At 62.9% G+C, this 55,812-nt stretch carries 57 protein-coding genes (2 of these 57 only partly in view); 17 read left to right on the top strand and 40 right to left on the bottom strand.

All coding sequences use genetic code 11. From position 1 onward, the window contains the following. The 20 genes in view from traF to GVL61_RS09435 are tightly spaced (at most 58 nt apart) and all read right to left on the bottom strand, a layout consistent with a single transcriptional unit that may run on beyond the window. Positions 1-822 carry the 5' portion of a conjugal transfer protein TraF gene (gene traF, locus GVL61_RS09340; RefSeq protein WP_159979270.1) on the bottom strand. Its footprint begins 33 nt before the window's first position, so the window shows 822 of its 855 coding nt (coding positions 1-822); its start codon is at positions 820-822; its stop codon lies beyond the left edge, outside the window. Continuing rightward, the gene (locus GVL61_RS09345) at positions 815-1,189 is read right to left on the bottom strand and encodes a hypothetical protein (protein ID WP_159979272.1); all 375 of its coding nucleotides are present in this window, start codon (positions 1,187-1,189) and stop codon (positions 815-817) included. The genes traF and GVL61_RS09345 overlap by 8 nt, the downstream gene beginning before the upstream one ends. Then, a complete protein-coding gene (locus GVL61_RS09350; RefSeq protein ID WP_235037597.1) occupies positions 1,189-2,985 on the bottom strand; it encodes a conjugal transfer protein TraN in 1,797 nt (598 codons plus the stop codon). Before GVL61_RS09350 ends, GVL61_RS09345 begins: the two co-directional genes overlap by 1 nt. Positions 2,986-3,017: 32 nt before the next feature. Next, complete coding sequence (gene trbC / locus GVL61_RS09355) at positions 3,018-3,764, bottom strand: type-F conjugative transfer system pilin assembly protein TrbC (protein WP_159979276.1); 747 nt, start codon at positions 3,762-3,764, stop codon at positions 3,018-3,020. Further along, positions 3,761-3,925 carry a hypothetical protein gene (locus GVL61_RS09360; protein WP_159979278.1) on the bottom strand — a complete coding sequence of 55 codons (165 nt, stop codon included), beginning with the start codon at positions 3,923-3,925 and terminating at the stop codon, positions 3,761-3,763. Before GVL61_RS09360 ends, trbC begins: the two co-directional genes overlap by 4 nt. Beyond that, positions 3,922-4,164 carry a hypothetical protein gene (locus GVL61_RS09365; protein WP_159979280.1) on the bottom strand — a complete coding sequence of 81 codons (243 nt, stop codon included), beginning with the start codon at positions 4,162-4,164 and terminating at the stop codon, positions 3,922-3,924. Before GVL61_RS09365 ends, GVL61_RS09360 begins: the two co-directional genes overlap by 4 nt. Before the next feature lie 20 nt (positions 4,165-4,184). Beyond that, positions 4,185-5,195 (bottom strand): conjugal transfer pilus assembly protein TraU, encoded by a 1,011-nt coding sequence (traU, locus tag GVL61_RS09370; protein ID WP_159979282.1) that lies wholly within the window; start codon positions 5,193-5,195, stop codon positions 4,185-4,187. After that, positions 5,192-5,473 (bottom strand): hypothetical protein, encoded by a 282-nt coding sequence (locus GVL61_RS09375; RefSeq protein WP_159979284.1) that lies wholly within the window; start codon positions 5,471-5,473, stop codon positions 5,192-5,194. Before GVL61_RS09375 ends, traU begins: the two co-directional genes overlap by 4 nt. Further along, positions 5,470-6,126 (bottom strand): type-F conjugative transfer system protein TraW, encoded by a 657-nt coding sequence (traW, locus tag GVL61_RS09380; RefSeq protein WP_159979286.1) that lies wholly within the window; start codon positions 6,124-6,126, stop codon positions 5,470-5,472. The genes GVL61_RS09375 and traW overlap by 4 nt, the downstream gene beginning before the upstream one ends. Beyond that, the gene (locus GVL61_RS09385; RefSeq protein ID WP_159979288.1) at positions 6,123-6,659 is read right to left on the bottom strand and encodes a S26 family signal peptidase; all 537 of its coding nucleotides are present in this window, start codon (positions 6,657-6,659) and stop codon (positions 6,123-6,125) included. The genes traW and GVL61_RS09385 overlap by 4 nt, the downstream gene beginning before the upstream one ends. Continuing rightward, positions 6,643-7,239 carry a TrbI F-type domain-containing protein gene (locus GVL61_RS09390; RefSeq protein ID WP_159979290.1) on the bottom strand — a complete coding sequence of 199 codons (597 nt, stop codon included), beginning with the start codon at positions 7,237-7,239 and terminating at the stop codon, positions 6,643-6,645. The genes GVL61_RS09385 and GVL61_RS09390 overlap by 17 nt, the downstream gene beginning before the upstream one ends. Continuing rightward, a complete protein-coding gene (locus GVL61_RS09395) occupies positions 7,232-7,570 on the bottom strand; it encodes a hypothetical protein (protein ID WP_159979292.1) in 339 nt (112 codons plus the stop codon). The genes GVL61_RS09390 and GVL61_RS09395 overlap by 8 nt, the downstream gene beginning before the upstream one ends. Then, entirely contained in the window at positions 7,567-10,131 is a 2,565-nt protein-coding gene (gene traC / locus GVL61_RS09400; protein ID WP_200844694.1) for a type IV secretion system protein TraC, read from the bottom strand. Before traC ends, GVL61_RS09395 begins: the two co-directional genes overlap by 4 nt. Positions 10,132-10,138: 7 nt before the next feature. Then, entirely contained in the window at positions 10,139-10,792 is a 654-nt protein-coding gene (locus GVL61_RS09405) for a hypothetical protein (RefSeq protein ID WP_159979294.1), read from the bottom strand. Further along, a complete protein-coding gene (locus tag GVL61_RS09410) occupies positions 10,792-11,607 on the bottom strand; it encodes a DsbC family protein (RefSeq protein WP_159979296.1) in 816 nt (271 codons plus the stop codon). The genes GVL61_RS09405 and GVL61_RS09410 overlap by 1 nt, the downstream gene beginning before the upstream one ends. 8 nt (positions 11,608-11,615) lie before the next feature. Beyond that, positions 11,616-12,929 carry a TrbI/VirB10 family protein gene (locus GVL61_RS09415; protein ID WP_159979298.1) on the bottom strand — a complete coding sequence of 438 codons (1,314 nt, stop codon included), beginning with the start codon at positions 12,927-12,929 and terminating at the stop codon, positions 11,616-11,618. Further along, entirely contained in the window at positions 12,929-13,732 is an 804-nt protein-coding gene (locus tag GVL61_RS09420; protein ID WP_159979300.1) for a type-F conjugative transfer system secretin TraK, read from the bottom strand. The genes GVL61_RS09415 and GVL61_RS09420 overlap by 1 nt, the downstream gene beginning before the upstream one ends. After that, on the bottom strand, positions 13,725-14,303 hold the full coding sequence (locus GVL61_RS09425; protein WP_159979302.1) for a type IV conjugative transfer system protein TraE: 579 nt from the start codon (positions 14,301-14,303) through the stop codon (positions 13,725-13,727). Before GVL61_RS09425 ends, GVL61_RS09420 begins: the two co-directional genes overlap by 8 nt. Before the next feature lies 1 nt (position 14,304). Then, complete coding sequence (traL, locus tag GVL61_RS09430; protein WP_159979304.1) at positions 14,305-14,589, bottom strand: type IV conjugative transfer system protein TraL; 285 nt, start codon at positions 14,587-14,589, stop codon at positions 14,305-14,307. A 58-nt stretch (positions 14,590-14,647) separates the two neighbouring features. Beyond that, the gene (locus GVL61_RS09435; protein ID WP_159979306.1) at positions 14,648-14,974 is read right to left on the bottom strand and encodes a hypothetical protein; all 327 of its coding nucleotides are present in this window, start codon (positions 14,972-14,974) and stop codon (positions 14,648-14,650) included. Between the two features lie 373 nt (positions 14,975-15,347). On the opposite strand from GVL61_RS09435, the gene GVL61_RS09440 reads away from it, so the two are divergent. From GVL61_RS09440 to GVL61_RS09450, 3 genes are all read left to right on the top strand, one after another. Beyond that, on the top strand, positions 15,348-15,704 hold the full coding sequence (locus GVL61_RS09440) for a hypothetical protein (RefSeq protein ID WP_159979308.1): 357 nt from the start codon (positions 15,348-15,350) through the stop codon (positions 15,702-15,704). 79 nt (positions 15,705-15,783) lie between these two features. Continuing rightward, positions 15,784-16,275 (top strand): hypothetical protein, encoded by a 492-nt coding sequence (locus GVL61_RS09445; RefSeq protein ID WP_159979310.1) that lies wholly within the window; start codon positions 15,784-15,786, stop codon positions 16,273-16,275. Between the two features lie 329 nt (positions 16,276-16,604). After that, entirely contained in the window at positions 16,605-16,838 is a 234-nt protein-coding gene (locus tag GVL61_RS09450; RefSeq protein WP_159979312.1) for a hypothetical protein, read from the top strand. On the opposite strand, the gene GVL61_RS09455 is transcribed toward GVL61_RS09450, so the two are convergent. Beyond that, positions 16,828-17,667 carry a lytic transglycosylase domain-containing protein gene (locus GVL61_RS09455; protein ID WP_159979314.1) on the bottom strand — a complete coding sequence of 280 codons (840 nt, stop codon included), beginning with the start codon at positions 17,665-17,667 and terminating at the stop codon, positions 16,828-16,830. The two genes, GVL61_RS09450 and GVL61_RS09455, sit on opposite strands and share 11 nt — an antisense overlap. Positions 17,668-18,024: 357 nt before the next feature. Here GVL61_RS09455 and GVL61_RS09460 point away from each other — a divergent pair, with 357 nt between their 5' ends. Beyond that, entirely contained in the window at positions 18,025-18,342 is a 318-nt protein-coding gene (locus GVL61_RS09460; protein WP_159979316.1) for a UrcA family protein, read from the top strand. 18 nt (positions 18,343-18,360) lie between these two features. Here GVL61_RS09460 and xth read toward each other — a convergent pair whose 3' ends face one another. Continuing rightward, positions 18,361-19,173 (bottom strand): exodeoxyribonuclease III, encoded by an 813-nt coding sequence (gene xth, locus GVL61_RS09465; protein ID WP_159979318.1) that lies wholly within the window; start codon positions 19,171-19,173, stop codon positions 18,361-18,363. Continuing rightward, positions 19,170-21,050, bottom strand: a complete 1,881-nt coding sequence (gene ligD, locus GVL61_RS09470) for a DNA ligase D (RefSeq protein ID WP_159979320.1) — start codon at positions 21,048-21,050, stop codon at positions 19,170-19,172. Before ligD ends, xth begins: the two co-directional genes overlap by 4 nt. A gap of 162 nt (positions 21,051-21,212) precedes the next feature. Here ligD and GVL61_RS09475 point away from each other — a divergent pair, with 162 nt between their 5' ends. Further along, the gene (locus GVL61_RS09475) at positions 21,213-21,392 is read left to right on the top strand and encodes a DUF3606 domain-containing protein (protein WP_159979322.1); all 180 of its coding nucleotides are present in this window, start codon (positions 21,213-21,215) and stop codon (positions 21,390-21,392) included. A gap of 153 nt (positions 21,393-21,545) precedes the next feature. Here the strand turns inward: GVL61_RS09475 and aac(6') are convergent, their stop codons facing one another. Both aac(6') and GVL61_RS09485 read right to left on the bottom strand, forming a co-directional pair. Then, on the bottom strand, positions 21,546-22,016 hold the full coding sequence (gene aac(6') / locus GVL61_RS09480; protein ID WP_159979324.1) for an aminoglycoside 6'-N-acetyltransferase: 471 nt from the start codon (positions 22,014-22,016) through the stop codon (positions 21,546-21,548). A gap of 84 nt (positions 22,017-22,100) precedes the next feature. After that, complete coding sequence (locus tag GVL61_RS09485) at positions 22,101-22,376, bottom strand: HU family DNA-binding protein (RefSeq protein ID WP_159979326.1); 276 nt, start codon at positions 22,374-22,376, stop codon at positions 22,101-22,103. Positions 22,377-22,971: 595 nt separating this feature from the next. On the opposite strand from GVL61_RS09485, the gene GVL61_RS09490 reads away from it, so the two are divergent. From GVL61_RS09490 to GVL61_RS09500, 3 genes are all read left to right on the top strand, one after another. After that, positions 22,972-23,409 carry a hypothetical protein gene (locus tag GVL61_RS09490; protein WP_159979328.1) on the top strand — a complete coding sequence of 146 codons (438 nt, stop codon included), beginning with the start codon at positions 22,972-22,974 and terminating at the stop codon, positions 23,407-23,409. Between the two features lie 579 nt (positions 23,410-23,988). Beyond that, on the top strand, positions 23,989-24,450 hold the full coding sequence (locus GVL61_RS09495; protein ID WP_159979330.1) for a hypothetical protein: 462 nt from the start codon (positions 23,989-23,991) through the stop codon (positions 24,448-24,450). Positions 24,451-24,599: 149 nt separating this feature from the next. Continuing rightward, positions 24,600-24,950, top strand: a complete 351-nt coding sequence (locus GVL61_RS09500) for a hypothetical protein (protein WP_159979332.1) — start codon at positions 24,600-24,602, stop codon at positions 24,948-24,950. A 65-nt stretch (positions 24,951-25,015) separates the two neighbouring features. Here the strand turns inward: GVL61_RS09500 and GVL61_RS09505 are convergent, their stop codons facing one another. The 4 genes from GVL61_RS09505 to GVL61_RS25255 all read right to left on the bottom strand — a co-directional run bounded on the left by GVL61_RS09505 (position 25,016) and on the right by GVL61_RS25255 (position 30,985). After that, entirely contained in the window at positions 25,016-25,648 is a 633-nt protein-coding gene (locus GVL61_RS09505; RefSeq protein ID WP_159979334.1) for a hypothetical protein, read from the bottom strand. A 399-nt stretch (positions 25,649-26,047) separates the two neighbouring features. Beyond that, entirely contained in the window at positions 26,048-28,378 is a 2,331-nt protein-coding gene (locus GVL61_RS09510; RefSeq protein ID WP_235037598.1) for an arylsulfatase, read from the bottom strand. A gap of 83 nt (positions 28,379-28,461) precedes the next feature. Then, positions 28,462-29,262: a TonB-dependent receptor gene (locus tag GVL61_RS25250; RefSeq protein WP_255456485.1), complete on the bottom strand. Its 801-nt coding sequence runs from the start codon at positions 29,260-29,262 to the stop codon at positions 28,462-28,464. Next, positions 29,192-30,985: a TonB-dependent receptor gene (locus GVL61_RS25255; protein ID WP_255456486.1), complete on the bottom strand. Its 1,794-nt coding sequence runs from the start codon at positions 30,983-30,985 to the stop codon at positions 29,192-29,194. Before GVL61_RS25255 ends, GVL61_RS25250 begins: the two co-directional genes overlap by 71 nt. Before the next feature lie 193 nt (positions 30,986-31,178). Between GVL61_RS25255 and GVL61_RS09520 the strand changes: the two genes are divergently transcribed. Further along, on the top strand, positions 31,179-31,838 hold the full coding sequence (locus GVL61_RS09520) for a TetR/AcrR family transcriptional regulator (RefSeq protein WP_235037609.1): 660 nt from the start codon (positions 31,179-31,181) through the stop codon (positions 31,836-31,838). A gap of 505 nt (positions 31,839-32,343) precedes the next feature. On the opposite strand, the gene GVL61_RS09525 is transcribed toward GVL61_RS09520, so the two are convergent. The 8 genes from GVL61_RS09525 to GVL61_RS09560 all read right to left on the bottom strand — a co-directional run bounded on the left by GVL61_RS09525 (position 32,344) and on the right by GVL61_RS09560 (position 40,456). Further along, positions 32,344-33,273: an SDR family NAD(P)-dependent oxidoreductase gene (locus GVL61_RS09525; protein WP_159979338.1), complete on the bottom strand. Its 930-nt coding sequence runs from the start codon at positions 33,271-33,273 to the stop codon at positions 32,344-32,346. Then, positions 33,270-34,148 (bottom strand): SDR family NAD(P)-dependent oxidoreductase, encoded by an 879-nt coding sequence (locus GVL61_RS09530; RefSeq protein ID WP_159979340.1) that lies wholly within the window; start codon positions 34,146-34,148, stop codon positions 33,270-33,272. The genes GVL61_RS09525 and GVL61_RS09530 overlap by 4 nt, the downstream gene beginning before the upstream one ends. Further along, the gene (locus tag GVL61_RS09535) at positions 34,148-34,702 is read right to left on the bottom strand and encodes a nuclear transport factor 2 family protein (protein WP_200844695.1); all 555 of its coding nucleotides are present in this window, start codon (positions 34,700-34,702) and stop codon (positions 34,148-34,150) included. Before GVL61_RS09535 ends, GVL61_RS09530 begins: the two co-directional genes overlap by 1 nt. Beyond that, the gene (locus GVL61_RS09540) at positions 34,692-35,588 is read right to left on the bottom strand and encodes an SDR family NAD(P)-dependent oxidoreductase (protein WP_159979344.1); all 897 of its coding nucleotides are present in this window, start codon (positions 35,586-35,588) and stop codon (positions 34,692-34,694) included. Before GVL61_RS09540 ends, GVL61_RS09535 begins: the two co-directional genes overlap by 11 nt. Further along, the gene (locus GVL61_RS09545) at positions 35,585-36,130 is read right to left on the bottom strand and encodes a nuclear transport factor 2 family protein (RefSeq protein ID WP_159979346.1); all 546 of its coding nucleotides are present in this window, start codon (positions 36,128-36,130) and stop codon (positions 35,585-35,587) included. The genes GVL61_RS09540 and GVL61_RS09545 overlap by 4 nt, the downstream gene beginning before the upstream one ends. A 128-nt stretch (positions 36,131-36,258) precedes the next feature. Then, complete coding sequence (locus GVL61_RS09550) at positions 36,259-37,053, bottom strand: enoyl-CoA hydratase/isomerase family protein (protein WP_159979348.1); 795 nt, start codon at positions 37,051-37,053, stop codon at positions 36,259-36,261. A 51-nt stretch (positions 37,054-37,104) separates the two neighbouring features. Further along, positions 37,105-38,112 carry an NAD(P)-dependent alcohol dehydrogenase gene (locus GVL61_RS09555; RefSeq protein ID WP_159979350.1) on the bottom strand — a complete coding sequence of 336 codons (1,008 nt, stop codon included), beginning with the start codon at positions 38,110-38,112 and terminating at the stop codon, positions 37,105-37,107. A 19-nt stretch (positions 38,113-38,131) separates the two neighbouring features. After that, positions 38,132-40,456, bottom strand: coding sequence for a TonB-dependent receptor (locus GVL61_RS09560; protein ID WP_159979352.1), 2,325 nt, complete (start codon positions 40,454-40,456; stop codon positions 38,132-38,134). A 225-nt stretch (positions 40,457-40,681) separates the two neighbouring features. On the opposite strand from GVL61_RS09560, the gene GVL61_RS09565 reads away from it, so the two are divergent. From GVL61_RS09565 to GVL61_RS09580, 4 genes are all read left to right on the top strand, one after another. Further along, complete coding sequence (locus tag GVL61_RS09565) at positions 40,682-41,734, top strand: AraC family transcriptional regulator (RefSeq protein WP_159979354.1); 1,053 nt, start codon at positions 40,682-40,684, stop codon at positions 41,732-41,734. Between the two features lie 107 nt (positions 41,735-41,841). Then, the gene (locus tag GVL61_RS09570; RefSeq protein WP_159979356.1) at positions 41,842-43,029 is read left to right on the top strand and encodes a MaoC family dehydratase N-terminal domain-containing protein; all 1,188 of its coding nucleotides are present in this window, start codon (positions 41,842-41,844) and stop codon (positions 43,027-43,029) included. Positions 43,030-43,042: 13 nt separating this feature from the next. Then, positions 43,043-44,746, top strand: a complete 1,704-nt coding sequence (locus tag GVL61_RS09575) for a class I adenylate-forming enzyme family protein (RefSeq protein WP_159979358.1) — start codon at positions 43,043-43,045, stop codon at positions 44,744-44,746. A 76-nt stretch (positions 44,747-44,822) separates the two neighbouring features. After that, positions 44,823-47,573 (top strand): TonB-dependent receptor, encoded by a 2,751-nt coding sequence (locus GVL61_RS09580; RefSeq protein ID WP_159979360.1) that lies wholly within the window; start codon positions 44,823-44,825, stop codon positions 47,571-47,573. Between the two features lie 114 nt (positions 47,574-47,687). Here the strand turns inward: GVL61_RS09580 and GVL61_RS09585 are convergent, their stop codons facing one another. Together GVL61_RS09585 and GVL61_RS09590 are read right to left on the bottom strand one after the other, a co-directional pair. Continuing rightward, a complete protein-coding gene (locus tag GVL61_RS09585) occupies positions 47,688-49,853 on the bottom strand; it encodes a PKD domain-containing protein (protein ID WP_159979362.1) in 2,166 nt (721 codons plus the stop codon). Between the two features lie 170 nt (positions 49,854-50,023). Beyond that, positions 50,024-51,169 carry a sulfotransferase gene (locus GVL61_RS09590; RefSeq protein ID WP_159979484.1) on the bottom strand — a complete coding sequence of 382 codons (1,146 nt, stop codon included), beginning with the start codon at positions 51,167-51,169 and terminating at the stop codon, positions 50,024-50,026. Positions 51,170-51,367: 198 nt separating this feature from the next. On the opposite strand from GVL61_RS09590, the gene GVL61_RS09595 reads away from it, so the two are divergent. The 4 genes from GVL61_RS09595 (at position 51,368) to GVL61_RS09610 (ending at position 55,381) form a co-directional block, all read left to right on the top strand. Further along, positions 51,368-52,171, top strand: coding sequence for a sugar phosphate isomerase/epimerase (locus GVL61_RS09595; protein WP_159979364.1), 804 nt, complete (start codon positions 51,368-51,370; stop codon positions 52,169-52,171). Positions 52,172-52,219: 48 nt separating this feature from the next. Next, entirely contained in the window at positions 52,220-52,960 is a 741-nt protein-coding gene (locus GVL61_RS09600; RefSeq protein WP_159979366.1) for a GntR family transcriptional regulator, read from the top strand. 304 nt (positions 52,961-53,264) lie between these two features. Further along, positions 53,265-54,539 (top strand): MFS transporter, encoded by a 1,275-nt coding sequence (locus tag GVL61_RS09605; protein ID WP_159979368.1) that lies wholly within the window; start codon positions 53,265-53,267, stop codon positions 54,537-54,539. Beyond that, the gene (locus GVL61_RS09610; RefSeq protein WP_159979369.1) at positions 54,536-55,381 is read left to right on the top strand and encodes an SDR family oxidoreductase; all 846 of its coding nucleotides are present in this window, start codon (positions 54,536-54,538) and stop codon (positions 55,379-55,381) included. Before GVL61_RS09605 ends, GVL61_RS09610 begins: the two co-directional genes overlap by 4 nt. Here GVL61_RS09610 and GVL61_RS09615 read toward each other — a convergent pair. Beyond that, on the bottom strand, positions 55,378-55,812 hold the 3' portion of the coding sequence (locus tag GVL61_RS09615; protein ID WP_159979486.1) for an NAD(P)-dependent oxidoreductase. The gene runs 390 nt beyond the window's last position; 435 of the gene's 825 nt are visible here — the last part of the coding sequence; its start codon lies off the right edge, out of view; the stop codon is at positions 55,378-55,380. The genes GVL61_RS09610 and GVL61_RS09615 overlap by 4 nt on opposite strands.

The following is a 55,812-nucleotide window of genomic DNA, read 5'->3' on the forward strand; positions in this document are numbered from 1 at the left end:
GGTAAAAATGCGATCCATCACCTCGTCGGCCGCCATCAGGCCGTAGCCGATCGGGATCGGCTGCTTGGTCTGGGTGTCGAACAGCACCAGCGCCGGCACCTGGTTGCCGGTCAGACCCATGCGCTGGTACTGACCGGTGTTGACGGCAAAGCGCGGAAACGCCTCGTTGCCGCCACCGTCCATCGATACGGCGAGGACCTCCAGGCCGTACTGGTCCGAGATCGAGCGCACGATCGGGCTGAAGACGTGGCAAGCCGAGCAGTTCGAGGAGTAGAAGTAGAACACCCCGTAGCGCTGCGAGAGCCCCTGCATGGTCGATGACTTTGCCGCCTTGCGGTCGGTCATCCATGTCTGCTTGCCGAGCGAGTTGATCGGCCGCTGAAGGGTGTAGTCGAGATCCGGGTTCTGCCAGACCGTGCGCCCCCACACGTCAGCGAATGTCGATGCGCGATCGAGCTGCTCACGCTGGAAACGCATGTAGGAAGCCAGGTTCTCCGACGTCGGCTCCAGGATAGCCCGGGCCTTGAGTTCATCGAGCTGCTCGGTGATTGCCGCCAATTGCTTGGCCGCCGGCACTCCCGGCGTTGCTGGCTTGCCCTTCGCCATCTCGCGCGCCTTGTCCGGATCGCAATAGAACCAGCTGCCGAGCTTGCGCTGCTCGCAGTAGAACGCATCACGCGGGGTGAGCGCGGAAGTGGGGGAGAACGCAGCCGTGGCGCTCGTTGGAGTGGTCTGATCTTCCTGGGCAGTCGCGGCGATCGGCGCGGCGGTCTGGGCGAGGAGAGCAAGAACAGCAGGGAACACATAGCCAGTCTTATGCATGGCCGGACTCCTTGGTGAGGTTGAGCAAGCTGAGGATCATGGCGGGGTTGAGAAGGCCAAGACCGCGATCGATCATGCGGATGCAGCCGCCGTAGAGCGTCGTCACTGCATTGATGCCGTCGGGCGTCAGGCCATAGGCACACAGCGCTTCGTCGCCGCGCCGCACGATGCCCCGGGCAACCATGCTTTCCAGGGCGGCCGACACATCAGGAACCCGGACCTGGCGCAGGAACCAGTCCGAGAGGATTTCCTGCAGGTCCTCGTCACTGGTGATGACCTGGCGCGAGATGGCGCTGGCGACGGCGAGCTCGAAGACGCTGAGGTCCGGAACACGGCGGTCGGCATGGATTTGGATTACGTCGCTCATTACTTTCCCGTGCCCCCGTGAAGCTTGTAATATTCGTCGATCTTGTCCTGGATCTCGATCGAGGTCTGGACTTCATCGGGTACCTTCGCGGCGTCGATGAACTCGCTGTAGACTTCGGTGAAATCCATCTTCGACAGGTCGAGCCTCTGGAATTCCTCGATCAGAAAACCCTTGCAGTCCGGCTCCTTGGCCTTGCCCCAGGTCTTGCCGATCTGGGCTCGGCCCTGCTCCTGCAGGATGCGGCTGAGCTTGCTCTCGAAGCAGCAGTAGTTCTTGCGCTTGGAGGTGCAGACGCCGAGCACCTTGTCCGAGCAGTAGGTGCCGACGTAGTGGCACAGGCCCATACGATCCTTGACGTCGAGCATCTTCTCCTCGGGATCGCACAGGAACATGGTCAGGAACGGTGTCGCCAGAGCGGCGATCGCAGCCGGGCCGCTGGCAATCGCGGCGGCGCCGGCCGCCGTCGTGATAAGACCGGACGTCTTGCCCGCGCAGCAGTTGACCAGGCCGAACACCGGCTTGTGGCAGCCGGCCTTCTCGCCATTGAACAGCGTCATGGTCTCAGGATCGAAGTGATCGCGGACATTGCCCATGGCCTGCACCGCGACCATCGCATCCTTGAACTCGGTCGAGGCTTCTCGCTCGACCTGGGTGCACTCGCCGTTGATGCAGTAGAGATCGCCGCCGCAGATCGAGCCGCCGGGCTCTCCGGTTCCGGTATCGGGCGTCTTGCACGCATAGACCTTGTCAAAGACGTTGCACGAGCCGTCCTCGTTCTCGCTCAGGCACTCGTTATGGTCGAAGTGGCATTCCGGCTTGTTGTCCAGTTCGGTGCAGTCATTAGCCGGCCGACGCTCGGTGCATTGGAAGGTACGGGACCAAGCCCAGCATGGCTGCGTGACCGGTATGCCGTCGATCACGCGGGTGACCGGATCGCTGTCGGTGCAGATCTCCGCGCCCTGCTCCACGCACTGCGCGTTCGAGGCATAGGAACACGCCGCCACGTTGCGTGTCACGATCGGAGGACTGATCGTTTCGGATTTTGATGACCAGTATGTGCCCGTAGCTGGATCGATCCCGTTGAATATCCCAGGGATTGTACCCGACAGGCCGCTCAGCTCTTTAGTGCACTCGAATATTTCCGGAGAGTAGGCCGTATCCTTGCAATCTTTCGTCGGCGAGTAGCCGTAGCGCTTGAGCTCGGAGCAGTAGCCAAACGTGCCTTTGCTCTTGCAAGTGCCATCGGCGATGGCAGAACCGAACCCTGCCCTTGCGACGTACGGCCCGCTGGTCGAGGTATAATAAATCCAAGTGCTCACCCGATCGAAGCGGACGTTCAGCGAGGAGGTGCAAGTCTGCTGCTGCTGGAACAGCTGGTCCCCCTGGTTGCAGGTCTCGTAATACGTCGAGCCTGCCGCTCCAGAGGTGGGCAGCGGCTCACATGCTGCCGCCGAGCCCCCCACACCCATGCCTGAACCGAGGAAGCTCTCCGGCGTGTCCTCGATCGTCTTGGCGGCCGCGAGATCGATTGTGGAGGGATCGAACTCGGGTCGGGTCGGATCGATCACGACGCTGTAATTCGGATCACTGTAGCGCGCGTTCACACCCGCGTCGGTCAGCGCCTCGTCATCGTCGAGGTACTTCGACGCATCGATGTCAGTGCCGCCGTAGCCCGGCACGCTGTTTTCCGCGCCGCTCTGCAGGATGGTGGTGGCGGAGCCCTCGCGCACGGACTTGGCGAGGTCCTCGCCCTGCTTCGCCGTCTCGGACTGCGCCAGCGCAGGAGACGAGAACACGCATCCCACCATCAAGAAGGGCAGCCACAACTTCACGGACGCTTTACCAGGTTGGCCAGCGCGACGCGAGAGGCCGGCGCACCAGGCCCCTCACCTTCCGCGAATGTCTGCAGCGCGTAGCTGAGCGTCACATTGCCGGTGATCCGGTCGTGCGGCGGCGGCGGCGTGACGCAGTCGAGCTGATCGCACGGCTCGAAGCTGCCCGAGGCGGCGACGATCGTGGGCACCCGGTCGATCTTGAATGCGCGGAACAGGCGCGGGTCGATCGTGATGTTGGGCGCGTCCTTCTGGTCGACCGCCTTCGCGAGCAGCTGCACGAACGGCTTGGCGCCGCCCTGCGAGAAGCCGCGAAACACGATGACGCCGCCGGCGCGGGTCGTATCGAGGATCGTGCGGCGCAGCGATTCCTCGGGCATCGACAGGCTGACAAAGGCGATCACCAGCGGGGTCGATTTGGGGCCCGCGAGATTGCCTTTGGCGCCGGCGACCATGGCATCGAAGTCGATCGGACCATCCTTGCTGCCGCCAGCGATGCCCGACACATCGAGGTCGGCGATGCGGTCGTAGGCGTCATCGACGACAGCTTGCGCCGCCTTGGCCTGGGGCTCGCCCTGCCCTTTGACGAAGTCGAGCAACGCTTGCGCGTCCGCTTGCGCGGCTTCGCCACGCTTCTCGACGCCCTGCAGATCAAGGCCCTCTATGGTTTGCGCCAGTGCAGCGCTGACGAGGCCAACCGAAATGACGCCCACGGCGGCCAGAACTGAAGATCTGATCGTCATGGCCGCACCTTCTCCATCTCGGCTTTCGTCTGCCAGGCAGCGTCTTTTGATGCGTTTTCAACAGTGCCTCGTCCGGCCTCAACTGCAGCAAAGAGCACATAGGAGGCCGCGGTGAGGCCGAGGATGAGAACCCAAACAGCAAGGGTCTTGCGCGTGCTCATGGCTGCGCAGCCTCATACATTTCCATCCATTCGCGATCGCGCTCTAGCTGGTTGCGGTATTCGTCAGGATGTTTCATCCGGTTCTCGAAATCCTCGACGAAATCATCGTGTACACTCGCCGCCATAACCCCAAAGAGGACTGTCGCGGCTATCCATCCGAATGTAAAAAGAAGGTCCGATACAAAACGCCGATAAGCGGATGTACTGGCGGTGCTTCGGCCGCACTCGGAACAAGTCATGAATGCCTCCTCCTTTGCCATCACAGGACGCAGCAATTTCGTTTCCTCCAAAGGAGGAAGCCCATGTCCTCGCCCTTCACCGGGTACGTGCGCGCAGCGCGTGGAAGCAGGACCGAGCCGCCGATCGGCGAGCAGGACTCCCGCCCCGACACCATCGGCGTCGGATTGACCTGCTGCAGGCGGTACTGGCTCTTCTTGAGGATCGGCATGACGTACTTGCCGCACAGCGCCTTGGAGCCCATCGTGCCCCATCCCAGCGCCTGCCGGTGCATCTTGTAGACCATGCGCTCGGCCGCAAGCCGACCCGACTGCGTCATGCCGGTGCTCGCGCCTATGTTGCCGTTCAAGGGATACATCGAGCCCTGGCAGCCCGAGCACCAAAACAGCTCGTTAAGCGGCAGCGCTGCCGTCGCCGCGACACAGTCCGCCGCACAGGCGGCCTGCGCCAGCGGGTTCGCGAAGATCAGCGCCTCGGGATTGATGAGCGTGGTGAGCGCATCGTCCTGCCACAGCGGGTCGATCTCAGTCGTGTAGGCGACGTCGAAGCTCGCCTGCTCGAAGCACAGGAAATCGGTGAGGATCTCCATCCAGTAGAGCAGAGGGTAAACGTAATAGTGGACGTGGTACTTGGCGGTGTCGGTGCCGCCGTTCGAGCCGGTATTGGCGGCATAGCCACCGCCCATCGACAGGCCCGGGTTGAGCTTGATGCCGCCAAGGTTGGGGAAGCAGAACGGCTTGGTCGTGACATCGATCAAGCGGGCCGGTTCCCAGAACCCCATCGCGATCCCGATGCGCGGAATGGGTGAGCCGCACAGGCAGATGGGAGAGTCCGGATTGTTGGTGTCGGCCCGTGATGAAGGCCAGATCTTGAGGCCGCCAACCGAGAGCGGGAACATGCAGCCCCAGCACACGTCGGTGATCGGGTTGACGAAAGACCCCGAGCAGCTTCCCGCAGGCAGCTCCTGCGCCCGTGCGAGACCGGGTACGAACAGGAAGAGACCGACGAGGAGTTGGAGAAGCCATCTGTTCATGGCAGGTCGTCCGCGTCGTCGTCGGTCATCCGCGACATCAGGTGGTCATCGTCCGCTTGGTTCTTGGCGCGCATCCAGAAGATGCCCTGTATTGAGATGAACACCGCCAGGCCCACGACCACGCCCAGCGCAACGCGGCCGGCGATCGCGGGCCAGAACGCCGTCATGGCGCCGAGCGCGACAAGCGCCACGATCAGCCTGACGCGCGCGGTGCGCAGCTCAGCGGTCTCGGGGGCGGCCATGGGCGCGGGCATATACTTGTCGAGCCAGGGGTTCATGCGCCCTTCCCTTGCCTGAGCGCGTCCTCGGTCACGATGAGGATCCTGCCCTTCTGCTCGACCGACGCCGGCGTATGCTCGATCCCGAACTTGGCAGTGAGCGAGCCGGCCTGGTCGAAGTAGAAGCGGCGCTGATTGGCTTTCATGAGGTCGAAGGGCGAACCCTTCACCATGATGACCTTGGTCCTGAGATCGTCGCCCTGCGCCATCGCCCAGGACACCTGCGCGGGATCATCGCCGTCGATGAAAAGCAGCTTTTGCGTCATGGAGATCTTGTCGAGTGGATTGATCCGCTGGCCGGCGGCCGCGATGAGGTTGCCCTTGTGATCGCGGATATCGCTTTCGATCACGACGGTCGGATCAAACTCCCAGGAGCGGTCTTCGATCGCAGCGCTGATGCCGCCAACCGACGCCGGTCGCATCACGCGGGCCTTTACCTTCTGGGCAAATCGCGCGTTGAGCTCGTCGAGCTTACCGCTGGCCTTGGCGCTTTCCAGCTTGGCACGGATCACATCGAGGAGGTCGGGCTCGACCACCGGCCAGGCTTCGCCCACCTGGCCGTGGTTGACCGCGTGGGCGGGTGTCTGCCAGGGCAGGACCGTGCCGCTGACGGCGCCGATGAGACCGGCAAGAGCGAAAGGCAGGATCCTCACAGGATCGGCCTCCCCACCCCGGCGATGCGATGGCCGCAGACAAACCCGATCGCGGCGTAGCGGCTGTCGAAACCGTCCTTGTGATCGGTGCCGGCAAAGACGCAGTTGTGGGGAACAGTGCCGACAGGTCCTGCCTCGAGCGGGTCGCCGCGGCGCGTCAGGGGCTTGAGGCGCGCGACCTTGTGGCCGTTGACGAGGACATCACTACCATTGCGACTGACGACATCGCCGGGAATGCCGTAAGCGACCTTGGCAAAGGCGGAGGGATGCTCGCCAAAATACTTGATGACCAGCGGATCGCGACCCGGATTGAAGATCACGTAGTCACCGCGCGCGGGGAAGCGGCCGGCCTCGACAAGGAACGCCCAGTTAGGGAGCGATTCACTCTCGTTTATCATCAGCGCGTGAGAGCTGCCCCAGTGAGACAGGCTCTGAAGCGCCAGGGCGCCAACCGCGAGCGCGCCGATCGCCGCCAGCTTCTTGCCAAAGCTTAAGGGAGCGCGCGGCCGCGCAGGATCACTGCGCGTTGCCACCGGCTGCTCCCATGGCGTCGAGCGAAGAGCCGGCGGCTGCGTTCTGCCCGCCATTGGCAGCAAGGAAGGCCTGCATGTCCTGAACCACCGGCGTGGCGGCCGCGACCTTGGGCATCGGCACCTTGGAATAGACGGCTTGCTTCACCTGTGCGGTGATGTCGGGGATGTCGCCGCCGATGACCGCCTCGTTGACCAGAACGACGTGGCCGGATTTGCTCACCTCGGCGACAGCCTTGTCGAGCTCAGCCATGAACCGTGTCGTGGCTGCGGCAGCAGCCTGATCGTCGCTGCCAGAGCGTGCCTGCGCCTGCAGGTACTCGGTCATGACGCCCTGTAGCTGCAGCTTGACCAGCTGGCCCTCGCCGTGCGCCGGGGTGATGAGACTCTTGGTGACCCAGGCACCCCAGCAGGCGACTCCAATCAGCGCGCCGACCATGAAAACCTGGCGGGCATCGATGCCGCGCCTGGAAGGCTTGCGGGCAGCGGCCACAGCAGCCCGCTTGGGGCTGGCGGTGGCGGTGGCGGCGGCGGGCTCGGCTGTCGGTTCGCCGGCAGTTCGCGGGGCGTCGAGATCAGTCATTGGCGCTTTCCTTGAAGAAGACCTGCATGAGCGAGTGACGGCGGAAGAAGCCCGAAGCGCAGAAGGCCCCGGACACGCTCCACAGCAGGATCATGTCGAACTGGTGCTGGCGGTCGGCGCCGGCGACGATGTAGCGCGACGCCAGATTGGCCAGGTGGTGCATCATGCCCGGGATTGAAAAACTGCCGATCGTGAAGGCGACCAGGCCGACGACCCCGAACGCAACGAGCGCATTGACCGCGAGCCACCCCGACAGCCGCAGGGACACCGCAAGAACAACCTGCCCGGAAGGCTTGTAGGTCGCGCGGCGAGGAACCGGGTACGCAGTCATTCCGCTGCCTCCCGCATGTCCTCCCTCGGGCGTGCACGATCCGGGAACGCGACCATTTCGATTGCGTCCGCGACCGACCAGCCCTGGTGGACCAGCGCCTCGATGCGGGCAAAGACGTCGGGGCTCGATGAGTAGAGCGTCCCCGAATAGGCATCGAGCACGAGCCGGCACACGGTCTCGGTCTCGGGCCCACGGATCAGCAAGTCCGAATACTCGATCCCGTTGCGCTTCAGGGAGCGCAGCAGGGTCTCGGTGTAGGCGGTCATCTCGAAGCGGTCCGACTTGCGGAAGTCCGAGATCGTCTCGGCCTTTTGCTGCAGGATCAGGAACCAGTCGGAGTTTTCGAGCGCGGCGCGGCTGCCGTCAGACTTGTAGTAGTCGTTGATCGACTGCGTCGCGGTGATGAGCGAGGCGCCGTACTTGCGGCATGTGCGCGAGTAGGTCTCGACGAAGTCGGCCATGGCGCCGCCCTTGAGCATCTGCCACGCCTCGTCGATCAACAGCGCCTTCGGGATCGAGCGGCTCATGCGCCGCATCGTCTGCGAGGCGACGAACATGATGGAGGTGAGGACGGCGCTGCGCAGTTCCTCGCGCGAGGCAAGATCGGAGAGCTCGAAAACGGTCAGGTCGGCCGAGAGATCGAGGTTGCTGTCGCCCAGGAAGAAGCGGCCGTACGTGCCGGCGCTGGAGAACGGCAGCAGCGACATCGCCAGGTCAACCGCAGACTCGTGATCGTGCAGCTTCAACGAGGCGATGACGTGGTCCACGGTGCCGTCGCGCTGGTGCTCGTTCCACACCGCATTGACGGCCTGGTCGATGAGGCCGCGCTCGGTGTCGTTGAGCCGGTTCTCGTAGCGCGCCATCTGCGACAGGATCGCCTTGAGCATCGCGAGGCAATCGACGAGGTAGTCCTCGTCCTCACCTGCGAGGTCGAGATCGATCATGCGGAACGGGTTGATCGAGATGCCCGAGGACAGCTTGAACTCGGTGAAGGTGCCTCCCAGCGCCTTGGCCATGTGCTCGAACGAGCGGCCATCGTCGATGACGATCGTCTTGGCCCGCACGCCGGCGAGGCTCGCGGTGAGATCCTGCAGCAACACCGACTTGCCCGACCCGGACTTGCCGGCGATCGCGACGTTGTGGTTGCCGGCCTTGTTCTGGAACGGCGACCAGAACTGCGGTTGACCGCGCCGGCCGACGAACAGCACGTGCGGGATGTGGCCGCCCACGTACTCACCCTGGATCGGCGCGATCGCCGCGACGTTGGACGAGAGCATCGTGCGAAAGCGCTTCATGCGCTCAAGATCGGACTGCAGGCCATCGGCGATCATCAGCGGGAAGTGCGACATAAAGGCGGGAAGCTGGATGTGGGTCTCGTCGATGAGGTCCCACCCGGCCGCCTTGTAGAGGCCCTTGATCGCACGCTCGGCGGTCTCGGCAGTGCCGCGCGGCGCGATGATCGAGACTGAGTAGTAACAGCGGATCAGCTTCTCGCCGCTCTTGACCCGCTCCTGGACGGCACGCCACTCGGCGGCCTGGTCCTTGAGCTTGGGGACGAGCTTGACCCCCTGCCCTTCGGACAGCGACTGCGTGCGCACGAACTTGCGGCCGGCCTTCGATTCCGAGCTTTCGACGCCGGGCGTCACCCCCGATACGGACTGCAGCGTCGGGCATGGCAGGCACAGCTTGGGGTTGAAAATGTCGCCGATCGTCTTCTGGGTGTCCCACGGCGCCCAGCGATCGGGGAAGTTGCGGATCGACATGGTGCGCACGTCGAAGCGTTCGGGCACGTAATCCTCATACTCGGGCACGCCGTCGACCACGGAGCCGGTCGGGCGCAGCGACTGCGAGTGCAGCAGGAGGCGATCCTTCTCGACGTGGGTGACCAGATCGCGGCGCACGCACTGCTCGTTGATGGGATCGAAGCGGTTGTACCCCGGCGCGTCGTCGCCGGCGCCGGTGGATGGCGAAAGTATCTCGTCGAAGAAGCGGATCAGCTCGACCGGCTCCAGAATCCGCACGGGAATGTTGATGGAGTCGAGCGCCGAGATGAGGCCCTCGCGCATCGTGATGAGATCGTCGAGCTTGATGCCCGACCCATCGGGCGCACCGACCGAGACCAGCACGCGGAAGTTGCGCAAGTGAAACGGGCCATCGCTAGCCAGCGACTTCCACGCCCCGCTGCGAAGCTTCTCCGCGCGGTGACGAGCAAGCGTCGAGAACACACCGCCCGCTTCCATGCGCGGCAGCATCCATTCGGTCAGCTTCTCGGCAATGCGCGGGCTCGAATAGTTGACGATGCTGAACGCGGAGCCTGGCAGCAGGATGTCGGAGAAGATCGTGCCGATGATGTCGGCGGTACGCTCGTCGCCCCCGATCATCGGCGCCAGCTCGAGCACGAAGCCCTTGGAACGGACCTGGTAGAAGATCTTGCGGGTCTCGTCGAACGAGCGATAGCCCAGGTAGTGCGAGAGCATCGGCACGCCAGCGGGCCGCGCCCTCACCTCGGGCTTGCGGGCATCGCCCAAAACCATTTCGCGAAGGTTGTCTAGCAAGCCCATGTGCGTGTCACTCCGGTGAGGGGAACGAGGCGGCCTGCCGGCGGGCGCGCTTCGACAGCTTGGCATCGACATCGGCCTTGATACGGTCGACGGCCTTGGCCGCGGGCGCCGTGGCGACCTTGGGAGCGGCCGACGCGGCGGGCTCGGCTTCGGCGAGCGCAGGAGCGGCATCGTCCGGCGAACTCATCGACATCAGCGCCGGAGCGCTCTGCGCGGCAGCAAGGAGGCCGCGGGCCTCGCCGCGACCGCGAGACCGGCTCGCCAGTTCGACGCTGGTGGCGGTGCGACCCGGAAGAGCGACGTCGGCCGCGATTGCACGGCGTTCGTGTGTGATGCCGGCAACATCGGTGTACGCCGGGAAGACGACGCTGAGCTTGTAGCCCTGGTTCCGGCTCGCGATCACACCTTGGGCGTTCGCCAGTTGCGCCTGGCCGCCGTCCCCATCATCGACCTTGTAGGGGCCGGCGGGGGCCATGAGCTCGTTGGCATCGGCCTGCGTGATCTCGGACAAAGCCTGGTCGTCGATCGAGATCGAGGGAGCGCAGATGCCGTCGGGTGCCTCGCACTTGAACGATCCGTTGATGTTGGATCCGAATGTGGTGCAACCTGAGACCAGCGCGAGGGCGCCAAGCGCGAACGAAGCCGGGATCGAACGGTGCATCAGCTTGCTCCCTTCAGCCAGGATTCCAGGAACTCACGCGGGCGGTAGCCATGAACGACCGCACCATCGCTGCGCACGATCACCGGGGTCCCGGCAAAGCCGTTCTTCCGCGCAAAGGCTTCGTTGGCATCGAGCCCACTGGTGTCGCATTTGCCAGCAGGCGGCAGCGTCTCGCCGTTGTAGGCCCGCACCAACGCCTTGGGCTTGTCGGCCGAGCAGATCACTGCGTCCGAGAGGGAGCGGGTCCCGAGGACCGAGATCGGCCGCTCGATGACCTTGACGTTCATGCTCGAGAGGGTCTCGTGAAGCCGGTTGCAATAGCCGCAGCGGAAGTCGCTGAAGACGGTGACCGTCTGCGTCCCTGCGCCCCACTTGACCGCGCCTGAAGCCGGGAGGCCGTCCAGCGCCACCTTCTGCGCTACGTTGCCGGGGCCGGGTTGCGCAGGCCGTGTGGGCGAAGACACGGCCTGCGCCTCGTCGGAAACCTGAGGACTGGCGGCTCCTCCGACGAGTGTTTCGGGGCTGATCTCGAGGAGTCGCGCGGCGGTTAGATCCTGCCGCGTCTCCATGTCGTAGACCCGCCCAATGACGAGATAGCGACCCGCCGGGTCGGTGTAGAACAGGTTGGTGCCGGCCTGAACTTCGCACAGCCCCGCGATCTTGCCGCACTTGACCGCCGTCAGCGGGGTCTTGGGCAGGCGCGTCGTCAGCGCCTTGGTCAGCGATGCATCGGCATCGGCGGTGGCGGCATAGAGGCCGGAGCCTCCAGCAAGAGCGCTGAACGCAGCGGCGCTCACGAGAATTGCTTTACGCATGGATCACCTCAATTGCGGATGAAGGTTCCGTCGAGGAACACGACCTCGACGTCGGCGCCGGTCGGCATTTCGATGACCGGCTGATACTGCTCGGCACGCTCGATCAGGTAGTTCGAGACCGTGTCGCCAGCGGTTGAGACACCCTCGCCCACACCGCCCTTGAGGATGTCGCCGGTGCTGAGCTGATCGCGCTTGCCATCGACGCTGACATTGGCGCCCTGGAAGATCGAATTGGTATTGGCGGTGAAGCCGCGCCCGAAGCCGCCGGCGAGCCCTGCGAGGAAGGCCTGCCCGATGAGCCCGCCTTCTCGGCTGACCACCCTGCCCCGCAAGCCCACCTTGCCGCCGAACGAGATGAAACCTTTGACCTCAGAAACAGCATAGCGACCGCCCGGTTGCGGGCAGGTCATGCGCTGCAGCTTCACGTAGACCTTTTCGGAAGACAGATCGCCGTAGGCCGCGCCGTTGACCATGCAGCCCTGGACGCGCGTGCGCAGCAGCTTGCCGTCCGAGAACACCGATCGTGCCGGCCCGGTGATACGCAGCAACACTGGCAGAGGATCGCCCTGGCTGCGCACATTGGTGGCGGCATCGACGCCGACCACGACCTTGGCCTGCGCCATCGAGTTGGGCGGAAGATAGTTGGGGCTGTCGGTGTAGACCGCCGCCTGTTTGCCGCCGGCGTCGATCCGCTTGCCGTCGCCGGTCGGTCCCTCCGGGCCGCCGCTGAACGAGACGAGCTTGACCTCATTGGACCGGGTCATCGGCCCGATGCCGCCCATCCCCATCGCGCGAGCCGCGGCGGCCGCACCAGGCGCACTGGCGTCAGCGCTGGGGCCGCCGCCCTTCCCTACCTGCTGCTTGAGTTCGCGGTTCTCGCGCTCGTAGGCATCGAGCACCCGCGTCGCGTCCGCCTTCATCTGCTCGTTTTCCTGGCGCAGCGCCTGAAGCTCACTCTGCACCTGGTCGACCTTGGTGACGGCGGTCTGGACTCCCTTCAGCTGGTTGGTCTGCGCAGTCTGCTGGTGATCGTACATCGACATCCAGTCCTGATCGGCGCGTTGCCGATTGAGGATCGCATCAGTCGAGACCTCGACCTTGTCCTCGCCTTCCTTGATGGCGAGCTTTTCTTCTTTGGTGTCACCGCCCAGCACCCACCACATCGCGGCGAGACCGATCAGCCCGCCGCCGCCGTAAAGGATCAGCTTCTGGCGCTTCTCGGTCGACGAGTTCTCGGCGATCATGCCGCCATCGTCGAGTTCGTCGAGAGCTTCGCCCTGCTGCTCGTCGACGTTCTTGGGTTTGCGGGTGAAGATATCCATCACAGGTCTCCTGCGGGCACGACGACGTAGGCGCCGGTTGCCTGGCCTGGTTGTAGGGAGGCATTGGAAATGCTCACCGCGATCGCGCCCTGCGAAGCGATGGTGTCGTCGCTTACGACGACAGGCTCCTTGCCGGTGTTTTCGATGCGCAGGACCTTGCCGGCCATCGACAGCCCGTCGTACTCGCTGACGAGCTGGACTTTCAGGTTGCCGACATTGACGGGCGTGCGCGGCTGATCGCGGATCTCGAAGCCTTCGAGCGGCTTCTGCTCGAACATGGCGCGCACCAGCGTCACGGCCTGCTGATCGAGCGGGAGGTCAGCTTTGAGAGCGACCGCTTGGCGCTTCGCCGGCTTGGCCATGTCGGCGTTGGTGACGAAGACCTGCTTGGCCTCGGCGCCGCTGACCTTGCACACGAACTTGTAGACAAAGCCCTTCTGGGTGGTGCCGAAGAACGAAATCGTCGAGCGGGTGTAACCGTCCGGCACCGAGATATAGATATCCCCACGGGTCGGCTCGTTGACGATCCCGAAGTCCTCGGTGGCAATCCCGGTGGTGACCTTGGACACCGATGCGAACTGATCGTCCTTGAGCGAAATGCGCGTCAGGTCCTGCTTGGAGGCATCGCAATCCACTGCGCCGTTGTCGGTGGCTGTGACGCTCTGGTCCGCAAAGGCAGGAACCGCCGTCATCAGGCCGGCTCCCAGGAGGAGCGTGCCCAGGCACCGTTTCGCAAAGCAGTCGATGGTGGACAGCAGTGAGACGCCCGAGGCGATCTCGCAGGCGGCTACGACGTCAGTCATCGGCGGTGTCCTTGTCCTTGTCCTTCTTGACGACGACACCGAAGCCGCGAAGCTTGAGGCTGAGGCCCTCGTACTTCCACGCGAACTTGAAGACCTTGTTCTCGCGGCGGACGTCGCGCGACGCGACGACGGTGTGGAGGATGCCGCCGACTTCGCTGGTCAGTGCCTCTGGATCGACGCGGATCCAGTCGATGGTCACGAACTGCGTGACCTGGGAGCCCTGTTGCTCCTGCAGTATGCCCATGAGCTTGGACTTGAGAGGCCCGCGTGCTTCCGGCGCGGTGATCTCAAGAATGGAATCCATCCAATACTGAAGCGTCTCCGGAGAGCGATTGAGCGCGAGTTGCGCCGCATCCCGCGTGACTGCCTCCAGGTAGTCCTTGGAAACGCCCGACGATGAAATTGACATCTGCTTGGGAATGACGGGCTGCAGGATGACTTCACGGTCGCGGCTCGATGCCATCGTCACCAGCGCGAAGCATAGAATGGCCAGGACAAGACAGGCGATCGCCAGCAGGTTGCGTTGCTTGAGCGCGCGCTGCGATTGCTCGTGTGCGAAAGAAAGTTCCATATCAGCCCGCCATGACCCTGAGGTGAGAAGGCGGGGTGACTTTAAGACCGAAGAACCCACCGGGCAGATGCCAGTAGGCAAAGTGCAGTACCCAATACATGGAACGGCCGGCTCTTAGTTTGCGATACCCGAACCAAGCTCCTAATGAGAGGAGCAGGCCAATGACAATGTGTTGAGCCATGATCCCCCACGCGAATGGGATGACCATCACCAGGAATTCATCAAGCGTCCAAAACCCGATAAGTTCTGGATCATCCAAGTGCTTGGGTATGCTGTACTGGTCCATAGTTCACCCCGACCGGAGTGGGAGAGCCGCCGGGTGTCGACGGCTCTCCGTTGCAGACTCAAATCGTCGCGGTGACGGTCGAGGTGACGATCGGGATACCGGTGCCGGCACCGACGCCGACGCCGACCGGGATGGCGACCTGGCCGAGCGAGAAGCGGCCTGAAGCGAGGCCGACGATGCCGCCGGCCAGCGACAGAACGGTGATGATCTTACCACCCGAGCCTTCGAGGAAGCCGGTGAACTGCGTCAGCGCCGTGTCGAAGGTTGCGTCTGTGCCGGCCAGAGCGGCCTCGGCGCCGATGACGTTTGCGGCAGCGACCGCAGCGGCAGCAAGCGCCACCTTGCCAGCGAGATTGCCGGCGGAATTGATATTCAGTGCCTTCATAAAAGTTTCCCTTATCAAGATGAACAGCGCAGCAGCGCAGGAACATCACGCAGGGAACCAAAACAGGGATCAACAGCTTTTTAATAGTGCCTGCGGCCCAGAAGCAGAAAATGCGGTGAAATGAAGTAAGGTGTCCGCTTCCGTCCATATTTTGGCGGCGATTATTGGCCAACCCGGAGGCATAACGACATCGGTCTGGTGCCCAAACGACGCCGGGGGTGCGTCAGAATCACCTCAGGTTAGTGTCGAAATCACTCCACCCCCCTCGAGCAGGCACGTACCGGATTTTTCTCGGTGGGTGAAAGCTACCGGATTTTAGAACCCCTGCCGTGCTGCTAACGATCCGCCCTAGGCGATTCCAAGGGTCAAGTTTGTGAAAGATTCTCAGAAGAACAGCACGGTCTATCCACTAAGACTGAACTCAGCTTCGTTTGAGATTATTCTGCAGGCTATACACAACCTGAGCGCAAGAACTCAGCGGTTCGAAACGTTCGCATCGGTAATCACGGCTGGTACACGGGCCAACATCGATGCCCTCCCAAAAGCGCTCACAGATCTCGCTTCGATCATGCCGATCGAGGGGGATATCAAGGTATTCGTCCGCCTTTCGACCGATCGCCACAAGGAGTTTGAGTGGTTCCGAACTTTGTTGAACGAGGCCGGAGAGGCGACGTTTGGCGTGCGCGACGCGGTCATGGCCTGCACGCTATTGATAGCACCTCGCAATTGAGGCTTGCAATGAACAGCCACACTGAGGCATATAGTCGATGCTACCGCATTAGCTATGTGGGCCTTGGTGGGGTGCTGATATGGGCGATTTACCTGGTGGATCAACGGCAGGCGGTGGACAGCGCGTCGCCAGCGTAACTGGCGGATACGCCGCGCTTATCCGAACGACGCTGACGAGGCGCGGGATCAGTGCAAGGGCACTTTTAAGGGCCGGCGTTATCAGTGAGCGCACCCGCCGAATCTTCGATAAGAAACTTAGCGGTGGCCATCTCACGATAAGCGAAATGAATGCGATCACGAGCTTTCTCGGTATAAACCCGATGCGTGCTCTGATAGCTGTGGCTTATATGGATGATCCGACCGCCTACTTCGATCCATGCTGCGAGGTATTATCCGCCTATAATGAGCAACTTGTAGCAGCGATGACGGAGCGGGCCGCAGCGCTCAGTGGCGATTTCACCGTGATCAATCGAACACTTCACCATTGCGCAGCGCATGTGGAACGGATCTCGAGTGAAATCGTCGAGCAGCAGGAGCGCACCCGTCGTTGGCTCGAGCGAGATACCGACTGAGGAGCGCAAGGGTTCTCCGGCCTCGGCGCGCGCAATTAGCCGCGCTGCATCCCGTCGGATGATGAACGTAGCCGCAATAATCCGCCTGTGAAAACATTGCACCGAGGCATGGTTCTGGAGGCTCCTGAGGCCTATCTTCGCGGCATAAATCTCAAGGCTGGCGCGAGCCATTTGAACATCGGCCATTTCCGTATCGTGCATTGCCGGCAAGCCGGAACAGATTCCGCGTCGGGCGATTACTTTAATCTACAGAAATGACAGGGTAGCCTCACCCGATGAATCACGACGCGCTTATCGCATGGACATCGCTTTACATTGCGGTTGGAGCGATGGCGCTGCTGAGCGCCTCGCTCGCGGTGATCGTGACGATCCATGAAGTGCGGGCCGGGATATGGCGCCCGCCCGCTGCAACCAGGCTCGACTTTGCTCTTGCCCTGCCGAGGTTTTGGTTGCGGTGGCAGAAAAACTACCTTTTCGGCGCCCCGGTCATCGCCGCTGTCGCACTGGCGTTCGCGAGCCATGTCGGGTTCGAGGTATTTTGGAACATCGAACCTACTGGGTGAACGATACCAAGCGAACCTCTCGGCGCGACTGAAAATGGGATCCGTCAATTTTCCCCTTGCTCCGTTGGTAGGAGTTGATGCCAGCGAGAATCGAACGAACGTAGCCGCGGGTTTCTCGGAACGGAGGTAAGCCGCCATATTTCGTAACGTTGCCGGGCCCGGCATTATAGGCTCCCAGGGCCAGCGCCCAGTTCCCGAAGGTGTCCAGCTGTTGGCGCAAGTATCGGGCACCCCCTTCGAGGTTCTGAGCGACGCTCCATCTATCGGAAACCCCGAGAGTACGCGCTGTCCCCGGCATCAACTGCGCCAAACCAGTTGCGCCTTTCGAGCTGACGGCCTGGGGGTCGTACCTGCTCTCTTGAATGATGAGGGCATCGAATAGTTCAACCGGGACGCCCGCCGTGCATGCTGCGGCGGCCATTTGCCCATAGTGCCGATGTCTTCTCATTTCCTGTGCCGCATTAAGCATCGGATGAGGAGTGTAGCGGACCGGCCCGCAGCCCGTCGGTGAGCTAGGCGCAGGTAGGCCGAAATGATCGATTGGCGACTGCTTAGCTCTCATCCAGGAGGGCACTCTTAAATGCGCCAAGTTGCTGGTATCGGAGGCTGCCGGCTCAAGCGGAGAACCGAGCAATGCGAACTCACTCTCGAGCGCGACTGGAATCTTTAACGGTGGGGTCTCAAGCTTTTCCCGGCTGAAGCCGGGCTCGAGGAGATGAAACTCTGAAGCTCCCGCTCCAAAGCTTACCATCTCCGCCTGCCGTGCATAAGATGGCGCCATAGAAAGCGGCATCACCCAGACAACGATCAGGGCCTTAGTGTATTTCATATATCCAAGCCTTTATTTGGCTCGGTACGGGTATCGCGACGGATACGTATCTTACTGTTAGAATTCCATCAAGCGGAAGCGGCGTGGCGGTCACGTCCCATGTCGACGTGAGAAAATACCGGGCGAGAAAAGCGCATGCACGCTTGGCGGCCGCCAGCATGAGCGGCGTTTGCCGTTCCCGAACCGAAACGCTGTTCGTCGATCTGCGATGTCGTTGATCGCCGCGGTGGGGCCTCTGTCGATCGGCGATGATGGCCAATCGAGCATCGGGTGCGGGAAAAGAAGCTCCGGCGCATAGCCACTTCATCGAGCCGGGCGGGACATTCCTTCAAGGCTCAGCTTGAGGAGGAAAGCATCATGTTCAGGTTCACCGCACCCAAATCCGCGCTTATCGCCGCCGCGCTCTGCAACGCCGCCGTATTCGCCGCTCCTGCGGCATCCGCAAGAAGCATCGAGGTCCGCTACGACGATCTCGATCTTGCAACGACGAAGGGGCAAGACGCCCTCAATGTCCGCATCGTTCGGGCAGCCCGCAATGTTTGCCGCATGGACCAGCTTCCCGGTTCCCATATCAACCCGGTCGATCACACCTGTTACAAGCAGGCGCTTTTCAGCGTGGGCGACCGCGTCGCGGCGGCAGTCGAGAAGGCGGGCGCGACCCAGCTTGGTGGCTGACCCCCAAGTGGCCGCGCATCAGGGTCTCGCTGGCGCCTTCCTACGCCGCCGACGGGGCTTGTCTGCAATTTCGATCCAGACCGGCGCATGATCGCTGGTTTTCTCCCATCCGCGCACATGGTGATCGACTTCGGCAGCAGTGAGGCGTTTGGCGAGAGGCGGACTGAGCAACAGATGATCGATGCGCAGACCGGCATTGCGGCCGTAGGCATTCCGGAAATAATCCCAAAATGTGTAGATGACCTCGCCCGGGTGGCTGGTGCGCAAGGCGTCGGTCCAGCCTTGATCGAGCAGCCGGAAATAGGCCGCGCGGACCTCCGGGGCAAACAGCGCGTCTTTCAGCCAGCGCTCGGGTTTGTAGACATCGAGATCAGTCGGCATGACATTGAAGTCACCGGCCAGCATGACCGGCAACCCGGTTTCCATGAGGCCGGCGGCATGTTCGATGAGCCGCTCGAACCAGCGCAGCTTGTACTCGAACTTGGGACCTGGCCGCGGATTGCCATTCGGCAGATAGAGCCCGCCGATAAGGATGCCGTTTACCGCCGCTTCGATATAGCGGCTGTGGGTATCATTCGGATCGCCGGGCAGCCCTCGGCGGGTCTCATGGATTTCGCCGACGCGGCTGAGTATCGCGACGCCGTTCCAGCTTTTCTGGCCATGCCAGATTGCATCGTAACCCAGGTCGCGGATCGCATGCTCGGGAAATTTCTCGTCCGGCGCCTTCAGCTCCTGAAGGCAGACAATGTCGGGCTCGGCCTCCTCAATCCAGCGCAGTAGCACCGGCAGCCGGCCGTTGACGCCGTTGACGTTATAGGTAGCGATCTTCACAGGTCTGGCAGCTCCTGGTCGGCCCGGCCCCAGCCAGAAAGCGCCTTTGACCCCGCCCGCTTGATCAGCTCCTTCGCATCACCGATGTGGAAATGCGAGGGCGTGTCGATCGTCTCCATTTCCTTCCATGTGATCGGCACTGCCACCGGGGCGTCCGGCCTTGCCCGCACGCCGTATGGCATCACCGCGGTGGCGCCGCGTTGGTTGCGCAGGTAATCGACAAATATCCTGCCCTTGCGCTGGACCTTCGGCAGAGCGGCCGTGAAATTTTCCGGGTCGGCCTGCGCCACGGCGCGCGCGAGGCGGTGTGCAAAGTCCTTCACTTCCGGCCATTCCGCGCGCGGCACCAGCGGAGCGATGACGTGCACCCCCTTCCCTCCCGTCACCATCGGAAAGGTTTCGAGGCCAATAGACTTGAGGATATCGCGAAAGTGAAAGGCCGCGCTGCGCACTGCCTCGAAGTCGAGCCCTTCGTCCGGGTCGAGATCGAAGACGAGGCGGTCGGCCTTCTCCACGTCCTCGATCCTGCAACCCCAGCCATGGAACTCGATGGTACCCATCTGCACGCAGGTCATCAGCCCGTCCGGCGTATCGAGGTACAGGTAGGGCTCCGTATGGCCGTCCTTCTCGAGAATGCCGACCTGGCGCACGGCCTCGCCGAAGCTGCCGGCATCGTGCTTCTGGAAAAAGCACTTCTTGGCCCGGCCCTGCGGGCAGCGGACCAGGCTGATCGGACGTGAGCCCAGCCAGGGCAGCATGACGGGCGCGGCAGCGGCGTAGTAGTCGGCCAGCTGTCCCTTGGTAATTCCGCTTTCCGGAAAGATCACACGGTCTCGGTTGCTGATCGCGACGGCAGAAGCGGCGGCGTCCGCGCTCGCGACCCGCGCTTCGGTCTCCAGAACCACGGCCTCAGCCTTCTTGTCTTCGCGTAGGCCCAGGTAGCTAGGATGGCGCAAGGTGCCTTCATTGGTCATCTCGGTATAAGCGATCTCCGCAACGAGCTTCGGCGCCAGCCAGTGCGCGCCGCGGCCCTCTGAGCGCGGCGCTTTCACCGTCGGTGCCTCTTGCTCGAGCGGCTTCATGATGCCCATCAGCCGCATGATCTCATCATTGCCGAAGCCCGTGCCGACCTTGCCGGCATAACGCAGCACGCCCTCTTCGTGGACTCCGAGCATCAGCGAGCGAAAGGCACGGGATGTGTCCGACGGTGTCCAGCCGACGATGACGAACTCCTGGCGCTTGATGCACTTGGTCTTGAGCCAGCCTCCGGACCGCGACCCGATGTAGCGGCCTTCCGCTCGCTTGGAGATCACCCCCTCGAGCCCGGCATCGCAGAAGCTGCCCAGCAGCTTGTCGCCGCTGCCGACGATGTGGTCGGAATAGCGCAGGATACTGCCGTCCTCTGGCAGGATCGCTCTAAGCCGATCCTTGCGTTCGATAAGCGGACGCTGGGTGAGATCTTCACCGTCGAGTTCGAGCAGATCGAAGGCCATAAAATCGATCGTGCCCGGTGGCCCCTTGAGCGCGCCCTGCAGCGCCTGGAAGTTTGACCGTCCGTCGGCATCGAAGACCACGGCCTCGCCGTCGATCAGCGCGGATTTGACACCAAGGCTTGCGGCGGCTTCGACGATGCGGCTGAAGCGATCGGACCAGTCGAGACCCGAGCGCGTATAGGCGCGGGCACCCTCGGTGCCGACGGCAAGCAGGACGCGGTATCCGTCGTACTTCATCTCGTGGAGCCAGTTCGTCCCTGCGGGCACCGCATCGACTAGCTTGGCGAGTTGCACCGGGCGGAACGCCGGTGGCGACTGGCTTGGCCGTGACTGCTTATTGCGCGCCGAGACGGCCGGTTTACGCACAGTGGTTGAACGCGCCATAGCGGCATCCTCCTTAGCTTAAGAGAATGGTCCACAGCGCAGACTCGTTCCAGCGCTGATGAGAGTCGGCCTGGCGCAGACGGTGCCGGTTGATCCCTAGCGGTGCGAAACCATCGACCCGGCTTTTTGGTTGTAGCGTCATTGAATCGAAGGAGAACCCGGATGTCGGACAACAAGGAGCTACGCGCCCCCCAGGATGCGTCGCGCATCGCCATGGGCGAGGACTATGAGGTCGAGTACTGGACCAAAAAGTTCAATGTGAGCGGCAACGAGCTGGCGGCTGCCGTGAAGGCCGTCGGCAACAGCGCTGATGCAGTCGAGCGTCACCTCAAAGGCAAGTGACCCGCGCGATCGTCGGCACGATTAAGGCCTATCCCTGGGAGGAGGCCGGGGTTAGGTCCCCATGCGGCCTGTTGATAAACCTGTGCGCTTACCGGTCATAAGCTGCGGATGATTTGTGGCATGTCCGTGCCACTCCTACCCGCCGCCCGAGCTTCAGCTAAGAATGGGCGCATCATCGAGCACTTTGCGGAAGTAGACCACGCGCTCGGTTTCCTCGAAATCGAGCGCGGCATGCACGTCGTGCGCGGCGGTGTTTTCGAGCAGGGCATCGGAGGCCAGTTCACGGCATCCCATGCTGCGCGCCCAGGCCTCGACTGCTTCGATCAGCCCCCGGGCGACGCCGAGCCGGCGGCTGCTTTCGGCGACGTATAGCCCTTCGAGGAAGGCGACCGGACTGGTGTCGCAGCCATTGACGTAATCACTGCGCAGTGCCGCTTCGGCAAAGCCAACAGGCTCGCCTGCAGCATTGCGCCCGAGGAAGCCGACCAGCGAGCCTGGCTCAGACAGCGACTCCATGAGATCTTCGCGGTGGTCGGCCGCGTCGGCCACCGGCCAAAGCGCCGCTCGCAGATTGGCCCAGTCGTCAAGGTTGTGTTCGCCAGCTACTTCAATCCGAACCATCATGCCGAACGCTGTTCCATCGTTATCAGGGTCGGACGAGGTTTGCAGTGCGGCGCTCCGAGGTCCAGAGTGCCGCACTGCCTCAGATCAGCCGTTCAGCTTGTCCTTCACCGCCTTGGCGGGCGTGAACGCGAGCTTCTTCGATGCCTTGATGGTCATGGCCTCGCCGGTCGCGGGATTGCGGCCTTCGCGCTCCGGGCTGTCCTTGACCTTGAATTTGCCAAACCCATTGAGCGAGATTTCCTCGCCCTTGCTGGCCGCTTCGGCGATGGCGTCGAACACGCCATCTACAACCTTGCGCGCATCGGCCTTGGTCAGGTCGTGAGCCGAGGCGACGGCATCGGCGAGGTCACTGTTGTTCATTCGTGTTCGTCCTGTCGAATTTCTAAAATCGTTGTGCGCCTGCGCGTCTGGCCAAGTGGCAATTCGCGCTAGCCCCAGCAGCATGGCCCAAACCCGCCGCCGATCAAGGGTTTGAGGGCCCCCCGGCACTGGTGTGCTACCGCTTGTCCACAGGCTGCGGATATAGAGGCGCGATCAAACGCCTCGCTCGGTCGATACGTTCGCTGTATGTTCCATTGCTTATGGATTCGCCTGACCACCCTTGCCGGATGATATCGACGTCCCCGAAGGCCATGAGCGCCTCGGCCGGGCGCATCAATTTCGCGTGCTCGCGCCCGCTCCGCCACCTCCACCACCTTATCTGCCAAGCGAACCTGTTCCTCACGCGGTGATACCCGTAAGTCGCCGTTGAGATCGGAAAGAGGGTGTGCCGCAAATTGCCGTAAGTTCGTGCGAAGCTAGCGTCGCCCTCGTTTACGACCAGATTTTGCGATGGCCATAGGTTACCATTGCCAGCAGCAATATTGTGAAAGATGATGCGCGGAAAGGGTGGCGAACCTCGAGGCGAGCCGTGTCCATACAAAGCAACGTAAATAGCCCTCCCAGGAGCAAACTGATGCGGCTTGTCGAAATAGGCGTAGGTGCGGATGGTAAATCCTTCCTAGCGGCGGAGCGCACGATTGATACACCGGAACTGGCGCCGAGAGCCGTTAAGGGCGAAGTGCTTTGGTCTACGACGGACATGCCGGCCCAGGTTGGGGCAACTCGGCGCGCGGTCGATGCGGATTGGATGAACGTAGGCTTGGCGCCAAGTGCGAGCCGCTGGATGATCGCCCACTTCGCCCCTGGCCATGTCTCGGCCATGCATCATACCAGTACGCTAGATTACGATATCATCATCGCAGGTGAAGTGACGCTGGACACCGAACACGGCAGCGTTGCACTATATCCCGGCGATTGCGTGTTGGTCCCTGGCTGCATGCACCGCTGGAAAGTGGGCGATGCAGGCTGCACCATGGCGACGGTGCTGCTGGGACTTGCCGCGGCATCCTGAGCGGGGCGCCTGAGGACAACGTCGTTGCTAGACCCATCGTTTCTTTCTGAATGCTTCGTACCGCTGTCAGTCTGCATCAATTGCGTAAAAAGGGCGGGTGCGTCGTTGCGCGTCGGCTAGCTGTAAACAGTCGCAGACGGCCCGGATCCCTGTCCACATTATGACAATGGAGAGTCGCGCTGCTCAAGCTCTACGGCAATGTGCTTGCGAACCGGAAGCTCTGCTGGGCCCGGTCACCAATGCAGAGCCCATTCTTCATCATACCGGGGAACAACCGCCTGCCTCAGTACCAATCGTGCCGTGGTACCCACCCCCGCGATTACACCATGTTCATCCGCTCGAGACAGGACATTCCGGTCCTTCAGGCCCCGCGCTTAGAACGACCGCTCGACCAGAAGCGGTCATCGCGGCAAAGCACAAGCCTGTCAGGCATGAAGATTGGCGAACTACGTCGGGAATGCCACCAATAGAGGTGGCGGAATCGTAAGCCCAGTGCTGGCTTGAGTGGCGGCCAAAGGACACGACTGCCATAGCGGAACGGAATATAGAAACGGCGTTACCGACAAGGGAGAAACGAATATGGACGTCACCCGCATGTCGCGGCGTCGCCTCCTCGATTTGGGGCGCGATGCCTCAGTTTTCACGCTCGCGGCCGCTGCCGCCCCCGCAGCCGTGTTCGCGCAGGCGAAGAGTTATGAAAAGACAAGCATGACGGCGGCCGCCACCGGCGCCGTGCATGGTTTAAGCGTCAACGTTGGCGCAGGCGTGCATTCCGAAACCTGGTTAAACGGCATCCTGCTGGCACGGACAGAGGTGGGCGACATCGGCGCGCAGTCTCTCGCTATCCAGCACGACATGATGCCGGGCAGGAATCAGGCCGAAGTGCGGGTTGGGATGTCTGGCATGAATCTGGAACAGCCCCCTGCGCCACTCTCCGGCGCATTGCCCGCCGCCGCGACTGCTCGACTGCTGCTACAGCTGACGAGACGCACCGCGTCGGCAATACGTTGGAGATTATCACCCGTGATGTCGATCGGATAGTCTGGCCTTCGGCGGATGAGGATGGTTTCGTTTTGTTGCCGCATCGCCTCACTTTGACGTTCGCGCCGCTGTCCCCGGTCGTGGCACCGCCTTGGGCGGAAGCCACACGTGACTTGCCCGAGGGCACCGCCGAGGCAGTCTATGCTCATATGGCGGAGCTCACCGAAATGCTGCGCAACGGCGACCTTGAGGCCTATGAGAATGCAGGCGCGGTACGCCGCGAGCACATGGCGCGCAGTTATCCGCTCGGTCCGAACGCGGAGGCCGCACGGGCGCAGGATCTCCAACAGCTCAAGCTGATGCTCTCTGAACCGGGTTTCACCGCCACGCTCCCACCTCGTAACGAAGCTCACTTCCGGACGATGGCGGGCGGTCGCCTGATGGATTGGACCAACGCTGTCGGTGAGGGAGCCCTTACTATCGTCAACCGCGGCGTGCCGCCAAGCCCGGTCAACATGCAGTTCAGCCTGATCGGCGGAAAGCTGGTGATGACCCGCTGAAGGGCCCGGATCCGGCGAGCGTCCTTGCTAGGGTTCCTCTCCTTTTTCTGTATCCGCTAGCTGGGTCATGGCAGGCGAGCTCGCCAGTTCGCCTCGATTTTGCTATCTGAGTTGGATATATAGTCGGCCGTCAGGTTGCACGTAGCGCCGGCCTGGATGCGCCCGAGGCGAAGTGTCCACCCGTCGAAATCGACCTTGCCGTCGCTGATTAACCTGGAATTGCCGGGCATATCGGCGACTGGCACAGGGCCAAACTCGACTTCATTGCGCTTGACGAGACCCAGGAAGGCGGAACGACATGCCTGACCTTGGGCCGCCAGCCTCGTGCGCAGCATGACTGAGACGACGCGGCCGCCGTGCATTCCGACCTGGATCAGCGTATTGGTATCGAGCCTGCCGACGTAAACATCCACCCACGGCGTCATCACGACCATTTGGTCCAACCGGTTGTCCGCCATGTCGGTGAGCGGATGGTCCGCAGATGTGGGTAGAAAGACCACATCACGAGCGATGCCGTTGAAAACTCGTTCGGCGTCAGCCCGGGTCATCGCCAGGCGAACCGGACCATAGCCGCCAAGCCGCGGGGACATCGGAAAGGTCTGGCCTGTCATCGCACCAGGGCTTTCAGCAGCGAGATGCGTTTGGCTCCCGGCACAAAGGAAAAGCGCCGTGCTCGCCCAAAAAAACGCTGTTTCCATAGTCCGTCCTAACTCGCCTACTTCTCATATTTGCTTAATTTCAGTCCGGTCATGAGCGATGCTGAAGCCCAATCAACGGATCGGCGACTTCTGTCTGGAGCGGACATCCATAAAGCGCAATCGAACGACGACTCCGGTCGCGACCGGCCACTACCACCCTGCCCCGGCTCGGATTTCCGCCCTGAAAATGGACGTTCAACCAGGCAAATCCCACCGCTGATTCCAGCCATCTGTTCATCATCGTTTCGCACGACGAAGTCCCTATTCGAACCGTGCGAGGACCCCAGTTAGCCAAGGCTCCCCACAAATCCGAAGACAGAAACTCGACGGCTATCGCTGTTTCAATTCGCTATGCCGGTCCAATGCGCGATCCGTTGCAACCAAAGCCTACCGATGCGATCACTCTAGCTTGATGTCGATCTGTTTGATGGTCCCCGCAAAGTGGCTCTCCACCACGGTATAGTCGCCGTTCACCGGGGTAACTGTATCCATGCCCACGTCGAAGCCTTCGGTGTGAGACATCCAGCCGCGGATGGTGCGACCGATGCGCCCGCTGCCTACAGGCTTGCCATCGATGCTGATGGTGAGCGTGCCGCCCGCCCCCGGCTCCGCCTTGTCCGCCTTGAACGCTGCGGTGACCGTGTGCCGGCCGGCGCCGAGCGCACTGGTACCCCGGATGGTGAACTGGTCGGTGCCTACCGCATTGTAATGGAACACAGGCTTGCCCTCCTTGAGGTAAAAGGCATACCCGCCGAAGCGGCCGCCCTGCGTGACCAGGACGCCATGGGCGTTCCCGCCGACATCGACGTCCGCGTCGATGGTGAACGACTTGCCGATGGTGTGCGGCGCCGCGTCCTCGTTCAGGTGGCTCATCGGGGCGCGATACACGAAATGGGTGCGATTGCCGCCCAGCGTCGGCCGGCCGGCCGCCCCTTGGCTGTAATCGTGGATCGGCAGGATGTGGTTGGCCGCCGCTTCCTTCCAGAAAAGGTCCTGCATTTCCTTGAGCTTGACCGGATTGCTGGCGGCTAGGTCGCGCGCCGTGGTGAAATCCTTGTCGAGGTTGAACAGTGTCCATTGACGACTCTCCGGTCCGACCCCCAGCTTGCGGTCCTCGCCGACGCCCACTTCCCAGGCCATGCGCTTGGGTAGCGTGCCGGCCATCCAGCCATCGTGATAGATGCCGAAGTTCTCCATCATCTCGTAGACTTGCGTGCGCCGATGCGAAGGGGCCCCGGGCGCGGCGAAGCTGTAGGCCAGGCTGATCCCATCGATCGGCTGCTGCTGGATGCCCTGCATCGTCGCGGGCGCCTTGATGCCAGCGGCTTCCAGAATGGTCGGCGCGATGTCGCTGACGTGGGCGTACTGGGTGCGGAAACTGCCCATGTCCTTGATGCGCGCGGGCCACGAGATGACCATGCCGTTGCGCGTGCCACCCGCCTGCGAGGCGATCTGCTTCCACCACGGATAGGGGCTGTTCATCGCCCAGGCCCAAGGAGCCGGAAAGTGGTTGTAGACGTTCGGCCCGCCAATATCGTCGTAGTGCGAGGCGAGTTCAGCGAAAGTCTCCTTATGACCGGTGATCGCCGATTGTTCGAAGGCCAGGCCATCGAGACCGCCTTCCGCGCTCGATCCGTTGTCGCCCTCGATGAAGACGATCATGGTGTTGTCGAGCTGGCCGCTGTCGCGCAGTGCCTGGATCACCCGCCCGGTCTGGTAGTCTGAATAGGCGACCGTCGCCGCGTAGGCCTCCATCAGCCGAGCGGACACCTTCTTGTGCTCGGCATCGAGAGAGTCCCAGGCCGGCAGCGACTCCGGGCGCGACGACAGGAGCGAATTCTTCGGGATCAGGCCCATGGCTTTCTGGCGCTCGAAGCTTTCCTCGCGCACCTTGTCCCAGCCCTGGTCGAACTTGCCCTTGAACTTGTCGAGCCATTCCTGGGGCGCATGGTGCGGCGTGTGCGCGGCGCCGGGAGCGTAGTACATGAAGAACGGCTTGTCGGGCGCGCTCGCCTGCTGGGCCTGGAGCCAGCCTATCGCGTGGTTGGCTATGTCCTTTTCGAAGTGATAAGTCGGATCATCGGGCTGTGCGACCGGCTTCTCGTTCTCGACGAGATTGGGGTTCCACAGGGAATTGTCGGCTGATAGAAAACCGTAGAAGTACTGGAAGCCGAGACCAGTTGGCCAGCGGTCGAACGGTCCGGCTGCGCTCATCTCCCATTCGGGCGTCAGGTGGCTCTTGCCCAGCATCGCTGTGTTGTACCCACCTTCCTTGAGCATTTCCGCGATCGTCGCAGCGGTCTTGGGAATCGCGGTGGTGTAGCCGTCATAGCCGGTGGGCAGGTTGGTGACGTTGCCCATGTTGACGTTGTGCGGCTCGCGCCCGGTTAACAGCGAGGCGCGCGTGGGCGAACAGAGCGCGGTGGTGTTAAAACGGCTGTAACGCAGGCCTTTCTTGGCCAGGCCTTCGAAGGTCGGTGTCGAGACCGGCCCGCCGAACGCGCTGCTGACGCCGTAGCCGACGTCGTCGGTCATGATAACCAGCACGTTGGGCGCGCCCTTGGGAGCGGTGGGTTCGGACGGCCAGCGCGGGGCGTGGGTAGTCTCCGCCGTTGTGCCTACGGTATCACCCGCCACTTGGCCCAGCACTGGCGATGCGCAAGCAAGCGCGGAAGAGGCGAGCAAGGCGGCCCAAAGGCGCGGCGATTTGGTCATGATCTCATCCTTCATGATGTTCGCTCCTCCCGCAAACAAAGGGGCTCCGGTTGTCACCGCGCTGGCGGCCGGAGCCCCTCGAGGGGAGGATAAAGAAGTTAATAGCGGAAGGTGACCTGGGCCTGGACGGTGCGTGGCAGGCTGGCGAAACCGGTCTGGTCAGCGATAACGCCAGCGTTAGTGCCGGTGCCCAACCCTGTATTGGGCGTGTCGTTTCCGCCGATCACGTAGAAGCGGTTGGTCAGGTTCTTGCCTATGAGCTGGAGCTGCCAGTGCTCGTCCGCCGTGGTGAACGAGATGGTGCCGTCCAGCGACATGTAGCGCTTCTGCCGGGTATAGGGATTGCCAAAGGCAGTCGCGATGTAGCTTCCGCTGTAGCGCGCATCGAGGGCGAAAGCGGCCTTCGCCCCGCTCTCGAAGCGTGCCTCGTACGACGCGCCAAGGTTCCCTGTCCAGTCGGGCGCATTGGCAGTAGGCTGACCGCGTAGGTTCTGCCGGTTCGCAATGACGTCAGTAGCGGGATCGAACGGACGCGAGCCGTTGTTCGCTGCGACATAGACCAGATTGCAGCCCTGACCGCGCGTCTGGCCGGCCCAGCACGGGGCCCCCGGTGCATCACCGTAGCGTGCCTGGTTGTAGTTCACACTGCCATGCAGATCAAAACCGTCGAGCGCGCGCGGTGCCACCTGAAATTCAAACTCGATGCCTTTCGTGCGAGCCGAGCCAGCGTTAATGGTAGTGAACGCGAAGATGTCCGACCGGAAGAAATCAAGCTGCAGGTTGCTATACTTGTAGTTGTACGCAGTCAGGTTGAGGCGCAGCTGGCGGTCAAGCCAAGGTCGTCTTGATGCCCGCTTCGAAGCCCTTGGCTTTCTCGGGATCGAATTCAAAATCGGCAAGGCCCGCGCTCGGGCTGTAGATGCCCGAATTCGAGAACCCGCCCGACTTGTAAGCCGTCTTGTAGGCACCGTAGATCGTGATGTCGCTGGTGGGCTTGTAGGTGATCGTGGCCTCGGGCGACCAGTCTTCGAAGTCCTGATTTGAGCGCAGCGTCACCCCCGGCAGAAAAATGCCCTGCGCCACCCGGATCGGATGCGAGTAGGGTTGGAGGAAGTAACTGTCCTTGCTCTCTGACGTATAACGAACGCCGCCAGCGATCTCGATCTGGTCGATGGGTCGGACGGTGAGCTGCCCGAACATCGCAAAGGTCGTCCCTTTGGTCTCCGAATCCTTCGAATTTGCAAGGTAGCGCCGGTAGTCCGGCGTCGCCGCGCTATTTTCCAAGCCGCCCGACGCGGTCCATGCGTCGTAATCCCGCATGGTCGACTGGTAATAGCCACCAACCATCGCGTCCCAGAAGCCGCCTAGGTTTGTCTGCGCACGAACTTCCTGCGAGAAAGCGTGCCAGCTCGAATCCTCGGTGGCGAAGACGCCAGGGGCTCCGGCGCGCGATACACTATCGCCGTCGAACTGGAAGGTGTTGCGGTTCCAGTTGTAGTTGGTGACCGACGAGACCGTAAGGTCGTCCATCGCCCATGTCACGCCCAGGTTTACCGCCCAGGACTTGTACTGGTTACCCGTTTGCCCATCGGCATTCGAATAGGGCAGGCTGGCAGCGATGTCGGTGGGCGTGCGGTTGGCCGATGAAGCGAAGCGCTTGCCGCAGGCGATGGCCGGGTTGCTGGCCAGTGCGCCCGTCGGGCAATAGTAGACAACCGACCCGGCGGCGGGGTTGTTATTTTCGTTGATGCCGTAATTGGCCTTGAGCACAGCAATGAGAGTGTCGGTCGGCTCCCAATTGATTGTGCCGCGGATGTAAGCCTCCTTGGCGCGGCCGTCGCCCGCTGGGCCCGAAGTGTGGACGGTCGTGGTGCCCGGGACCACCGTTGATGTGCGGTCAATCGTGGGATACGGCTGCGTCGTTCCAAGCTGCCTGTAATAGCCGTCGAACTGCTTGCTCGCGCGTGCTGCCACGCGAATGCCCAAGGTGTCGCTCAGCGGACTGGAGACGATCGCCTCGCCATAAACCTGTTTGGCGGCGAATTCGTAGCCAGCGCGAGCGATCACTTCAAGTTTGTCGCCTGGGTCGGCAGTGGTAATCGAGACCACCCCTGCAGTGGCATTCTTGCCGAAGAACAGCGCCTGTGGACCCTTGAGAATCTCCAGGCGGCCGAGGTCGAAGAAACCTTCATTGATCGTGCGCCCCTGCCCGTAATAGGCGCCATCGACAATGACCGCGACCGACTGCTCCAGGCCGATCGAGGTGGTATTTGAACCAATACCGCGAAGCACCAGTGTGGCGCCCGAACCAGAAGGCGTGCGCCCGATCGAAAAAGAGGGGGTCTGCGCCGCGACACGCTCTAGGTTGCTGAGGTCGTACTGCTGCATACGCTCTGCACTGATCGCGACAACCGAAACCGGCACGTCCTGTGTCGTTTCCTGCCGCTTGCGAGCGGTAACGATGATGTCGCCTATACCGCCTTCCGGCGCCTGCTCAGCTTGTTCCGTCTGGGCCTGCACAACCGGAGCATGGACAAGGCTGATCCCGGCCGACGCGGCAAGAAGTGCTGCTCGGATCGAGGTGCGCTGGCGAACGGGTACGGCCCGGCTCTGTCGAGGCATGTCATGTTCTCCCAATCATTTTGCAGGCCGCGGTTGTTGCCCAGCCATTGATTGAAACATACGCGTTAAAGGCTATAACGCACCTGTTTTAATTGTTAGGCTAGCGGTCGTTTGACGCGCAGCGCCGTACAGCTCGCGTGCCTGTACGAAAGGAGAGTCTCATTCTGCTAGAACTGGAATTTGCTTGCGTCTCGTGTACGAAGCCCGGGTGATCGAGCCCTCCCTACCCTTTGCCGATGAGACCAAGCTGCGGATAATCGCGGCAGCCGAATCTCTTTATGCGCAGCGCTCGATTGACAGTGTGTCATTCCGCGAGATCGCGCAGACCGCCGGCAACAAGAACACGAATGCAGTCCAGTATCACTTCGGCAACCGCGAGAAGCTGGTGCAGGCGATCTTCGCCTGGAGGGTGTGGCAGATGGAGGGACCGCGCGGTGCGGCTCTGGATCGAATTGAGCATAACGGGGAAATGTTTGACCTGCGCACGCTCATGCGGATCCTGTGCGAGCCCGTCCTCGACCTGACGGACGACCAGGGGCGCCATACATACGCCGCATTCATGAGCAAGTACTTGCTCCAGCAGCGGCCCGCGGGGGTGCCGCACGCCGGTGACACTCGTCCCGATCTCAACCGAAATCTGCGGCGGATCCTCGATCGGATGAACGAGCTGGTCGGCGCAGAAGACCTGCATTTAGGCGATTATCGTATCGCTCTATCGTACCTCGTGGTCATCAACATGTTGGTCCTCTCGGACAATGAAGGCCTTCAGAAACACGACCCCGACCGATTCCGGAAGCGCTACGAGACCGCGCTCACCATGGCGGTCGCAGCATTAGAAAGTAGCTGCGCTTGACGGGCCTGCTTAGAGGCTGCCTGTTGCCCTTACTGACGTTAGAATACGCACGCTGGCGCCAGACATAGCCATTAGATTTGATATTCGAGATCACGGCCCGACCCGCCCTGATTGTGGACGTTCGCAAGTCTAAAACGTCAACCCGAAACTGGACGTTCGTTCATGTGCCCTACGGATCAACTTGTTTGGATTCGGCATTTCAAAAATGCGATGCAAGGGCACCTCGGCCACCAACCGCGGAACGAGAACCGTGTGATAATACGCCTATTCAGCGAATAGTACATGTCCACCCGATGTCTTCAGTCGCTTGCGCTAAATTTTCCCAAGGTCAATCGTTACACCCAACAATACCTATCCCGATATTGCGGAGGTAGAGATCCGAATTCCTGATAGTTACAAGAGAATTTTTGTATTCAGGATGATATAAAAAAACAACGGCCAAAAAAGGGGCTGGCTAAAGCTCATCTAGCCAGCCCAGGAACCTCCCGGAGGGGAGATTGCTTGCTCATAAACTTTGGTTGGAGCGTGCTTGTCGCACCATGTCAAAACTCCTCGTCATATGCTCGACAAAACCGTTCTCCACCGGGTGGAAGGTCCAGCGCTCGCTCTCGTCGCGGATGGCGTCCATGTCGGCGGCGACCAGATCGATGGTCCATTCCGGCCGGTAGACGCCGCGCGTCTCGGTGATGAAGGCGCGGGCGATGCGGCCGCCCATCGAGACGTAGAGCTCGCCCGAGACCGGGCAGCTCTCGTGCGCGAGCAGGCCGACCACCGGGGCGACCAGTTCGGGCCCCATCGGCGGGTACTGCGTCACGTCGAGCCCGTCCGCCATGCGCGTCACGGCCCCCGGCAGGATCACGTTCGACTTCACGTCGCGGTCCGCGCCCTCGATCGCGATCATGTTGTTGAGGCCGATCATCGCCGACTTCGACATCGCATAGTTCACGCCATGCGCGATCGAGTAGAGCCCGCCGATCGAGCCGCTGAGCACCACACGGCCATATCCCTCCGCCGCCATCCGCTCGAACGCGGGGCGCACGACGTTGAAGGCGCCGAGCAGATGGACGTCGATCACCGCGCGGAAATCGTCGTGGCTGATCGCATCGAGCGGGCCGTAACGCACGTTGCCGGCGCTGTGGATCAGCACGTCGATCCGCCCGAAGGCGTCGAGGGCGGCCTCGACGATCGCCTTGCCGCCTTCCGGCCTCGCGACGCTCTCGGCGCAGGCGACCGCCTCGCAGCCGGCGGCGCGCAGGGCCTGCGCGGCTTCCTCCGCCGGGCCGACATCGCTGCCCGAACCCGACATCGCGCTGCCGTTGTCGTTGACGACGATTTTCGCGCCGAGCGATCCCAGCAGTTGCGCATAAGCGAAGCCGAGGCCGCGCGCGCCGCCGGTGATGACGGCGACCCGGCCGTCGAAGCGGCGTTCACTCATACTGCACTCCATGTCGTATCGTCCGGTCCCCACAGCGGGGCCCCGCGGCTTTCGCGCAGCGACGGGATCGTGCGCCCGTCCTTGTCGGTCACGCCGTATTCGGCGGCCAGTTCGGCGTTGATGAAAGTGCCGCCCGATTTGGTCGCGACCCCGGGATCCATCGCCAGCGCCGCGATGACGCGCCCGGGAAACTCGGGCGAAGAGCCGACCGCGCTGTTGAGCTGGCTGGCCATGCCGGGCACCGCCTTGAGGTTCTCGGTCGCGCGCTCGGTATAAGTGAAGCCCTGCCAGAGCGAGACGGCGCTGACACCGGAGCCCTGCAGTTCGTGTGCCATGTCCCGCATCATCCGGTCGGTCGCGGTCTTGGTGACGCCGAACACGACGTCGTAGGTATAGGTCACGCCGACATAGCCCGAGAGCGCGGCGATCACCCCCGAGCCTTGCGGCACCATGATCCGCGCGGCATGCCAGGCGGCGACGAACGCCGCGCGGACGCCGGTGTCCCAGATCTGCCATTCGTCGGCGAGCGGCTTGTCCCAGAAACCGACACGCTGCGTCATCGAATCGGGAATGGCCATGGCGCTGTTGACGAGCAGGTCGAGCCGGCCCTCGTCGCGGCGGACCCGGTCGAACACCGCGGCGATCTGCGCATCGTCGAGCAGGTCCACGGCGACCGCCACGCCCTTGCCGCCGCGCGCATCGACTTCGGCGACGGTTTCCTCCAGCGAACCGGGCAGCGCATGGCCGCCCGCGCTCACCGTGCGGCCGGTGACGTAGACCGTCGCCCCCTGCTCGGCGAGCGCCAGCGCGGTGCCCTTGCCGATGCCGCGGCTGGCGCCGGTGACGACCGCGACCTTGCCGGTCAGCGCGCCCATCAGGCCTTGCCCGGATTGGCGGGCGCGCGCCGGTTGGTCAGTGGGCGCTGGTAGGACGGATCGTCCTTGCTGCGCGAGGACACGCCGTTGACCGCGATGTCGGGCACGTCGGCGAAGGGGATCGGCATCGGCGGCGGCAGGCAGCCCCATTCGATCAAGTTGGTGCGCAGCGCGATCTTCCACGCGCCGCCGCGCCGCTCCAGCCGGTCGATGTAGCGGCCGCCCGCGATCCACAGGCTCTCGTCGCGGTTGCGGCCGACGAATTGGTAGTAGGTTTCCGAATGCGCGGTGTCGCCGTCGAGGTCGATGGTCGTCTGCAGCAGCGCGTGATGGGTCACGATCTGCCCCGCCTCGTGCATCGGCACCGCCCAGTCCCAGCATTCTGCGGCGCTGCCCACGAACGGGCCGGCGGCCATTTCGGCATCGTCCCAGAAGGCCGAGAGGTATATGGCGCGGTCGAAGCGGTCCATGCCGCGCGAGAAGCGCGCGAGGCATTCGTGGATGTCTTGCTTGTCGAGCAGTGCGTCTATGCGTGCAGCCCGTTCACTTGCCACGGTAGTCGACCTCCGCAATCGGTTTCCAGATCGGCGAGCCACGCGTCGCGCGGGCTGAGGCGATGACGCTGCCATCGACGTCGGTCACGCCGTTTTCCTGCGCCAGTTCGGCGGTTACGTACTCGCCGCCCGAGCGCTTCATGACGTCGGGATCGGCGGCGAGCGCGGCGATCACCCGGCCGGGATGCTCGACGGTGCTGCAGTGCATCGAGGTGATCGAGGTGGTCATACGGTCGCCCATCTTCGCCAGGTCGTCCCGAGCCTTCTCGGTAAGCGTCAGGCCCTGCCACAAGGCCAGCGAGGCGACACCGTGCGGCTCCAGTTCGATCGCCATGTCGCGCGCCATGCGGTCCACCGCCGACTTCGAAGTGCCGAAGATCACGCTGTAGGTATAAGTTACCGCCGCGAAACCCGAGATCGCTACGATCAGCCCAGACTTCTGCGGTGCCATGATCCGCGCGGCGTGCCAGGCCGCGACGTAGTTGGACTTGACCCCGACGTCCCACATCTCGAGGTTCGACAGCGGCTTTTCCCAGAACCCCTTGGGCTCGAGCAGGTCGTCGGAGAGCGTGAAGGCGTTGTTGACGAGGATGTCGAGCCGGCCCTGCTCCGCCGCGATCTGCGCGAAGAGCGCCGCCACCGCCGCGTCGTCGCCATGGTCGCAGGCGACCGCGACGCCGCTGCCCCCGCTATCGCTTCCACGCTCGTCGCACTCGGCGGCAGTGCCGCTCACGGTACCGGGAAGATAGTAGTCGCCCTCATTCACCGTGCGCCCGGTGACGTAGACCGTCGCCCCCTGCTCGGCGAGGACCAGCGCGATGCCCTTGCCGATGCCGCGGCTGGCGCCGGTAACGAGCGCGACCTTGCCGGCGAGAGGCGCGCTCACGCCGCGTCTCCCGCGAACCAGCGCTCTGAGAAGTCGCCCTTGGCACGGCCGGGGAAATGCTCGGCAGTGAAGGGATAGCCCATCACCCCCTTCGACCAGTTGGCGGCGGCGCCCCAGTCCTGCTCCCAATCGTAGAGCATCACCCGGTCGGCGATGCGCCATTCGGGTTCGCCCGCAGCATTGGCCCGCTTTTCGAAGCTGTCGAGATAGCGCCCGCCGATGCAGGTGTCGCGGTCGCCCTCGCCCATGTCGACGCGGTGGTAGGAGAACACGTGCGTTTCGGCCTTGGCGGTCGCGCCGTCGATCTCGACATGGGTCTGGCCGAGCAGGTGCTGGGTGTCCTTGATCGCATCGGCGCCGGGCACGACCCAGGCGAGATAGGCGTCGAAGTCACCGCCATGGACGCCGTAGTCGAAGCGGGCATCGGGCCACCAGCACGCTCGGATCAGGTCGGCGCTTCGCCGGTCCTCGCCGCGCGCCAGCCGGGCGACACAGGCGCGGATCGCTTCGCGATCCAGCATCTCGTTCAAAACATGGTCCATCTTGCCTCTCCTTGGCGCCGCCCTCACCAGAAGCGGTTTACCTAGATTTAGCCGAGCCAATCGTTTTCGATTTGACGGATGCGGACAATCCACCGGCGCCGGGGTCATCGCGGGCGCGGCTCCCGGTTTCAACCTGGGCCCTGATCCATACTCTGCGGTATCCATGCGGGGACGCGCTTTTCCATGAAAGCCCTCATACCTTCACGCGGTTCTTCGGAGTGCTGCAGCGACCAGAACATGGTCTGGTAGTCTATCGCACCATATTGCTCGTTGAGCATGCGCTTGACGTGCGTCCGTGCTTGAGGGGCCGTCATGAGGACCTCACCAGCGGCCTGTAGCGCAGCCTCGCGCAACTGTTCATGCGGTACGACCCGAGAGATCAGACCGATGCGCTGGGCTTCCCGTGCGTCGATGGTGCGCGCCGAGAGCAGAAGATCGCGCGCAGTGGCAAGGCCAACGTGCGCAGGCAGCGTCGCCGCGTAGGTGGAGTCCACTATGCCCCGCAGCAGCTCCGGGACGCGGAAGGTCGCCCTTTCGCTTACCACAGCGATATCCGCCATCATTGCCATCAGAAGACCGCCGGCCTGGCAGATACCATTGACGGCGGCGATGACCGGCGCTGTGCTTTCACGAATGCTGACGAACGGCAGACTTTCGTAAGTCAGGCCAGCCGGAACACGCTCGTCGCCGGGTTCGTAGCGCCCACCAAGGTCGCCGCCCGGCGAAAAGACATCGGCGGTTCCGGTGATGATGAGCGCGCGCAATTGGGGATCGGTGTTGACCAGGCGCACCGCGCGCTTGATCCCCATATCCATGGCTGGGGTCATGGCGTTGCGCGCTTGGGGCCGGTCAATAATGCACCACGCAATTGGTCCTTCGGTCTCAATCCGCAGCGCTGAAGCGCCCAAGTCGTATCCGTCCATTCGACAATCCCTGCTTTTCTGCATTTCCAATTGGTGGTCGGTGAGGCTGCCTCAGATTTCCAGGCAGATTTTGCCGATGTGCCGCCCTTCCCCCATGCGCTCGAAGGCCGCCCCCATCCTTTCCAGCGGGAAAACTTCGGCAATCACCGGATGGATGTCATGCACCTCGATCGCGCGGATCATGTCCATCTGATCACGCCGGCTGCCGACCGTCACCGCCTGAAGTCTCAGGCGCTTGGCCTGGACGATCGCGAAGGGCATCGTGTCGATGTCGAAACCTCCCACCGCGCCGATGATCGCGACGTGTGCGCCGGTCCTTGCCGCGATGAAGCTCTGTCGCAGGGTATGCGGGCCGCCCACTTCGATCACGTGTTCGACGCCGAGGCCGCCCGTGAGACCGAGCACTGCCTGGCCCCATTCCGGCGTCTCGGCGTAATTCACGACATGGTCGGCGCCTAGCGCCCTCAGCCTCTCAAGCTTTTCGGCGCTGGAACTCGTCGCGATGACGGTGGCGCCTGCTGTCTTGGCGAATTGCAGCGCGAACAGCGATACGCCGCCGGTGCCCTGGACGAGTACATGCTCGCCCGGCTTCACCTGGCCATTGGTGACGACGGCACGCCATGCCGTGACGCCGGCACAGGTGAGGGTCGCCGCTTCCAGATAGTCCAGGTTCGCGGGCGCCCGAGTGAAATGCGAGACCGGGCGCGTCGCTTCCTCGCTGGCGAATCCGTCGGCCGGTCCGCCCGGTGAATTGTCGAGATCGATGCGGTCGGCCTGCCCGTCCATCCAATTGGGATGGAACACGCTGACGACGCGGTCCCCCGGTGCGAAGGCCGTCACGCCCTCGCCGACCTCCACAACGTCGCCCGCCCCGTCCGATAGTGGAATGAGGCCGTCCCGCACTGGAAAGACGCCGCCTACGACCAGGCCGTCGCGAAAGTTCAGCGAGGCTGCCCTCATACGGACGCGGATTTCGCCGGGTCCTGGCGCGCGCGTTTCTGCATGGTCCAGCGCCAAGCTTTCACGAGAGGCCGGCTGGCAAATACGCATGACTCTCATGAGTGCGTGAACTCCTTCATCAGCGGAACTTCACGCCCAGTTCCACGCCGTAGGTGGTCGGCGAGTTCCACACCGCTCCAGTGCCCAGCGTGTTGAACAGGACCTGCGTCTGGTAGCGGCTGTTGCTGACGTTGTCCCCGTAGGCCGCCACGGTGAACATCTCGCTGGGATCGGTCCACTGGGCGCGCAGCGAGACGATCTCGTAGCCCTTCTGCTTGAACTGCTGTTCCGGGTCGAAATAGAAGCTGGAGGTGTAGTAGACGTTGCCCGACAGCATCAGCCTGCCGCCGCCGAGGTCCAGGCCGTAGCTGGCGCCGATGTTGCCTGAAAACTCTGGCGCGCGCTGCATCTTGTAGCCTGAGGCGTCGGTCGAAGTCTGGACGAGACCGCCTGGCCCCTGCGTGCCGCTGTAGGCGCAGTTCATCGAGCTTGCCGGGTCGGTGACGGCGGGATCACAGTAGCTGTAGTATGGCGCGTTCGGGAACGACTTGTAGCGCGCATGGGTCCAGGCGACGCCGCCGTTGATGTTGAACGCCTCGCTCACCGCGTAGCGCAGCTGCGCCTCGAGACCGTAGATTTCCGAGCTTGCGGCATTGCGGATTTGCGCCGCGCCGTCCTGGTAGCTGGAGACCTGGAGGTTCTTGTAGTCGTAGTAGAAGCCCGCAAGATCGGCCTGGAACACGCGGTTGTCGAACTTGTAGCCGACCTCGAAGGCGTTGATCTTCTCCGGCTTCACTGGCTGCGCCGAATAGCCGCCGACGTTGAGGATGCCCGCCTTGTAGCCGCGTGTGAACGAACCGTAGACGCTGGAATCGTCGCTGGGCTTGTAGCGCAGCACGACGCGCGGGGTGAAGCTGTCGTTCTTGAGCGTATCCACCGGGACCCGGTCGCCGGGGTTGCCTGTGAACGGCACGTTCTCGCCGTTCGGGCCGGTGTAGCCGGTCAGCGGGGTGGTGAAGTTGGCAACGAAGTACCCGTCGGACACAACGTCATGGCTGTAGCGGCCGCCCAGCGTGACGAAGACCTTGTCGTTCACCTCATAAGTTGCGTCGAGGAATGCGGCATAGGAGGTCGTCTTGGTGTTGGAGCCGCCGAAGGGGCCGAACGGTGCGCCGCCGAACGAGGCGCCGATGTCCCAGGTGTCGCGAATCTGGAAGTAGTTGAGCCCCGCCGTCCATTGCAGCGGCCCGCCCGGCTTGGAGTTGAGCAGGAATTCCTGGCTCCACGTCTCGTCGTTGACGCCGACGTAGATGTTGAAGATCGGGATCGCGGTCGCATCGAGGTCGCCGTAGTAGGGCGAGAGGTCCTTGCGGTACTGGGTATACGAGGTCAGGTCCGCGAAGCCGAGGTCCGCCTTGATCGTGCCCTGCAGGGCGTCCGAATTGGTGCGGAAGCTCTGCGGCTTGTTGAGCAGGACCTGGCGGGGATTGCTCGTGTACGTGCCCTCGGGCGCGTAGTAGAAGACCAGCGGCAGGCCCTTGGAGCTGGACGTCCCGTAGATCGCGCGGCCGGCGGGCGAGACCTTGTCGAAGAAGCCCGCCCCGCCGGACTTGTCGACGTAGGCGTTGACGAGCTGGGAAGTCGGATCGTCGGTTTCCGAATGGCTCCAGCGCAGCAGCACCGAAACGTCGTCGGTCAGGTCGGCCTTGAGGCCAAGACGGATCGACCAGTTCTCGTACTGGCCGATCTTGTCGTCGTCGCTGCTGATGTCGGTGAGGTAGCCGTCGCCGCGGTGGTAGAGCCCCTCGATGTCGAGCGCCACACGGTCGCTGATGCCGTAGGTGGCATAGGCCTGCGCCTTGAGGCTGTTGAACCGGCCGTAGCTGACCTTGGCCTGCGCACTGGTGTCGGTGCTGGGCTCGGCGGTGGTGACGATGATCGCGCCGCCGGTCGTGTTGCGGCCGAACAGCGTACCCTGCGGCCCCTTGAGGACCTGGATGCTGCCGACGTTGAGCAGGTCGAAGTCGGACAGGTAGGTGTTCGCCTGGAAGAACCCGTCGACGTAGATGCCCACGTTGGGTCCGCCGCCCGAGGTCGTGATCGCGGTGCCGACGCCGCGAATGGTCGGCTGCACCGCCGGTCCCTGGCTGTCGAAGCGCAGGCCCGGCGTCAACTTGGCCGTATCCGAAAGCTGGCGCACGTTGGCGGTCGAAAGCTGCTCGTTGCTGAGCGTGGTGACACTGATAGGAACATCGCGCGACGCTTCGGCGCGGCGCTGCGCGGTAACGATGATTTCGCTGCCGACATCCTGCCCTCCGCTGTCTTGTGCGATTGCCGGCAACGACGAGATTGCGGCCACTACGGCCAACAGCGAGACTGTTGCCTTGGTTACAGATCCAGTCATCGTTCCCCCATTGTGAGCCATTCGGCCCCTGAACATCGAAGCACCGGGAAGGTGCACAGGTTGTCTGACCTCGCCCTCCCTGTTTCGTTTGCATGGTGCCGCAATTATCCGCGTGCGACTTGACGGATGTGGCCAAACGAGGCAGCAAATGGGCCCACGCAGCTCCTACGAATGTTAGAAACTGGCGATTGCCGCGCGTCGGCTGAAGCGCCAGGGGAAGCAAATATGTCATCGATCGCCGATGCGGAGTTTGCGAAACTCAACATACCGCTGCTGCGTCACTTTCCAGAACTGGCGCATGCCCTCGGCCGCGATCCTGGCGAACTACTGGATTTGGCAGGGATTAAGTCCGCGACATTTCGCGATGATGCCGTCGATCTCACCTACCCCCAGGCAATCCGACTTCTCGATGTGGCGGCGCGTGAACTCAAATGCCATGACTTCGGGATGCGGCTGGCACAGGGGCAGCGCGGCGGAGCGATCTTCGGCCCCCTAGGCCGCACGATGCGCAATTCGAGAACGTTCGGGGATGCGCTGCGCTTCGCTAGCGAGCATATGAGCGCTCACAGTCGTGCCGCACGTGTCTGGTTGCGAGCCGGGCCTGAAGGCTCGGTGTTCGCAGGTCATGAACTGTTCCTCGAAAGCAGCGGTGAACGAATCCAGGCCATCGAACAAATTCTGCTGATCGGGCACCTCGAGGCTATGGAGATGACCGGCGGCTACGCGCGCGCCCGCTGTGTCCATTTCCGGCACGAGCCGAATTCGCCTCCTGCGGAATACCGCCGCTATTTCGGCTGCGACGTTCGCTTCGGAGAGCCCGCCGACGGCGTGACTTTCTCCGCGCATGATCTGGCAAGTCCCGTCCTGAGCCAGAACGAGGACGTTCATCGCGAACTGACCACCTATATCGAGACGCATTTCCCAAAAAAGCGGCTTCCGTTCAATGCTGAAGTGAGCGGCCTAATCATGCGCCGGCTCACCCATGGCAACTGCGCGAGCGGCGACGTGGCGCGGGCTCTTAATATTCATCATCGCACGCTCCGCCGTCGCCTCAAGGACGAAGGAACGACGTTTCAGGACGTAAAGGACGACGTGCGCCGTGATCTGACAATATATTACCTACGGCAGACCCAGCTTGATTTCAGGGGCGTCTCCGAAAAGTTGGGCTTTGCCGAGCAGGCCGTTTTTTCGCGCAGCTGCCGCCGCTGGTTCGGCCAGTCACCGTCGCAACTGCGCGCCGGGGGCACGGCCGCAACCGAACGAAAAACTTTGTCCTGATAGGTCAAGCCATCCGCGCCTGATTACGCGACTATGCCGGTCAACGACGAACCAGCGACGTCGCAGGCCAGCCCTGCCGTGCGTGGTTTCGCGATTAGGAGCGGGACATGGCCGAAGCGGACCACAAGATGGAAATGGATATCAGCGACGTCGAGTGGCGACTTGGCCACCAGGTTGGCGGCGGCGAGCTGTGGGAGCCATGCAACAAGACGGACATCCGCCGCTGGGTCATGGCGATGGACTACGTCAACCCGATTCACTGGGACCAGCGATTTGCGGCGGCATCCAAATTCGGCGACATAATCGCCCCGCAGTCGATGCTGGTGGCGCTCGATTACGGGCACGGCAACAATCAGGCATGCGTGGGCCGAATCGATGGCCAGCACATGATCTTCGGCGGCGAGGAATGGTGGTGGTACGGCGTGAACGTTCGGCCGGGCGACCAGATCAGCCATGAGCGAATCTTCACCGGCTACAAGCTGACCGACACCAAGTTCGCCGGTCCGACCCTCTTCCAGCGCGGCGATACCATCCACCGCAACCAGCGCGGCGATCTTATCGCCAAGTCCTGCCCCACCGTAATCCGCTATCTTGCCAAGGAAGCAGAAAAGCGGGGAATTTATGCGTCGACGGCGGGCACGCCGCACAAGTGGACGCAGGCAGAGCTCGCGAAAATCGACCAGGCGCGGCGTGACTGGTTCCTGTCCAATCGCGATGGCAAGTCCCCACATTTCGAGGAAGTCTCGGTAGGCGACAAGCTGCCGCGGCGAGTAATTGGCCCGCACTCGATCGCGAGCTTCACCACCGAATACCGGGCGTTCGTGTTCAACATCTGGGGCAGCTTTTACTGGCAGGGCGTGGAAGGCGTGCCCGACTGCTGGGTCAATCAGGACATGGGCTGGATCGACGGGTTCAGCTTCGATGAGGAAGGCGCGATGATCGATCCGCGCCTGCGCGACGGGCTATACCTCGGCCCATCACGCGGACATATCGACGACAGCCGGGCGAGCGAGATCGGGATGCACCGTGCTTACGGCTACGGTGCCACGATGGCCGCATGGAACACCGATTACCTGGCCTTCTGGGCCGGGCACGACGGGATGGTCCGCCATGCCAAATCCGAGTTTCGCGGCCCCGCCTTCGAAGGCGACGTTACCTGGATAGAGGGTGAAGTAGTCGAGAAGATCGCGGATTCGGAATGGGGTTTCCCAATCGTGCGGATCGAGGTGCGGATGACCAATCAGGAGGGCAAGGTTGTCGTGACTTCGGTCAACGAAGTCCAGCTTCCCTCCTGACCGGATCAGCCTCGTGATCCAGCATCGCTTTATCGCCGACGCGGCCCTGTCCATCTCGTGTGGCCTGCCGCTCGGCGACGAACCTGGCCTGGGCGAACTCACGCTCGGAGGGTTCCTGCGCGAAGTCACCGCGCAGCATTCCGGCCGCGAGGCGCTGGTGCATGCCCAGCCGGATGGCAAGATCGAACGCTGGTCCTATGCGGACCTTTGGCGGGAAGCCAACGGGGTAGCCAAAGCGCTTGTCGCCGGCGGGTTCGCGCACGGGGAACGGGTCGGCGTACTCATGACGAACCGGCCCGAATTCCTATCTGCCATCTTCGGCATCGCGCTTGCCGGGGGCGTGGCGGCGCCGATCGGCACCTTTTCGACGCCCGCCGAGCTGGGCTACCTCATCGAGAAATCGGCGATCTCGACGCTGCTGTTCGAGCGCGCCGTGCTCAAGAAGGACTTCCTCGCGGCACTGGCCGAACTCGATAGCCGGATCACCGAGGACACGCCGCAAAGCTTCGCCTCGCTGCGCTTTCCCTTCCTCAGGACGTTGGTCGTGATCGGGGAAGGCGCCTGCGGAGCAGTGCAGGACTGGTCCGCCTTCCTCGCGGCGGGTCAAGGGGTGGCGGAAGCTAGCATCGCCGCCCGCGCGGCTGCGGTCTCGCCGGCCGAAGCCGGCGTTCTGTTCTTCTCGTCGGGGTCCACCGAATTTCCCAAGGGCATCGTATCCTCGCATCGCGGCGTAACCTTGCAGATGTGGCGCATGGGTCCGCAACAGGGGCTGAGCGATGGCGTCCGTAGCTGGACCGCAAACGGCTTTTTCTGGTCCGGCAACTTCGCGATGATCGTGGGCGGAACGCTGGCTAAAGGCGGCACCATCGTTCTGCAACGCACGTTCCAGCCCGCCGAGGCACTTACGCTGATGGAGGCGCACAAGGTCCAGTTTCTCTTTGCGTGGCCGCATCAGTGGGAGCAGCTGATAGCCGCGCCGAATTGGGCCGACGTCGATCTGTCGTCCCTGGTCTATGTTGACGAGGCCTCGCCGATCGCCCGGCACCCGACGGTTGAGGTCGATTGGATCGAGCCGCGACATTGTTACGGCAACACAGAGACCTTCACGCTCAGCGCGGCCTACCCTGCCCAGACATCGCGGGAAGAGGCCGCGGAAAGCCACGGGCTGCCCTTGCCCGGCAATGTCCTGAAGATCGTCGATCCAGTGACGGGCCGAACGATGCCGCTGGGGGAACGCGGCGAACTGGCGGTCAAGGGGCCGACCCTCATGCTCGGCTATCTCGGCGTTGCCCTCGCCGACACACTCGATGCGGACGGGTTCCTGCGCACCGGGGACGGCGGGTGGCTCGACGATGCTGGACGACTGCACTGGGAGGGCCGCCTCAACGACATTATCAAGACAGGCGGAGCCAATGTTTCGCCGCTCGAGATCGACGCCGTCATCCGCGAATACGCGGGCGTAAAGGTCGCGCAGACCGTCGGCGTACCGCACGATACGCTAGGTGAGATCGTGGTGTCCTGCGTCGCCCTGCACGAGCGCGCGCAGGTCAGCGAGGACCAACTGCGCTCGCACGCGCGAACCAGACTTGCCAGCTACAAGGTCCCTCGCCGGGTGCTGTTTTTCGCGCCCGAGGATCTCGCGGTCACCGGCAGCAACAAGGTGAAGACGGGCGAGCTGCGCCGGGTCGCGGCAGAAAGGCTAACCATGCAGAACTGACAATTCGAGTTTCGTCTGATCGGTCGGAAAGAGCCGGCGGGCGATGGTTTTCAACCAAGAAGGGGAGGATATTATGATGAAATTCGACAAGAAGCGCGCCGCTTGGCGTTTTGCGATCGGCGTGGCCGGGATCGCCCTAATTCCGGGCATGGCGGCGGCGCAGGAAAAAGCACCGCCCGCTGAGGACACCGCAGCCGACCAGATTACGTCGGAGCCGATCGTCGTGACCGGAACTCTGATCCGCGGCATCGCGCCGGCCGGCAACAACGTCATCGGCGTTACCAGCGAGCAGATCACCGCGACCGGCGCCGCTTCGACAAGCCAGGTTCTCGCCAGCGTTCCGCAGGTGGGCAACTTCTTCAACGCCCTGCCAGCGGGCGTATCACCCCAAGCGGGTGCGAACGCCTCCAATCCGATCAACCGGCCCAACCTGCGCAACCTGCCGGGCTCCAATACCAGCGGCGGCGCGCAGACGCTTGTCCTATTCGACGGCCAGCGTGTGGTGGGTGCAGGCATCCAGCAGGTCGCGGTCGATCCCGACATCATCGCACCCGGCGTCATCGCACGCGTCGAAGCAATGACGGATGGCGGTTCGGCCGTTTACGGCTCGGACGCGCTTGGCGGCGTGCTCAACTTCGTCACCCGCGACCGCTTCAATGGCGTGCAGGTCGATGCCCGCTATGGCCTGGGCGATAACTATAAGTCGGTCGATGCCAGCGCGATGGCCGGCAAGGATTGGGGCTCGGGCGGTTTTTACGTCGCTTATGGCTATTCTCACCACGATAGCGTCTTCGGTTCAGACCGTGACTGGGTCAAACAGATCAACTGGGACACCAACGTGCCGACCGGGCGCAATTGCGCCGCGCCCAACGTCAGCGTCGGAACGGCGACTTACGTCCCGTCGGGTGCCGGACTGACTGCAGGTGGACCCAATGCCTGCGATTTCTCGGACACGGTTGCCATTTATCCCACCTCGACGCTGCACACGGTCTTTGCCCGCCTTAACCAGCATCTGTCAGACTCGGTCCGTTTCGATGTGACGGCGCTTTATGCGAACCGCGCCATCGAGGCCGTCGGCGGCACGCTGGGGACCGGCGCGTTGAGCACGGGCGGCACCGGGCAGGCAACGCTTACCGCAGCATCCCCGTACTACCGCCCGACCGGCGATGCCAACACCGGCCTCCCGCAAGTCGTACGGTACGATTACAGCCCCCTGTTCGGCGCTCGCTCCGCCACGCAGGAAACCAACCTGGAAACATGGCGTGTCGCACCTTCGATCTCGATCGAACTCGGCTCGGACTGGGAACTGAGCGGCCTGTTCAGCTACGGCATCGCCACCACCTCGTTCCGCAACGCGCAGATCAGCACGACCGCGCAGGCCGCCGCGCTCGCGTCGGGGGCGTTGAACCCTTACAACGTCGGCGCCGCCAGCCCTGCTACGGCCGCCAGCCTGCTGCGCTATGCCGAGGGCGTAGGACGCAACGAACTGTTCGATTATCGTGCGATCGCGAACGGTCCGCTGTTCGCGGTCCCGGGTGGGTCGGTCAAGGCGGCCGTCGGCTATGAACACATGCAGGATAATTTCCAGCGCCGGACCACCAACGCCACCACCTACGTGTTCCAGGACCCCACCAGCTACACGCAGAAGGTCGATTCGGTGTTTGGCGAGTTGCAGGTGCCGATCGTCGGCAGCGCCAACGAAATGTCCTTCCTCAACGAACTGTCGCTATCCGCATCGGCCCGCTACGACAAATACAGCGACTTCGGCGACACGTTCAATCCCAAGTTCGCCGCCACGCTGCGCCCCGTCGAGTGGATCGCGATCCGTGGCAATTGGGGCAAGTCCTTCACCGCACCGTCACCGGTCGATCAGCTCGGCGTTCTGGCATCGGCTGTCGCCACGGTACCGGCGGCATTCCTGCGCACGCCGCCCGGCGTGACGGCAGGGCCTGGCGAGGTGGGCCTTTTCGTTTCCGGCACCGCGCCCGGTCTGCAGCCTCAGAAAGCGACCAACTGGTCAGTTGGCGTGGAAATCGAGCCGCCTTTCGTTTCGGGGCTCACGCTCAATGCCAGCTACTACAATATCGACCTGTCCGGCACAATCGGGCGACCGGTGACGAGCGCCGATCTCACCGATTACTATGCCAACTTCCCGCAGCTCTACTCGGTGCGGCCCACAGGTCAGGAACTCGCCGCCTACCTGACCCAGTTCAACCCGGCCAACTTCAACTTCACGGTCGCCAACCCGACCTCGACCGCCCAGGCGCTCATCACTGCGGGCGGGGTCACCACTCCGGTCCTGGTTTCCCTCGACACCCGGTCGCGGAACCTGGGAACCGCGAAGCTTGATGGCATCGACTTCAGTGCCAACTACGTGATCGACACCAGCTTCGCCTCCTTCGATGCGAGTGCATCGGGCAACTATCGCCTGTCGCAGAAGTCACGGGCCCTGCCCTCGCTTCCGGTTGCGGACGACCTGGCGTTCAACACGCCCGTGTTCCGTATGCAGGGTACTCTCGGAACGACGATCGGCGGCCTTCGCGCGCAGGTCACCTGGAACCACACCTCCGGCTACAAGCGTGGTACGGTCGAATTCGGCCAGACCAAAGTGTCCGCGTTCGATGCCATCAATCTTTTCTTCAAATATGACGTGAAGTCCGATTCAGCGCTGATGAACGACCTGTCGTTCACGCTGAACGTCCAGAACCTGTTCGATGTCGACCCGCCTGAATTCCGCAGCGCGACCGGGTTGGGTTACGACGCAACCCAGGGCTCTGCCTTCTCGATCGGCCGCATCGTGCAGTTTGGCATGCGCAAGAACTTCTAACCGCAAGCGGCGGGCCGGACCACTGGTCCGGCCCCGCCCGAGCACAACGAAGAAACGGCTCCGGGGAAAACCCCGGAGCCGTTTTTTGATTGATCGAAAACGATGGCGCCGAGGCTACTTCACCACGACACGGACCCTGCCCAAGTTCATGATCCGACCGTACGGGCTGCCGACTTCCGCTTCGCGCTGGGCCGTCACGCGTAGCCCCACAAAATAGGTTCCCGGCGCCGCGAAAGCGTGGGTAACGCTTACCACCGCGCTCCCGTCCTTGCGAAACTCGAGAACCGCGGGATCGGCGAAGCGCCCCTTGCCCTCGAAATCCCACTCCCCGCCCACAATGCGCCCCGTACCGTCCGGAACACGGGCCTCGGCCGTCAGGGTGACCGGCTTTCCGGCCGCGACTTCGGCACGCGTGGCACCATCCGCCTGCAGGCCCACGACCGGCTGAATGCCCAGCCGGGCAGCCGCCGTCGGGGGCAAAAGAACCTGCCCATCTGTGATGGAATAGGCAGTACTCGGCGCCGGTGCGATGCCCTTTTCGACCCACGCGCTGACGTCGAGGAGCGCCTGCTGCAGCACGCCGGTGAAGGTCACCAGTTCGGCGCTGCCCTGACCGCCATGTTCGGCATGCTCGGTAAACCACACCCGGAAGGCGCCGTCGGCTTTCGCGGCGAGGTGCTCGCGGACCTTCTTACGATACCAGTCCGCGCCCCATGGCCAGGCGGCCGTATCCGAAAGGTTCTCTACGAGAATAACCTTGCCGCCAATCCTCCCAGTGGGCACGGCGCCCGCCGCACCGATCGCGAACTGCGGACCGAGCAGCTTGGCCCGCTGGGGTCCCAGCGGTTTGCCATCCGGGCCTCGATACTGGTTCCATGTGTAGAAGTCCGGCGTGGGCACCTGATGCCGGTGATAGGTCTGGGCGGCCAGCCAGTTCGAGTTGTCTATCTGCACTTCGTCGCCGGCGGCGAGTTTGGCGAGACTGGCCGGATCGTTGCTCTGCAGGATGACGATCTTTCCGTCGAGCCGCTGCAGCCGCAGCAGCGCTCCCGCCGCTCCGCCGCTGTTGACCTTCAAATCCGCAGCACTGCCGAAGTCACGCTGCGGGACGACGTCGAGTTCAATGGCGACCGGCAATTCGCTCCCACCTGGACCCAGGAGCGCCTGCCAGGCGAGTTCCGCCGTGCCGCGCGCCTGGCCCATCTGCGGTTTGAGAGTGATACCGAGCCGGTTCGCATCGGCTGCCATGATGAGCCGCACGACCTTCGCTTTTTGCTGGATCCTTGCGTCGCGCAGGGACTTGGGCGGGTCGAAGCCTTCATAGCCAGGCTTGGTCCAGAAATCGGTGAAGTACGTCGGGTCGGCCGCTAGCATGCCGGGATAGAGCACCGGAAAGGCCCCGACGTAGCCGCGGGCGAGAGCGCGCAGCTCGGGCAAGGGATAGCCGAAGTTCAGGATCTCCCGGAGCGCCGAGCTCTGCTCCGCGTCCAGCCCTTTGTATGGGTCGCCTGTTCCACCGACGTCGAAGGCGTCGATGATACCGGGCAGTTTGTCTCCAAGGACCCGATAGGCGTAGAGCGGCGCGGTGAAATTGTACGGCGTCGCCATCGACGAGCCCATCACAAAGGGGACTGCTCCGTCCCAGACACCGGCAGTGTTCTCTATGCTGCCCACGGTCCGATACGCGCCGCCACTGCCGCCCCAGATGTAGCCGAAGGGGCGCTTGCCCCCGTACATCCTGGCCGCGACGACGCGGGAGAATTGCGCCGCCGCTGCATTGGCCCGATAAGCGCCGATAGTGGGGTCGGTCGCGTAGGCGGGTCCTGAATTGGCACTTGCCCCGCCGCCGTTGGTCTCGATGTAATAGCCGCCGTGTTTCACCGCGAAACCGATATTGCCTCCGCCGTCGCGGGTATCCTTCTGCGCAAGGTTTTCGCTGTCGGGCACCGGGGTGACATATTCGAAGAAGCGCCCCTCGTAATTTTCCTTGGGCGGGAAGTAGAAGGAAAAGCGCATGTCGGTGCCCGTGAAGCCGCCATGCACGTAACGGTGCCGCACCGGTGCATCGCGCCATTCGTCGATGTCGATATAGGGTTTCGTGAAGAGGGGATCTGCGGCCACTCCCGGCGGCACGGCGTCGGGCCAAGCCGTCACTTTTGGGGCAGGTTGGGCCGCCGGAGATGCTCCTTCAACCGCAGTGGCACCGGCCAGAAGACTGATGACGATGCATAGCGCCGTCCCAAGACCGGCGCGCGAACGAAACGTGGCTAAACGGGCCATCTTCTCTCCCTTGCTTTGTTTTTTCTTGCGATCTGCAAATAGTGCCGCTGGCAAGGCCAGGCACAAAGCTGAACCGTATCGTCCACGCGAATATGCGGGCAGCGCGTTCGTCGGCAGCCACCTGGCCTCATGAGCCGGCGTACCGGCCCTGGCGTCCTCTTCGAGGCCCTTCAGGCGCGAACAGCGATCTGATACTGCTCGATGTATTCGCGGAAATGGTCGCGAACACCGTCTTGGCTTAGGCCATATTCGGCGAGATCATACTGGTGGGAGCCATGCTTGCCCTTGGGGTTGCCCGCAAGGTAAGCTTCCATGCCAGTCCGGGCAGCAGCAGTCAGCGGCTCATCGAAGCGTCGGTAGATCGACTCGGCCGTCGCGAGCGGATCGCGCACGAGATCGCGATACTGCACATCGAAGACCACGTCAGCGCCGTGCCGCGCCCGGTAGTTATTCACCCGCGCGATCATGAGATCGAATGTCTCCAGCAGGTTCTGGCCAATGGCCCGCAGATCGACCTGAGCGCTGTACATGCGTCGCACTTCCTTGAGCAGGCTGCACGCCGATCCAAGAACCTCCGCAGGATCGCGATGGGTCATGACAAGCTGCGCGTCGGGAAACTCCGCCGTCAGCGCATCGAGAAACAGGGGATGCCACGGGTTTTTGAGCGTCCAACGGCCGGGAGCTTCTGCCTGAAGAAGCTGAAGCAGGCGCTTCTCGTAGCGAAACGCGGGACCGTAGTCGGCCTCGTACAGGAACCAGCGGTGATAGCTGGGGATGTCGGCTTGGGAATCGAAGACCTGGGCACAGAACGAGGGGGCCATCGCGAACTGGCATTCCGTAGGACTATCGGCATCCTCGTAGTGAATCGCTGCGATCTGCGGTGCGAATTGTAGGCCCTGTTGGGTTTTTACGTGACAGGCATCGAAACGAGGACCGCCGTGCAACTCGTCAGGGTGCGGAGGAGGTACCGAGTCGAATGCTTCCCACCGTAGGAACGACCGGCGGGCAGGATCCGCCTCGAGAAGATTGATCGCGAGAGTCGTCCCCGTCCGCGGCAAGCCGAAGACGAAAAGGGGTTTGTCGACCGGACGGTCCAGAAGTTCAGGATGGCGCGCTAGCCAATTTTCCACCCGCATCCGGTTGGCCAGGGCAGCGACCAGCGCGTCAACCGACCTTTGCATTCCCGTTTCGGTGAATCCGGCTTCCTGCTGGTAAGCGTTCAGAAGAACTGTCAGGCCCTCTAGGATTTCAGGGTCCCCAAAGTCCTTCAGCCCGGTCAGCTCGCTTGCTGCCGCGACGATATCCTCAGCCCGCATCTCTTTCACCGTCTTCCTGCCAAGGTGCCTGAAGCACCGATGCTTCACACGACCATGCGATCATTGAGAATACTTTAGAAGGAACGTTGCATCATGACGGCGATATCGCTTACCCAAATCCAATAAAAGTATCCTCTATCCTCCCGCAATGGTGTGATGAGACCAACGGGATCGGTTTGGCGACGAGGGACTACGGACATGAACCGGCTTGGAATCGATTCTCAGACAGTGTTCGGAATGCCCCCCGCCGATCACATCGATCTGGCGGCGCGACTTGGCTGCGGGCATATCTCCATCGGCCTTGGCCCGGTCCCGTGGCAGCTCGCGCAATTCGCGCCGTGGTCATTGCGTGAAGCGAGATCCGTACGACTCGAAGTGGTGCAACGGGCCGCTGATAACGGGATAAGCCTGTCGCTCGGCGAAGGATTTGCGATCCGCCCGGGCTCTTCCGTTGCCGGACTCGACAAGGATCTCGACCACATGACCGAATTGGGCGTGGTCGCGGTCGGCACGGTGGCCATCGAAACTGATCGTTCGCGGGCCATGGACGAACTGGCGATGTTTGCATCGATGACCCACGAACGCGGCCTGGACCTTTATCTCGAATTTGCCCCTCCTCACGCGTTTCCCAACCTCCATCATGCCCTGTTGGCACTAAGAGTACTTGGATCGCCCCACGCGAAGCTGATCATCGACGCCATGCACCTTTTCCGCTGCGGCAACAGCGTGGAACAGGTTGCGCAACTGGCCCCGTCGCTTATTGGACGCGTGCAGATGTCGGACGCGGCCATGGTCGGCTCGGGCAAGCCCTACATGGAGGAGGCGTGCTTCGAGCGATCCCTTCCCGGCGAGGGGGAACTCCCCTTGCAGGCTCTGGCGGCAGTGCTCCCCCCGCGCGTCCCGGTCTGCCTTGAAGTGCCAAATCGGGGTAGGGCTGCCGACATCGCCACCCTCGAGGAATACGCCGGGCAGGCGATGCAACGCGTCCGTGCCCTGTTCTGAAGCACTCGCACTGGACCGCCACGCGCGTTCTGTGCTTGAGGTATATTCATGAGCACTGCCGCGAAAAGCCGTACCCCCCTCGAAGTTGCCGCGGAACGCCTTCGCGAAATTTCACTCGCCAGTCCGGAAGGCACTCTCCTCGGGAGCGAAGAAGCGCTTATCGTTCAGTTGGGCTGCGCCCGCGCCACAGTGCGCCAAGTGGCCCGCCTGCTCGAGCGCGAGGGCCTTCTAAGAGTGCGCCGCGGCATGAATGGCGGCTATTTCAGCGCACGTCCGGACGCCGACACGATTGAAGCGACTGTCAGCGCCTATCTCGAAACCCTCGACATGGAACCCAGTGATGTGACGGTGCTTGCCTCCGCCCTTTGGGTGGAAGCGGTGCGCAAAGCGGCAAGCCGGGATCCCCACGTGATCGAGCCGGCATGCAGCCACCTGAAGGAGAAAATCGGGTCGCTCAGAGATGACGCAACCTTCGATGCAGTCAGGGTCCTCGAACGCGAAACGCAGGACGCGATCTTCGCGCTGGCGCAGAGCGAATACATCAAGCTCATTTTTGATATCAATTCGGCCTTCTCCCGGCGCCGCTTCGCAGAGCCGATCGAAGACAACGCGAGCGCTGAGCATCGCCTGTTCGTGCGCGAGTGGCGGAACGCGAAACTGCTCGAACTCACCGCGATCGGCCTAGGTGACGGCGAACTTGCGGTGCTTGGCGCTCAGCTGAGCCGCAAGATCTGGCATTCGCGGCTAAAGCGCCGCTTCGTCGAACTCGAACTCTCAGCGCGAGCGTGAACGCCGGATAACGAATCAGAGATAGGACCCGAATTAAGAATCCTTTATTCCCAAATCGTCCAGATCATGCCCTAAGGGCCGCAAATCCAGCGACAATCGAACTTATCTGCAGCCATCCCGCGCCATACTTTGCGTTTATGTTGCGACAATCACGGCTCTAAGCCGCGTATATCGCTTCGGCGTTGAAGCCCCACCTTGAAAGAGGATACTTTTAGTGGACGGCGGGTGCGATCGGCAGATACTGCTATCTCCCAAAGAAGGATCGCGCGCCACGACAAGCGCGGACATAACGGAGAGGTTGTATATGACTGGAGAGCTCGTTTCCGCATCGGCCGAGTGGCGGCGCTACTGGCCGGTCGTGCTCGCCTCGTCGATCGGCTTCTCGTTCATGTCGTTCATGACCCCCGCCGCCGGCGTGTTCATGGATCCGCTGGCACGAGACTTCGGATGGGACCGTACACAGCTTTCGAGCGGGCTCGCCGCTGCAGCTCTGATTTCCATCCTGCTCTCGCCGTTCATCGGGGCATTGATCGATCGGCAGGGAGTGCGCCGCATCGCCTTGCCGGGCTTAGTGCTCACCACTGCTTCCATCTGCGCATTCGCGCTAGCATCCGGCTCATTCCTGCAGTGGATCGCATTATGGCTGGTGTGGGGCGTGTTCGTCCTGTTTGTCCAGTCGACGCTCTGGTCCACGGCGGTGGCAGCGACTTTCACCAAGGGCCGCGGCCTGGCTCTTGGTATTACCATGTCGGGCACCGCACTTGCCCAGGTCATCGCGCCGCCCCTGAGCAATTGGCTGATCGTGAATTTCGGATGGCGCGAAGCTTTCGTCATTCTCGGGCTGGGTTGGGGCGGCGTTGCCCTTGTCCTATCCGTTCTCTTCCTCAGGGGGAAAAGCGCTGCCGCCACCCCCCGCGACCGGCGGGCCCAAAATCTTGCTCCGGCGCCTGACGTACCTGGCCTGACGATCGCGCAGGCGTGGCGCAGTGCCGCGCTTTGGAAGGTCGCCATCGCCACCTTCCTGATCCTGACTGCAACCATCGCCGTCGTGGTGCACCAGTTCCCGATCCTTGTTGAGGCCGGCGTCTCACGCGAAAATGCGGCCTGGCTCGTAAGCCTGTCCGGCATTGCCGGGGTAGCGGGCAAACTCATCACCGGAACCCTTGTCGATCGCTTCCATGCCCGCTGGATCGGCGGCCTGACCCTGGCATCGACCGCCATTGCCTGGCCCCTGCTCATGGACGGGCTTGCGACCCCCGCCCTGGTTGTCGTGGGCATGATGATCAGCGGCTACGCCGCCGGCACGAAGATGCAGCTGTGCAGCTACTTGACGGCACGCTACGCCGGCCTTCGCCACTACGGTGCGATTTTTGGCGCGATGACCAGCATGATTGCGCTGGCTTCGGCCATCGGGCCGCTGGCCGCCGGTGTCGCTCACGATGCGTTCGGCAGCTATTCCCCGCTTCTACTAGCCGGCATCAGCATCTCTATCGTCAGCGGTCTGATCGTGCTCAGCCTCGGCGCCTATCCCGAATGGGTCCCTGCGGAGCCGATCGATGGAGAGGACGCCGCCGCATGAGCGCTGTTCCGGGCCGGCCGCGCAGGCCCGACCTTCCGCTGGCGGTCGTCATAGGCGCCGGCGGCATGGGCTCAGCGGTGGCACGGCGCATGGCGCAAACACACCGCGTGCTATTGGCCGACATCGATGGCGACGCGGCCCAGGCACAGGCCGATTTGCTCGCCCGTGACGGCGCAGATGTCTATACGCTCGCGTGCGATGTCACCGACACCGCAGCGGTCGCGGCGCTCTCCGGCATGGCGCAAGGCTTGGGGGGATTTCGCTCGCTAGTACACGTCGCGGGTCTGTCGATCGGCGCCGACGATTTTTCGAAAATACTTTCGGTGAACTTGCGTGGACCGGCGTTGGTAGTCGCAGCGCTGCGGCCGCTCGCGCGCGCGGGCGCGAACGCAGTCGTCATCGCTTCGCTGGCCGCGCACAGCGTTCGCCCGTCTCAGGCCTTGCTCGAAGTCCTCGGAACGCCATTGGCCCCCGATCTTGCCGATCGCGTTACGGCGGTACTGGGCGCTGAAAAGGCCACGCCAGCGGCCGCCTATGCGCTCTCGAAAATCGGCCTTCTTGAGATGGCACGGCGCGAGGCGATGGACTGGGGCCGGGTCGGCGCACGTATCGTGTCTCTTTCGCCGGGCCTCATCGCCACGCCCATGGGCGCGCTCGCCTACCAAAAAAGCGCGGGCAAGCGCGCCATGTTCGAACAATCCCCGCTGTCGCGCGAAGGCAGCATGTCGGAAATCGCCGACGCCGTCGAATTCCTCGCATCCGATCGCGCATCGTTCATCAGCGGGACCGACCTGCTCGTAGACGGCGGACTTGCTGCGGCGCTCGGGTATCCTCGGGACTAGTCCTTCTCTTCGTGATGGACTGCCGCATCAAGAAAGCCTGCAGCAGCTTCGTTGAGAACATGACCGGGTCCGTTCACACCCAGACTCGTCCTCAGGAGAGCGATATCCTTGCGCAGGAGTGCCGCGCCGTGCTCGAAGGCCTCCGGATACGGAAGGCGCGCGTAAACCTCGAAGCCGAAGCTGCGGCCGCTACTTTCCTTTATCAGTTCTGCCGCCGCCTTGCGGTCGATGCCAAGCGCCTCAGCCGCGGCGAGCGCAGCATGGGCTAGTCCCATGTTGGCCGCCATGAGCGAATTGTTCACGATCTTCGCGCGTTGCCCGGTACCGGCGGCCCCGAGGTGCACCAACAGCCCCGCGAATGCGTCGAATACCGGCCGCGCCTGAGCAATCGCATCGTTCGTGCCGCCGCACATCACCGTCAAGGTGCCGGC

The sequence above is a fragment of the Novosphingobium sp. 18050 genome (genome assembly GCF_902706195.1).
Lineage (GTDB): Bacteria > Pseudomonadota > Alphaproteobacteria > Sphingomonadales > Sphingomonadaceae > Novosphingobium.

Excerpts from the sequence above, each read along its gene's own strand:
- traC (WP_200844694.1), bottom strand. The coding sequence starts at position 10,131 with ATGGGCTTGCTAGACAACCTTCGCGAAATGGTTTTGGGCGATGCCCGC.
- ligD (WP_159979320.1), bottom strand. The coding sequence starts at position 21,050 with ATGGCGCGTTCAACCACTGTGCGTAAACCGGCCGTCTCGGCGCGCAAT.
- GVL61_RS09405 (WP_159979294.1), bottom strand. The coding sequence starts at position 10,792 with ATGCACCGTTCGATCCCGGCTTCGTTCGCGCTTGGCGCCCTCGCGCTG.
- GVL61_RS09510 (WP_235037598.1), bottom strand. The coding sequence starts at position 28,378 with ATGAAGGATGAGATCATGACCAAATCGCCGCGCCTTTGGGCCGCCTTG.
- GVL61_RS09600 (WP_159979366.1), top strand. The coding sequence starts at position 52,220 with ATGAGCACTGCCGCGAAAAGCCGTACCCCCCTCGAAGTTGCCGCGGAA.
- GVL61_RS09605 (WP_159979368.1), top strand. The coding sequence starts at position 53,265 with ATGACTGGAGAGCTCGTTTCCGCATCGGCCGAGTGGCGGCGCTACTGG.
- GVL61_RS09365 (WP_159979280.1), bottom strand. The coding sequence starts at position 4,164 with ATGACTTGTTCCGAGTGCGGCCGAAGCACCGCCAGTACATCCGCTTAT.
- GVL61_RS09425 (WP_159979302.1), bottom strand. The coding sequence starts at position 14,303 with ATGGAACTTTCTTTCGCACACGAGCAATCGCAGCGCGCGCTCAAGCAA.
- traL (WP_159979304.1), bottom strand. The coding sequence starts at position 14,589 with ATGGACCAGTACAGCATACCCAAGCACTTGGATGATCCAGAACTTATC.
- trbC (WP_159979276.1), bottom strand. The coding sequence starts at position 3,764 with ATGACGATCAGATCTTCAGTTCTGGCCGCCGTGGGCGTCATTTCGGTT.
- GVL61_RS09585 (WP_159979362.1), bottom strand. The coding sequence starts at position 49,853 with ATGGCCCGTTTAGCCACGTTTCGTTCGCGCGCCGGTCTTGGGACGGCG.
- GVL61_RS09450 (WP_159979312.1), top strand. The coding sequence starts at position 16,605 with ATGGCGCTGCTGAGCGCCTCGCTCGCGGTGATCGTGACGATCCATGAA.
- GVL61_RS09360 (WP_159979278.1), bottom strand. The coding sequence starts at position 3,925 with ATGAGCACGCGCAAGACCCTTGCTGTTTGGGTTCTCATCCTCGGCCTC.
- GVL61_RS09525 (WP_159979338.1), bottom strand. The coding sequence starts at position 33,273 with ATGAGTGAACGCCGCTTCGACGGCCGGGTCGCCGTCATCACCGGCGGC.
- GVL61_RS09435 (WP_159979306.1), bottom strand. The coding sequence starts at position 14,974 with ATGAAGGCACTGAATATCAATTCCGCCGGCAATCTCGCTGGCAAGGTG.
- GVL61_RS09595 (WP_159979364.1), top strand. The coding sequence starts at position 51,368 with ATGAACCGGCTTGGAATCGATTCTCAGACAGTGTTCGGAATGCCCCCC.
- GVL61_RS09545 (WP_159979346.1), bottom strand. The coding sequence starts at position 36,130 with ATGGACCATGTTTTGAACGAGATGCTGGATCGCGAAGCGATCCGCGCC.
- GVL61_RS09415 (WP_159979298.1), bottom strand. The coding sequence starts at position 12,929 with ATGGATATCTTCACCCGCAAACCCAAGAACGTCGACGAGCAGCAGGGC.
- GVL61_RS09550 (WP_159979348.1), bottom strand. The coding sequence starts at position 37,053 with ATGGACGGATACGACTTGGGCGCTTCAGCGCTGCGGATTGAGACCGAA.
- GVL61_RS09375 (WP_159979284.1), bottom strand. The coding sequence starts at position 5,473 with ATGAACCCCTGGCTCGACAAGTATATGCCCGCGCCCATGGCCGCCCCC.
- GVL61_RS09565 (WP_159979354.1), top strand. The coding sequence starts at position 40,682 with ATGTCATCGATCGCCGATGCGGAGTTTGCGAAACTCAACATACCGCTG.
- GVL61_RS09495 (WP_159979330.1), top strand. The coding sequence starts at position 23,989 with ATGGACGTCACCCGCATGTCGCGGCGTCGCCTCCTCGATTTGGGGCGC.
- GVL61_RS09410 (WP_159979296.1), bottom strand. The coding sequence starts at position 11,607 with ATGCGTAAAGCAATTCTCGTGAGCGCCGCTGCGTTCAGCGCTCTTGCT.
- GVL61_RS09570 (WP_159979356.1), top strand. The coding sequence starts at position 41,842 with ATGGCCGAAGCGGACCACAAGATGGAAATGGATATCAGCGACGTCGAG.
- GVL61_RS09445 (WP_159979310.1), top strand. The coding sequence starts at position 15,784 with ATGGGCGATTTACCTGGTGGATCAACGGCAGGCGGTGGACAGCGCGTC.
- GVL61_RS09530 (WP_159979340.1), bottom strand. The coding sequence starts at position 34,148 with ATGGGCGCGCTGACCGGCAAGGTCGCGGTCGTCACCGGCGCCAGCCGC.
- GVL61_RS09420 (WP_159979300.1), bottom strand. The coding sequence starts at position 13,732 with ATGACTGACGTCGTAGCCGCCTGCGAGATCGCCTCGGGCGTCTCACTG.
- GVL61_RS09460 (WP_159979316.1), top strand. The coding sequence starts at position 18,025 with ATGTTCAGGTTCACCGCACCCAAATCCGCGCTTATCGCCGCCGCGCTC.
- GVL61_RS25255 (WP_255456486.1), bottom strand. The coding sequence starts at position 30,985 with ATGCCTCGACAGAGCCGGGCCGTACCCGTTCGCCAGCGCACCTCGATC.
- GVL61_RS09475 (WP_159979322.1), top strand. The coding sequence starts at position 21,213 with ATGTCGGACAACAAGGAGCTACGCGCCCCCCAGGATGCGTCGCGCATC.
- GVL61_RS09485 (WP_159979326.1), bottom strand. The coding sequence starts at position 22,376 with ATGAACAACAGTGACCTCGCCGATGCCGTCGCCTCGGCTCACGACCTG.
- GVL61_RS09455 (WP_159979314.1), bottom strand. The coding sequence starts at position 17,667 with ATGAAATACACTAAGGCCCTGATCGTTGTCTGGGTGATGCCGCTTTCT.
- GVL61_RS09395 (WP_159979292.1), bottom strand. The coding sequence starts at position 7,570 with ATGACTGCGTACCCGGTTCCTCGCCGCGCGACCTACAAGCCTTCCGGG.
- GVL61_RS09505 (WP_159979334.1), bottom strand. The coding sequence starts at position 25,648 with ATGGAAACAGCGTTTTTTTGGGCGAGCACGGCGCTTTTCCTTTGTGCC.
- GVL61_RS09560 (WP_159979352.1), bottom strand. The coding sequence starts at position 40,456 with ATGACTGGATCTGTAACCAAGGCAACAGTCTCGCTGTTGGCCGTAGTG.
- GVL61_RS09390 (WP_159979290.1), bottom strand. The coding sequence starts at position 7,239 with ATGACTGATCTCGACGCCCCGCGAACTGCCGGCGAACCGACAGCCGAG.
- GVL61_RS09500 (WP_159979332.1), top strand. The coding sequence starts at position 24,600 with ATGGCGGAGCTCACCGAAATGCTGCGCAACGGCGACCTTGAGGCCTAT.
- GVL61_RS09345 (WP_159979272.1), bottom strand. The coding sequence starts at position 1,189 with ATGAGCGACGTAATCCAAATCCATGCCGACCGCCGTGTTCCGGACCTC.
- GVL61_RS09610 (WP_159979369.1), top strand. The coding sequence starts at position 54,536 with ATGAGCGCTGTTCCGGGCCGGCCGCGCAGGCCCGACCTTCCGCTGGCG.
- traU (WP_159979282.1), bottom strand. The coding sequence starts at position 5,195 with ATGAACAGATGGCTTCTCCAACTCCTCGTCGGTCTCTTCCTGTTCGTA.
- GVL61_RS09590 (WP_159979484.1), bottom strand. The coding sequence starts at position 51,169 with ATGCGGGCTGAGGATATCGTCGCGGCAGCAAGCGAGCTGACCGGGCTG.
- GVL61_RS09555 (WP_159979350.1), bottom strand. The coding sequence starts at position 38,112 with ATGAGAGTCATGCGTATTTGCCAGCCGGCCTCTCGTGAAAGCTTGGCG.
- GVL61_RS09580 (WP_159979360.1), top strand. The coding sequence starts at position 44,823 with ATGAAATTCGACAAGAAGCGCGCCGCTTGGCGTTTTGCGATCGGCGTG.
- GVL61_RS09490 (WP_159979328.1), top strand. The coding sequence starts at position 22,972 with ATGCGGCTTGTCGAAATAGGCGTAGGTGCGGATGGTAAATCCTTCCTA.